Genomic DNA, 56396 nt, shown 5'->3' with positions numbered 1-56396 from the left:
CGGTCTTGGCAGAGATCAGGCAGGCATCGGAGGCATCGATGCCGATCACATCCTCGATCTGTTCGCGTACGCGGTCGGGGTCAGAGGCGGGCAGGTCGACCTTGTTCAGCACCGGCACGATCTCATGATCCGCATCGATGGCGGTATAGACGTTGGCCAGCGTCTGCGCCTCGACGCCCTGGGTGGCGTCGACGACCAGAAGCGAGCCTTCGACCGCATGCATGGAGCGCGCGACCTCATAGGCAAAATCGACGTGTCCGGGCGTGTCGATCAGGTTCAGCACATAGGTCTTGCCGTCTTTCGCCGGGTATTCGATGCGGACGGTGTTGGCCTTGATGGTGATGCCCCGCTCCCGCTCGATATCCATGTTGTCCAGAAGCTGGCTTTGCATGTCGCGTTCGGCGACCGTGCCGGTGAGTTGGATCAACCGGTCGGCCAGCGTGGATTTGCCGTGGTCGATATGCGCCACGATGGAGAAATTGCGGATGTTTTCAAGCGGTGTCATGCAAGGGGATATGGCGCAGAGCCGCGCCTGCGTCAATTGGCCATGAACGCGCCCACGCCCCCTGCCCGCACGTCACGGCGCTTTATCGCGGTTCGAAGGGCGCAGCCCCCCAAAGGAGAATTGCGCGAAGCCCCGTTTTGCGGCATAGTGACGGGCAGAGCAGATCGGGCCGACAAGGGGAAAACCCCATGGTCCAGAACAATAGGGCAAATCAATGCGGACAGTTGCAAGTTTGATGGCGCTCGCCATCTTGGCGGGTTGTGGCGGATCACGTTATTCCAGCGATGCCGCCGTAGGACGTTTCTCCCCCACACCGGTTCTTTTCGCCACAGGGCCGATCCAAAAGGCATGTCTGGCCGATGGGCGCCGCGGCTCGAGCCATGCGCGCTGCGGCTGTGTGCAGGCGGTGGCGGATCAGACGCTGTCGCGCTCGGACCAGCGCCAAGGTGCCAAGATTTTCCGCGACCCGCACCGTTTGCAAGAAATGCGCCAATCCGACAACAAAAGCGACAACGCCTTCTGGAGCACATGGAAAGCCTTTGGCCAAAGCGCCGCGGCGGCCTGTTCCAACACCTGAACGCTCAGCTTTCGCTGAGCGGCGGGCCAAAGCGGTCAATCAGCCGTCCGACGATTTGATCGCGGGCGGCGCGAAACTGCGTGAGCTTGGCCTCGCGCCCCTCGCCCAGCCCCGTGGGGTCAAGGATCGGCCAATATTCCACGTCGAGATGATAGAACCGCGTCAGTTCCAGCGCCCGGCGCTGGCTGGCAGGGCTAAGCGCGATGACAAGATCGAATGAACCGAGGTCGTCGCCCCATTCCTCCATCTCATCGAAACTGCGGCTGCGGTGGCGGTCGAGCTCCACATCCAACTCTTTGCATACAGCGATGGAGAAACCGTCGATCTCCATATCGTTCTTGACGCCGACGGATTGGACATAGGTGCCGGTGCCGTAGAACTTCTTCATCAACCCCTCGGCCATGGGGGAGCGGACGGCGTTATGATCGCAGCAGAAGAGAACGGATTGAGGCAGCACCTGCGTCATTTATCCGCCGAAATGCAGAACGCAGATCAGGGTAAATAGCCGCCGCGCGGTGTCGGTGTCGATCTCGGCCTTGCCCGAGAGCCGCTCTTGCAGCACGCGGGAGCCTTCGTTGTGGATGCCGCGCCGGGCCATGTCGATCGTCTCGATCTGGCTGGGGGGCAGTTTCTTGACCGCTTCGAAATAGCTTTCGCAGATTTGGAAGTAATCTTTCACCACCTGCCGGAAGGGGCCGAGGGAGAGGTGGAATTCCGCTGCCTTTTCAGCCGCCTCGGTCTGCACGTCAAAGACCAGCCGTTTGTCGCGGATGGAGAGCGACAGATGGTAAGGCCCTTCGGGCACCGGCCCCTTTTCGCGTTCGGGCAGGATGAAACTGTTCTCTTCCAGCAGATCGAACATGGCCACCTTACGCTCCTGATCGATCTCGGGCGTGGGGGGCGGCATGTTCGCGTCATCAAGCGCGATATGGGTGATGCGGGTCATCGGCGCATCCTTTTTGCTGGCGATACCCTTTCGTGGATAGCGCAGCGGTGGGGAGGGGGCAATGCGCGAGAGCACGCGCGCCCGCGATTGCGCCTCGCCAGCGCATTTGACGATACGTCAGAAGCATCGGCAGGGCCGAGAGCGCGCAGGCGGGGGCAGCGCTGCCCCCTGCCCTAGTCGTTGAGTTTGCGCAGACGCGCGGTGACCGACAGGCCGTGCGCCTCAAGGCTCTCGGACTGGGCCAGTCGCTCTGCCGCGGGGCCGATGGCCTTGAGCGCCTCGAGCGACATCTGCGCCAGCGTCGTCCGCTTCATGAAATCCAGCACCGACAGGCCAGAGGAGAAACGCGCCGAGCGCGCCGTGGGCAGAACGTGGTTTGGCCCACCGACGTAATCGCCAATCGCCTCGGGCGTCCATTGGCCAAGGAAAATCGCCCCGGCATGGGTGATCTTGTCCGACAGCGCCTTCGGGTCCGCCACGCAAAGCTCAAGGTGCTCCGGCGCGATGCGGTTGCTGAGGGCGGCGGCGGCATCGAGGTCCGGCACGGTGATGATCGCCCCATTGTCGCGCCAGCTTGCACCTGCGATGGCGCGGCGTTCGAGGGTGAGCAGACGTTTCTCAACCGCCTTTTCCACAGCGTGGGCAAAGGCAGGGTCGGTGGTGATCAGGATGCTCTGCGCGCTCTCGTCATGTTCGGCTTGACTGAGCAGATCAAGGGCGATGAAATCGGGATCATTCTCTCCATCGGCGATGACGAGGATCTCGGATGGCCCCGCGATCATATCGATGCCGACCTTACCGAAAACGCGGCGTTTAGCGGCGGCGACGAAAGCGTTGCCGGGGCCGGTGATCTTGTCCACCGGGGGGATCGTTTCGGTGCCATAGGCCAGCGCCGCCACGGCCTGCGCGCCGCCGATGCGGTAAATCTCATCCACCCCGGCGATGCGGGCGGCCAGCAGTACAAGCGGGTTCAGCACGCCATCGGGCGTCGGCACAACCATCGCCAGTCGCGCCACCCCCGCCACTTTGGCCGGGACCGCGTTCATCAACACCGAAGACGGGTAGCTCGCCAACCCGCCAGGTACATAGAGGCCCGCGGCGGAAACCGGCGTCCAGCGCCAGCCCAAGGTCGCGCCATCAGGGTCGGTCCACTCCGCATCCTCTGGCAATTGCCGGGCGTGATAGGCGCGGATGCGGTCGGCGGCGAGTTCCAGCGCCTTGCGGTCTTCGGGGGAGACTTCGGCCACGGCGGCGTCGACCTCTTCCGCGCTGATGCGCAGGGTCTCGGCGGTCAGGGTCACGCGGTCGAATTTCTGCGACAGGTCGATCACGGCGGCATCGCCACGGGCGCGCACATCGGCGATGATCTCGGCCACCACGGCATCGACATCGGGGCTGTCCTCGCGTTTGGCGTTCAGCAGTTTGTCAAAAGCCGCTTCGAAATCGGCAGCGGAGGCATCGAGCGTGACAGGCATGGGTTCAAGCTTTCGTAGAGGGGCCGCCGCGCAGGGCTGGCCCAAAAATGTTAAGACGCCTGCGGGCGGCGCAGGCTCGGCTCGGCCCGCAGGCCCGCGGTTTTAGAGGTGGCAGCGGGGGCGGAGCGCTGCGCCAGTCGCATGGCGCGGGTGTCTTGCGCATTGTCGAAGATCGCGCGCGCCACCTGCGCCACCAAAATGGCGGAGAGGCCGCCCGAGACCAGCGCAAGCGGCACGACCAGGGTCGCGACAGAGAGCGACGCGATGAGTTGCGCCGCGCCCAAGACGCAGCCCAAGAGGATCAGCGCCCAACCGGACACCTCGGTCAGCAGCGCGGTGATCCGGCCCCGGGTAAATCTATTCTGTTTCAGTTCAGGCATCTTGCGATCCTTGCCCGCCATGCGGCGGCGTCACTCAGGGTGAACGGGCCGTTTCTTGGACGGGGCGACATAGGGGCGGGTCACGTCCTTGAGCGTCACCTCAAGCGCTTCGACCTCTAGCCGGATCGCGCCATCTCCGGCCAATGTCAGCGTCACATGGCCCGAGGGCGCGTCGCCCTCTTCAAACGCGATATCCAGCAGCGACAGAATCGTATCGGCATCGCCCTGCGGCACACCTTGGCTGGCGACACGTTGAACGTTGTTGAACATCAGCACCGATTGCACCCGCTCGGGCGCATGACGCGCCGCCCCCGTATCCTCATGCCGCAAACGGTTCAGCAGCAGCGCAAAGCGCGCGCCCGCGCGGTGCCAGCGCATTTCGGAGGCGGGAAAGACCGCGTCTTGGGTCAGCGAGGCGATCACCGTCAGATCATCGGCATCCAGAGCACCGAGGTTCAGCGGCGCTTCGCGGCCATCTTCGAAACGTGCATCTTCGGTCATTTGTCGCTGATCCTTTCGATATCCGCCCCAACGCCGCGCAGTTTGGAGACCACATGCTCATAGCCGCGATCAAGGTGGTAGACCCGGCTGACCGTGGTCTCTCCAGTGGCGGCCAACCCGGCGAGGATGAGGGAAATCGACGCCCGCAGATCGGTCGCCATAACCGGCGCCCCTTTGAGCTTTTCGACACCGGTGACCTTGGCCGTACCACCCTGCACATCAATCCGCGCACCCATGCGTATCAGCTCCGGCGCGTGCATGAAGCGATTCTCAAAAATCTTTTCTTCCAGAACCGAGGTGCCTTCGGCGGTGCAGAGCAGCGCCATCATCTGCGCCTGAAGATCGGTCGGAAAGCCGGGGAACGGCTCTGTGGTGACATCCACTGCCGAAATCCGCCCTTTGCGCCGTGCGACCTTGAGGCCCGCTTCAGTCTCACTCACGTCGATACCCGCAGCGTCGAGCTTTTCGCAAAACGCCTCCAGCAGGTCGATTCGCCCGCCCAGAAGCTCAACCTCACCGCCGCAGAAGGCGGGGGCCAGCATATAGGTGCCAAGCTCGATCCGGTCGGTCACGACCTTATGGGTGGCGCCATGCAGGCTGTCGACGCCCTGAATGGTGATGCTGGAGGTGCCGTCGCCTTCGATCTGCGCGCCCATGGCCCGCAGACAATCCGCCAGATCGACGATCTCAGGCTCGCGCGCGGCGTTGTTGATGACGGTGGTGCCCTTGGCAAGGGTCGCGGCCATCAAGATATTCTCGGTCGCCCCGACAGAGGCAAAGGGGAAGTCGATCACCGCCCCCTTCAGTTTACCGCCCGCAGCCTTGGCATGAAGATAGCCGTCCCGCAGGTCGATCTCCGCCCCCATCTTGGCCAGACCGTCGGTGTGAATGTCCATCGGGCGCGCACCAATCGCGCAGCCGCCGGGGAGCGAGACTTCGGCATGGCCTTCGCGCGCCAAAAGCGGCCCCAAGACCAGATTCGACGCGCGCATCTTGCGCACGATGTCATATTCGGCCCGTGTATTGATCTCCCCATGGCTTGCCATGGTGATGACCTTACCGTCTTGCATCGCGGCCACTTCGGCGCCGAGAGACTGCAAAAGCTGCGTCATCGTGCGAATATCGCTCAGACGCGGCGCATTGGTCAGCGTCAGCGGCTCTTCGCTCAGCAATGTGGCGGGCATCAGCGCCAGACAGGCGTTTTTAGCACCCGCGATGGGAATTTGCCCGTTGAGCGCACCGCCGCCCCTGACCAGAATGGAATCCATCGTTCAGCTGTCCTTTTCCGGCCCCTCGGGGCCATTGCCTGTATCCTGCGCCACATCCTCGGCACGCGCGCGCGCCTGCGCCTTGCGCCGCGCCATATTTGCCTTAAGCGCAGCCTTCAGCCGCGCCTCCCGCGCAGAGGGTGTTTTCGCGTTCTTTTCCGGGGCGTTTTGCTTTGCCATGCCGCCTATCTAGCGCAGGGGGCAAGAAGGGTCCAGATCAGGGGTTGCGCCCCCTTTCGATTGCGGCTAATCACCCGCCCACGGCGCTGCTGTAGCTCAGAGGTAGAGCACTCCCTTGGTAAGGGAGAGGTCGAGAGTTCAATTCTCTCCAGCAGCACCATTAACCTTCCTTATGGCCGGATATGTCACGTCTAGCACTCGTGCTGGTCTCTCGACTTACGCCCGACGCTACGCATCAGTCTGAGTGCGAGAGTTCAATTCTCTCCAGCAGCACCATTAATCTTCCTTGTTTCCAACTATGCCTCGCAAGAGCGATGGTCCCTCGACACCTCAAGCACCCTTACAGATCGAATCGACACCCCCGCCCCGATAACCTGGGACGAAGGTGCCAAAAATTCACATCAAATTACGACGCCTCAAACACACCACAAGCAATACGCGAACCCGCGTCGCCCGATGGCTGCGATTCGTAATCGTCTGCGCCGCTGTGAATGATGAAGGCCGCACCGTCCTCATCTTTGATCATGGTCTCGATATCGAGCAGGTCGAGAAAGACTTCGGCTTCCAGCACCCCATCTTCACCGACGACCATATTGGGCATATCACCGGGATGCGGCCCACCTTCGACGAGCACACCGTGCTTGCGGTCCCCCGCGATATGACCACCGGCGGATTTGAAATCCTCGGCCGAACAATCACCGGTCTCATGCAGGTGCACGCCGTGGGTACCCGCAGGCACGCCGGTCACGTCGATCTTGACCAAGGTGCGGCCCGATGCGGTCGTGTTCAGCGAAACATTGCCTGAAATATCGTTCGAATTGCCCGCGACCTGAGCCGTCGCCGCCGTTTGCATATGGCTTTCGGCCTGCGCCGCCACGGCGCCTGTTGTGGCCAAAGCGGTCCCGAGTAGGATATTGCGCAGATACATGGCTTCCTCCTTTGGGTTATATGTCCGATGACGGCTCAACCCACCCGGCCCGCGTCGGGTTCCTCTTGATGCAGGGCGAGGCTTGCCCCTATAAGCGGCCGAGTGCTCCCTTAGCTCAGCTGGATAGAGCAGCCGACTTCTAATCGGCAGGCCGAGGGTTCGAATCCTTCAGGGAGCGCCACTTTCCTCTACGCCTAGACCCTCTACACCTAGGCGTGCGAAAAATCCTCGATCGCCGCGGCGATCAGATGCGGAAAGGTCGGTTTGCCAAGCATGGCGACAGGCTCAAGCGCGCTTAGCCGCTGCTGGGTGAGATCGTCCAGATTGCCGCTCATGAAGACGCAGCGGATGTTGTGTTCCGCCAGCAGCCACTGCGCCACCTCTTCACCGGAATCGCCATTGGCGAGCCGCAGGTCCATGAAGGCCAGATCGGGCCGGGTCTGCGCCACCACCTCTCGGCAGGTTGCGAAATCCTTGACCGGGCCAAAGACGGAATGTTGAAGCTGTTCGAGCTGCATCTGAAGGTCCAAGGCAATCAAGAATTCGTCTTCGACAATCAGAATATTCACCGGGCATCACCCCGCGGGCATGGGAACCTCAATTTCAACGCAATAACCATGCTCTGTTGCCCTCTTATCCATCGTCGCCCCAAGCTGGCCGACAATGCCCGCCACGATCTTCGAACCGAGACCGACCCTACCTACACTCTCCGCGTTGCCGATCCCATCGTCCGACACCGTTAACGTCAAAAGGTCTCCCTCTTGATGCAAACGAACATCAACCCTGCCCTGTTCCCGCGCGACGAAGGCATGTTTATGCGCGTTGGTCACAAGCTCATTGATCAGCAGCGCAAGGTTGATGGCCAAATCGGTCGGCACGGTGACCGACGGCGCATCGACGACAGTCTCGATCTGCTTACTGTCGGTTTCGGTACTGGCTGAAAGGAAATCGACAAGCTGCGGGATGTATTCACCGACATCCACATGGGTAACGTTATGCGATTTATAGATAAGTTCATGGACCGAGCTTACCGCATGCACCCGGAGCGAGGCCTGTTGCAGGCTGTGTTTGACAGATGCATCGTCCACCGACGCAGCCTCAAGACGCAGAATGCTCGACACCAGATGCAGGCTGTTCTTGATCCGGTGGTTCACATCGCCAAGCAGTGTTTCCTTCTGCTTAAGAAGCTTGTCACGCTCGGTCAGGGTCTTCTGCAAGATCTCTTCGCGCTTCTTGGAATGGGTCAGATCGAGGGTGGCACCGATGAACCGCGCGGGCTTGTCATGTTCGAAAAGAACTTCACCACGCGTGTTCAGCCACCGGGTTTCCCCATTGGGCAAGACGATCCGATAATCGGCGTTCACCGTGGCATCATTGGCCATCGTTTCGCCCAAGCTTTGGTTCACATGCGCCAGATCATCTGGATGGATACGCCGGAACAGCTTGGCCATGGGGATTGTCCCCTCGGTATCGGCATAGCCGAAAAGATTGGCCAATTCCTGCGAGATATTCGCGGTCCCCGTCTGAAGGTCCAACTCGCCATAGCCGATCCCCGACACCTGCTTAGCTAGATTGAGCCGTATCGCCTGATCACGGCGACCGATAAATTCCGAGGTGACATCCTCGACATGGTGGATCAGCGCGATCAGCTTGCCATCTTCGAACACGGGCGTGTTCAACGGTTGCCAATATTTCTCTTCAAAGGCCCCGTCGGCGCTGTCGCGAATGGGAATATTGTACTTCTGCACGGCCATGCGGTGCTGTTTGCCCGTGGCGGCGACGATCTCAAGCGATTTGCCCAGATTATTGGTGCCATCTGCCGTCGCGTCGGAAGGGTCATCCGGGAAAGCGTCGAACAGATGTTTCCCGACGAGGTCCTCCGCTTTTGACCCGGTGATGAATAGGTACCGGTCATTCACGTCGATAATCTTCAAATCGGTATCTAGAACGAGATACCCATGGGGGGATGCCGCAAAAATTGCAGATCTCGACACGCTACCGTTCGCCGATCTTTCACCACCCATATTCTTCCCTATAAACTTCCTTCAATCCCTCTGGCCACCATATCCCCTTAACTTTGAACAGAAAAGCGCAGCCTCCTTGATATAAGTTAAGCAGCGATATGGCGACGCGCCGCAGCAAATGATGGACCGCTCAATTATTCGGCAAGCTAAGAACTCAGGTAATGAATGACGCGCATAAATGGCGCGTCTTTTTACGATTGGCGCTTTTGCGCCTCTATTCAAGCCGCAGCACCCTGAGGCGTGCCAATTGAATTAAAACCGCGCGCATTCGCTTACTCGATTGGCGTATTCAGAGGAAGAGACCCCGCCCCGAATTGGGAAGGGGCCGATCACGCGGCCACAAGCGCTTCCTCTGCCGCGATTTCCGAGGCGCAGAGGGGCAGATCGACGGTGAACTTCGTCCCGATGCCAACGGTGCTCTCTACCCGGATGTCCCCCTCATGCGCGGCGGCGAGCTTTTTGCTAATCGCAAGACCAAGACCAGTGCCGCCATCGGCGCTTTTGTTGGCTGTTTCCGCTTGAATGAAGGCTTGGAAAATCCGCTGCAAATCCTCCGCCGGCATCCCGCAACCATTGTCTTCGACCTCAAGCCGGCATGTATCGCCGACCTGCTTGGCGCGCATGCGAATGCTGGAGGCCGAAGAGAACTTCAGCGCGTTGCCCAAGAGATTGATCAGGATCTGTTTGCAGCGCCCCCGGTCGGCGAAAACGTCAAATTCATCATATTCGATTTCCAGCATCGCCTGTTTTTCCTTGGCCAGCCCCTGAAATTGCTCTGCCAATTCGGCCAGCAAATCGCCCGCCGCAAAAGAGGTTCTGTTGAGCTTCACGGAATTCAATTCAATGCTCGTATAGTCAAGCAGCTCATTGATGATGGTCAGCAGATGGTCGCCCGCCGATTTGATACGCCCGCCGTAGCGCTCTGTCTGGTCGCCCAACTCATCGAAATGCACCTTTGAGATCGGCTCGTTCGGTTTCAGCTTGGCCATGGTATGGCCTTTGAGGTTGGTCAGGAAGCTGGCGTAGCCGTTGATGATGGTCAGCGGCGTGCTCAGCTCATGGCTCAGAACGCTCATGAACTCCGACTTGGCGCGGCTGGCATCGCGGGCCTCATCCCGCGCTTGGCGCAGCTCGACGATGTTCTCCATCCGGGTGCGGTTTTCGATGAAATAGGTGAAAAGCCCGCCCATTACGATCATCGCAGCCGTCCCCGCGATGACCATCGCCAGCAATCTGAATTCATCCGGGTTGCTATGACCGGTCAAACAGGTCGGCGTCACGTGAAAGGCGGCCATGCCGGTGAAATGCAGCCCGATGATCGCCAGCGCAAAGCTGCCCGTCATCTTGCCCGTGGCGTATTTCCCGTTTTGCGCGCCAAAGAACAAGGCCACAGTCGATAGCACCATGGCCAGCAGAACCGAGGCGACGAGATAGGTCTTGTCCCAAAAGATGACCCCCTCGATCCGATAGGCGACCATCCCGGTGTAATGCATGGCCGAGATCGACAGCCCCAAGATCACCCCGCCAATCACGGTCGTGACCCTCTGACGGAACATCCCCGCGATCAAAATGCCGACCGTAGAGCCGATAATCGCGATCAACAGCGACACGAAGGTTAGCCCGAAATCAAAGCTTACCGGCGCGTCAGGCTGATAGGCCAACATAGCGATGAAATGCGTGCACCAGATGGCGATGCCCGAGGTCACGGCGGTCAGGAAATACCAAAGTAACGCCTGCCGCGGCTTCTGTTTGAGCGCATGCCGGTAAAGGTTTGCGATTACCCAGCTGCCGAATACGCACAAGAGCGCGGCAAGCAAGACCAGCATCATATCATGGTCAGAGTGCATAGAATGAGCCACTGTCAGCATTATTAAACCTCAAGATAATGAGGCAAGTGTTGCGCAAGGATTGCGTCGAAACAGTGTTCGAGTGCGTTCTTTTTGGCGGTAATTTCATCTGATGAAACTCCAGTCCGGCCCAAAGGGCGCAGGCGGCACGCCAACCGATGGACCGCCGCCCTCCCCTGCCGTTGAGGGCGCCGCGATCCCCGTTCTAAGCGCCCTTTCGCCCCGGCCCGGGCGGGGAATCACAGCGAGCAAACCACGGGGATGGCGGTACTAAAAAGAGCGATTCACATCCAAGGGTTGCATTTACCGGCCATAATACGTCACTACAGCGCCAAACTTGCGCCGTATTTTAATGCTGGTCTGCGCACATTCATTTTGGTTCATAGGTATTTCCGCCATGCTAACGTGTTTCCAAGGGCTGATGCTCGACCCGGTCTATTGGACCGTGCTCGCCGTCAGCACGATCGCCGCAGCTGTCGCCTTTTGGACGCTCAAGTTCCAAGAGTTCCATGGCAAAATTTACTATGCGCTCACCTTTTTGGGGATGATCTGGACCCTGATGATGGTCGGGGCCGAAGCGGCAACGCCCGCCTACGACTGCCAGATGCAACAGGCGCAGCTTGCGTGGCTGGGGCATGGGCTGGTGCCGGTGGCGTGGTCTTTCTTTATCTTCGAATATGTCGGCCCCTCCAGCCGGTCGCGCGGGTGGGTGAGCCTTCTGGCCCTGATTGCCGTGCCGCTTGCGGCCTTCGGCCTTGCCGCGACGAACGATTGGCACCACCTGATCTATACCGCCGAGACCGCGCTTCAGCCGGGCGACGATCAGATCACCTTTGAACATGGGCCGGGGTATTTCCTCGTTCTTGCGGTGCTCTATTGCTTCGTGATGGCGACGCTCATCGGGCTGGGCCGGGCGTTCTTTCGCGCGAAACGGGCCGCTTGGCCGCTGCTGACGATGCTGGTGGTGATCACGCTGATCCCATTGGGCGCGAACGCGGCCTATGCGCTGCTTGGTTTTACTGTCGTCGGCCTTGATCCGACCGCCTTCATGTTCACCTTGGGCATTTTCGCCTTCTCGTGGCTCTTGGTGACCAACAAGACGATGGACATGCCCTCGGTCGGGCAATCGACCCTGTTTGATACGATGAGCGAACCGCTCATCCTATTGGACGCGCGGCGGCAGGTTGTCCGCTCGAACGCCGCGGCCAAGCGCAGCCGGCTTTTGGCGGATCCGACTTTGGGCCACGATCTGATCGCCGGGATCGAAGCGCAGACGGCCCAGAACGCCTCGGCCCATATTTCCTGCAACGAACGGCTTTATGAGCCGCGCGTTCAGCCCATCGAAAACCCCCTCGCCCCCGCAGGCCCCGCCATCGGCTGGAGCGTTACTTTCGTCGATGTCACCGACCGGATCGCCACCACCACGGCGCTAGAGCGCGCGTTGAAAGAGGCGGATGAGGCGAACCGCGCCAAAGATGAATTCATCTCAGTCGTCAGCCATGAGCTGCGCACGCCGCTGACCTCATTGAAAGGCGGCTTGGCTTTGGCCCTCAGCGGCAAGCTGGGAGAGATCAAAGGCCCGCTGCGCTCCTCGCTCGACATTGCCCATCGCAACGGGGTGCGCCTGTCGCGGTTGGTCGATAATATCCTGCTGGTGCAAAAGCTTGAGGTGCAGGCGCTTTCGCTCGAATGGCTGCCGGTCGACCTGCCCGCCCTGCTCCGCGAAAGCATCGAAGAAAACCGCATGTATGCCCATGAGCGCGGCGTGCGGCTGGATATCGGCAGTGTCGGCCAGCCCGCCGTTGTCTTGGGCGATGCCTTTGCCATCCGGCAGGTCGTCGACAACCTGATCTCGAACGCGGTGAAATTCTCAAATGTGGGCGACACGGTCGAGGGCACGCTGACCACCAACAACGGGCGCGTGCGGGTCTCGATCCGCGATCATGGGCGCGGCATTCCCGAGGGGATGGAGGAAAAGGTCTTTGGCCGCTTCGGGCAGCTTGACGACGACGGGCAGAAATCGACCCAAGGCTCCGGCCTCGGCCTGCATATCTCCCGCCAACTGGCGCGGCAGATGGCGGGGGATCTGTTTTACGAAAGCGAAGTAGGCGTCGGATCGACCTTCCACGTCGAATTCGGCATCGGGGCCGAGGCAGAGACCGCCCAGCAAGCGGCCCCAAGCGCGCTGCAAAGCACCGATTAAGCCCCGCGCCTGCGCTTAAAGTTCGATACGGATATCGTGGATCCACAGTTTCGGCGGACGGGACAGGACAAAGACCACCACATCGGCCAGATCATCCGGCTCGGTGAAAATATGGTTCGGCACGTCCTCTCCGGCCTTGGCGAACATGCCGGTATTGGTGCCCGACTGATACAGCCCGCCCACCCGCACGCCGGTGTTTTCCTCATCCGCCTTCAGCACCTCGGTAAAACCGCGCACGCCGTATTTCGTGGCCGTATAGACCGACTGCCCCGCCTGCGCCACGACACCGGATTTGGAGACGACATTGAGGATGATCGCCTCGTCATTGTCGCGCAGCGCGGGCAGCGTGGCCTGTGTCATCTGCATCAGGCCGGTCAGGTTCGTCTGCACCGTGGCCTGCACCATCTCGCGCGCAATCGTGTCGAGCGGCCCTGCCTTGTGCCAAATCCCTGCGTTGTTGATCAGGATGTCCAAGCCGCCAAAACGGTCCACCACCTGCGCGGCGGTCTGGTCGATCGCCGAAGGGTCTTGCAGATCGCAGGTCAGCCCCACCGCCTCTGCCGCGCCAGCGGCTCGGCAGGCTTCGGCCACGGCCTGAAGACGTGTCTCATCCCGGCCCAGAATGGCCAGCCGCGCACCCGTCTCTGCCAGTTTCAGACAGATGTGGCGCCCGATCCCGTCGCTGCCGCCGGTGACCAAAATACGTTTGTCGCGCAGTTCCATATCGCTCTCCTATGTTGCGGGCGGCTTACCGCGCGGCGAAGCCGCCGCCAAGCCCTGCCCCGCCCGGTCAGATCGTGATGATCTGCGCACGGATCGCCTTGGCCACCGCATGGGTCTTGTTGGTCACGTCCAGCTTGGCGCAGGCGTTATAAAGGTGATGGTTCACCGTGCTGGCCGCCACCGTCATGATCTGCGCCGTCTCCCATGCCGTTTTGCCCACCGCGGCCCATTTCAGCACTTCCTTCTCACGGTTGCTCAGCCGTGGCCCCGGCGCGGCGGGGGCGATATCCGCCACCATATCGCTTTGGATCAGACAGCCCAGATAGATCGCATCGGCGATGATCCCGCGCTTGTACTTGCGCCATTCGTGAATGCGCAGGTCAGAGTTCAGCGTCAGCACCGCTTTGCCATGTGCGTGGTCCCGAATGGGGATCGACACACCGTTCTGGCGCACGCCGAACTCCATCGCCTCGCCAAAGAAATTGCGCGTGGTCCGGTCGACCTTGGGCAGCTCGCTCCAATCCACCGGCAGGGTACCTTCGAGGGATTTGTCGACCACCGGGTCGATCAGATGGTAGTTTTCCTCTTGGTAGCGCGTCAGCCAAGCGGGATCATAGGTCGAGTGAATGACCGGATCACTGCCACTGGCGCCGGTCTTGTGAAACCCCAGATAGGACAGGTTGTTCAGCCCCATATCCTGCGCCAAGACCTGCAACATCTCGGCGGGTTTGATGTCGGGGCGCTGTTCTTTCAATAGGAGGTAGCGGTCGGAAAGCGGTGTCACCATAGGGCGGCGTTCAAAAGCTCATGTGATTAAAAACTGAGCATTCAGTTAGGGCACCTCAACCAGTGAGGGAACATGCCCGCCGTCGAATGATTTCTCGGAATAGGGGAAACGGGCCAAAACGTTGCAATTTTGTCCCGATGACCAAGGGTCAACCGAAAGGCCCGCCCGACGAAAGGTCGGCACGTCCGCCTGCCCGCGAAGCGGTGCAGAGCATAAAGCGGCCCCCGCCCGAAAACCAATGCGCCCCTTACAAAAACACGATTGTCCAACACAGCGGACAGGGGCGCAGCTTCCGAAAGCGGGGACCGAAACAGAGCCAAATGGCAGGCCCTGTCAAAAGGTCGCGTCAGCCTGAGCGCGCATCTTATGTCTGACGGCCATTCAGCACAGCCGCAAACTCGGATAGCAAGATTCGCGCCGTCGATCTTCAAGCATTTGTTATAGTTTGATTAAATTTCCGGCGCATCTTGACTGCGCGCGCCCGGGCGCATCTGTAAAGCTGGTAATATTTATAGGTTTCGATGAATCGCGGTGGATAGGGGCGATACGGGCGCAGGCGATTTGACGCTGTTACAAAAACTTCACTGGCGCAAAGCTTATTAATTCTGTAATTCATGAATTGTGGAACAAGTGATCCCTAACCGCCTTGCCACCCTCGGCCATCCGCAGCGCCTCGCGCTGTTTCGGCTGCTCATGCGCCGCTACCCTGACAGGGTGCCCGCGACCGAACTGGCGCAGGCGCTCGGCCTCAAGCCCAACACCCTCTCGACCTATATCGGCGCGCTGATGCAGGCGGGGTTGGTAAGCCAAGAACGGCAGGGCACATCTCTGCGCTATGCGATCGATATCGAGGCCGCGCGGGACACCATCGGCTACCTGCTGAACGACTGCTGCCGCGGGCGGCCAGAGATTTGCCTCCCCCTCACCTCTTCAGATGGAAACGCTCCCATGACCGACGACAAGTTCAACGTCCTGTTCATCTGCACCGGCAACTCCGCCCGGTCGATCTTTGCCGAAAGCATCCTGCGCGACCTCGCGGCGGACCGTTTCAACGTCTACTCCGCAGGCACGCGGCCACAATCCGCATTGAACCCCTTCGCCGTAGAAGTGCTCAAGCAAAAGGGCCATGACGTGGCGCAGCTGCGGTCGAAACATATCTCTGAGTTTCAGAGCGAAGACGCGCCCGGTTTTGATTTCGTTTTTACCGTTTGCAATCAAGCGGCTAACGAAGAATGCCCCACATGGCCCGGTCAGCCGATCACCGCGCATTGGGGCCTGCCCGATCCGGTCAAGGTCGAAGGCTCCGACGCCGAAAAGAGCCTCGCCTTTCAGCAAGCCTATGGCACGCTGCGCAACCGAATGTTGGGCTTTACCAGCCTGCCACTGACCTCGCTCGACCGTATCTCGCTGCAAAAGGCGCTGGATGACGCTGGCCAAACCGACAAAGAAGGAACTCCCGCATGACCACCTACGCGATCAACGGCCTTGGCCGCATCGGCAAGCTCGCCCTGAAACCGCTGCTGGACCAAGGGGCCGAGATTGCATGGATCAACGATGCGGTGGGCGACCCGGAAATGCACGCCCATCTGCTAGAATTCGACACGGTCCACGGACGCTGGCAAGCCGATTTCGCCCATGACGCCGACAGCGTGACGATCAACGGCACCCGCCTGCCCTTCATCGGCACCCGCAACCTTGGCGCGCTGCCGCTCGACGGGGTGGATGTGGTGATAGATTGCACCGGCGTTTTCAAAACCGCGGCGAAGCTCGCCCCCTATTTCGAAGCGGGGGTGAAGAAAGTGGTGATCTCGGCCCCGGTGAAAGACGGCGATGCCGCCAATATCGTCTATGGCGTCAATGACAACGTCTATGATCCCGGCCGGCACCGGATCGTCACGGCGGCAAGCTGCACGACCAACTGCCTCGCCCCGGTGGTGAAGGTCATCCATGAGGCGCTGCGGATCAAACATGGCTCCATCACCACGATCCACGATGTGACCAACACACAAACCATCGTCGACCGCCCTGCCAAGGACCTGCGCCGCGCGCGTTCGGCCCTGAACTCCCTGATCCCGACGACCACGGGCAGCGCCACGGCGATCACGCTGATCTATCCCGAACTCAAAGGCCGCCTGAACGGCCATGCGGTACGGGTGCCGCTGCTCAACGCCTCGCTGACCGATTGCGTGTTTGAGGTAGAGCGTGAAACGACGGTGGAAGAGGTAAACGCCCTGTTCAAAGCCGCCGCCGAAGGAGAGTTGAAAGACATCCTCGGCTATGAGGAACGCCCGCTTGTCTCAACCGATTACACCAACGACACGCGCTCAAGCATCGTCGATGCGCCCTCGACCATGGTCGTGAACGGCACACAGGTGAAAATCTACGCGTGGTACGACAATGAGATGGGCTATGCCCACCGTCTGGTCGATGTGGCGCTGATGGTCGGGGCAAGCCTGTGAGCGAGAGCGCGACCCGCCCCGAGGGGCTTTCGGCCTATATCGCGGTCACGGCGGCCTATTGGGCCTTCATGCTGACCGATGGCGCGTTGCGCATGTTGGTGTTGCTGCATTTCCACCGGCTTGGCTTTTCGCCGGTGCAACTGGCCTATCTTTTTGTGCTGTATGAGATCGCGGGCGTCATTACCAACCTCTGCGCGGGCTGGATCGCGGCGCGCTTCGGGCTGGCCTCGACGCTCTATGCCGGGCTGGGGTTGCAGATCGTGGCGCTGCTGGCGCTGGCGCAGCTTGACCCCACATGGGCGGTTGGCGCCTCGGTCGTTTTCGTCATGCTGGTGCAGGGGGCCAGCGGCGTGGCCAAGGATTTGGCCAAGATGTCATCGAAATCCGCTGTCAAACTGCTCGCCCCGGCTGAGGATGGCGGGCTGTTTCGCTGGGTGGCGCTGCTGACCGGCTCCAAGAACATGGTCAAGGGCTTGGGCTTTCTGCTCGGCGCGGCTTTGCTGGCGACGCTTGGCTTTGTCTGGGCGGTGCTCGGGATGGCCGCGATCCTTGCGCTGATCCTGATTGCCGTGCTGACCGCCATGCCGCCCGGCCTGCCCAAGGGCCGCAAAGGAGCGAAGTTCTCGGAAGTCTTCTCAAAATCCGCCAATGTGAACTGGCTGAGCGCGGCGCGGGTGTTTCTTTTCGGCGCGCGGGATGTGTGGTTCGTGGTCGGCATCCCGATCTATTTCTACGCGGTCCTTTCGGACGGCACGGAGGAAAGCAACCGCGCGGCCTTTTTCATGATCGGCACCTTTATGGCGGTCTGGGTGATCCTCTACGGGCTGGTGCAAATCTACGCCCCGCGCCTGCTCCGCGCGAAATCCCGCCCGGCAGGCGACCTGATCTCAGCCGCGAAGGGATGGGCATGGTCGCTTGCCGCCGTGCCTGCGGCGCTGACGCTGGCGGCTCTGTTCAGCGACGGGCCGCAGGGCTGGCTTACCGTGACGCTTGTGATCGGCCTCTTGGCCTTTGGCGCGGTCTTTGCGGTAAACTCATCGCTGCATTCCTACCTCATCCTCTCTTTCACCAAGGCTGAGCGGGTGACGATGGATGTGGGGTTTTACTACATGGCCAATGCCGCCGGGCGGCTCTTGGGCACGCTGATGTCGGGGCTGAGCTATCAGATCGGCGGGCTGCCCCTGATGCTGGGGGCAGCGGCGATCATGGTGGCCCTGTCGGCGCTGCTGGTCGGGTTCTTGAAGCCCGACCAGAGCTAACCGTTAGCCTACCTTGCTGGCGCGACCGCTGCTCTGATCAGCCTGCGTATAGGCATCCATCGCCGCGACGGCGCCCTCGTCCCAAATGAGCGTGAGCCAAGCAACAAAGGCGTCGCGGAAGCCTTCGGCCTGCGCGAGATCGCCATAAAGACGGTCTTGCTCCAACCATGCCACGGGCCGCGTGCGTGCAGTCTGCGCCACAGCTTTCAGCTCGTCCCAGATCGGATCGTTTGCCGCAATCTCGGTGCCGTTTTCCCGCGTGCCTGCACACATCCGCGCCCAGAGCGCTTCGACCAAGGCCAAACCACTGACCGAACGCCCCGCCGCCAGTTGATCGCGCAAGATTGGCAGCACGAAACCGGTGTGCCGGGCCGAACCGTCAAAGGCCACGCGGCGGGTGGTGTCGACGATGCGCGGGTTCGAGAACCGCTGCTCGATCAGATCGAGATAGGCCAGCGGCGTCATGCCCGGCACCGGGGCGACCGTCTGGGTAATCTCTTCGGCCTGCACGCGGTGGAACATCGCGCGGATCGCCGGATGCGCCATAGTGCCGGAAATCGTCTCGATCCCCAGCACCTCACCGACATTGGCCAAGACCTGATGGCCCGCGTTGAGGATGCGGATCTTCATTTTCTCATAGGCGTGCACCTCGTCCGAGAAGGTCGCCCCCACCTGATCCCAATCCGGGCGGCCCGCGCAGAAGTCGTCTTCGATCACCCATTGGCGGAAAGCTTCATGGGTGACGGGAGCGGCGTCGTTCACGCCGAACTCCCGCGCCTGCGCGATTTCGGCGGCGCCGGTGGCCGGGGCGATGCAATCGACCATGGAGTTGGGGAAACTGGCGTTTGCTTCGATCCAATCGGCCAGCGCCGGGTCGGACATGCGCGCCAGCGACACGACCGCTTGGCGCAGGATATCGCCATTGCCTTGCAGATTGTCACAGCTCAGCCCCGTGAACGGCCCCTGCCCCGCATCCCGGCGCAGCCGCAGGGCCGCGACGATGGCCCCAAAGGCGGTGCGTGGGGTTTCGGGCTGGGCCGCGTCATGGATGATATCCGCGTGGGCCGCGTCGAACCCTTTGCTTACGGGGTCGATGTAATAGCCGCTTTCGGTGACGGTCAGCCCGACGATGCGAATGGCCGGATCGGCCATGGCGCGGATCAGGGCGCCGTTGCCCTCTTCGATCGGGAGGTAGTCGATCATGGAGCCCACAACCTCGGCCGAGGTCTGCGCGGGGTCGAGTTCGATCAGCGTCGTCAAACAGTCCTGCGCCAAGAGCTTCTCGCGCATCGCCGCATCATAGGGGCGCACGCCCGCGCCGAGGATCGCCCAATCATGCGCTTGGCCGTTCTGCATCAAACGGTGCAGATACCACGCCTGATGCGCACGGTGGAAATTGCCCACGCCGATATGCACGATGCCGGGGGTCAGGGCGCTGCGGTCATAGCTGGGGTGGGCGATGTCGAGATCACCCAGCGTCGCGTTCGAGAGGTCTACCAGTTTATCCATGATCCACATCCTTAAAGGGCCGCGCACCGGGGAAAGGGTGCGGGGGTCGGCCTGTCATTCCTGCCGCTTGCATTACTCGACCCGAAGGCCCTGCGCGTCGAACCGGTGCAGCTTGTCCGCCTGTGGGGTCAGGAAAATCCGGTCTCCATGTCGGACCGATAATTCGCCATCCACGCGCACGGTCATCGGGTCGCAGCCCGCTACGCCATGGACGTGCAAGAAGGTGTCGGAGCCCAGATGCTCGGCCACGCCGATGGTGCCCTCCCATGCGCCTTCGGTGGTGGAGACGTCGAAATGCTCGGGCCGGATGCCGATGGTCGGCGCGCCACGCGCTTCGGCTTCAGCGCCCTTGATCAGGTTCATCTTGGGCGAGCCGATGAAGCCCGCGACAAATTCGTTGCGCGGCTTGTAGTAAAGCTCAAGCGGGGAGCCGACCTGTTCGATATGGCCCGCCCGCAGCACGACAATCTTGTCGGCCATGGTCATCGCTTCGACCTGATCGTGGGTGACGTAGATCATCGTCGTGGCCAGCCGCTTGTGCAGCTCGCTGATCTCAAGACGCATGCCCACCCGCAGCGCGGCGTCGAGGTTCGACAGCGGCTCGTCGAAAAGGAAAGCCGACGGCTCTCGCACGATGGCACGGCCAATGGCCACACGCTGGCGCTGACCGCCTGACAATTGGCCCGGACGGCGGTCAAGATAGTCGGTCAGGTTCAGCGCTTTGGCAGCCGCTTCAATCCGGCGGTTCTGCTCATCCACGGGCAGCCCGGCCATCTTCATCGGAAAGGCGATGTTTTTGCGCACCGACATATGCGGATAAAGCGCGTAGGACTGGAACACCATCGCCAAGCCCCGTTTCGCGGGCGGCACGTTAGTCGCATCGGTGCCGTCGATCTCGATATGGCCCGAGGTGATGTCCTCCAGACCCGCGATCAGCCGCAGCAGGGTCGATTTACCGCAGCCCGAGGGGCCGACAAAGACCGTGAACTCGCCATCTTCGATGGTCAGATCAAGGGGCGGAATGACTTCCACATCGCCGAAGCTTTTGGAAACCTGATTGAGTTTGATTTGTCCCATGTGACTGTCCCTTGCTTACTTGACTGCGCCGAAAGTCAGGCCGCTGACGAGTTGTTTCTGGCTGAACCAGCCGAGGATGAGGATTGGCGCGATGGCCATGGTGGAGGCCGCGCTGAGCTTGGCGTAGAAGAGGCCCTCGGGGCTGGAATAGCTCGCGATGAAGGCGGTGAGCGGCGCGGCCTTGGCCGCGGTGAGGTTGAGCGTCCAGAAGGCTTCGTTCCATGCGAGGATGAAGTTCAACAGCAGGGTGGAGGCAATGCCCGGCACCGCCATGGGGGTGAGGACGTAAAGCACCTCTTCGCGCAGGCTTGCCCCATCCATCCGTGCCGCTTCCAAGATCTCACCGGGGATTTCACGGAAGTAGGTGTAGAGCATCCAGACGATGATCGGCAGGTTAATGAGCATTAGGATGATGACCAGTGCGATCTTGCTGTCGAGCACGCCGAACTGGATGCAGAGCAGATAGATCGGGTAGAGCACGCCCACCGCGGGCAGCATCTTGGTCGAGAGCATCCAGAGCAGGATATCCTTGGTCCGCTTGCCGGGGACGAAGGCCATCGACCATGCGGCAGGCACCGCGATCAGGATGCCAAGGATGGTCGAGCCGCCCGCGATGACGATGGAGTTCCACAGGAAGCGCCCGTAGTTCGACCGTTCCAGAACCGCCTCGTAATTCGCCAGCGTCCAGTCGAAGCCGAGGAAGATCGGCGGATCGGCGATGGCCTGTGCTTCGGTCTTGAAGCTGGTGAGGATGGTCCAAAGGATGGGGAAGAAGATCAGGAAACCGATGCCCCAAGCGAGGGCCGTGTTGACGATCTTGCGTTGCCTTGTGACTGCGCGTGCCATGATGTCTCCTCCTCAGGCGTCCAGATTCTTGCCGACGATGCGCATCAGGAAGATGGCGACGATATTGGCGAGAATGATTGCATAGACACCGCCCGCCGATCCGAGGCCGATGTTCTGGCTCTCCAGCACGCGCTGGAAGATGAGATAGGTCAGTGTTTTGGTGCCGAAGGCCCCGCCCGTGGTCACGAAAATCTCCGCGAAAATCGACAAGAGAAAGATCGTCTGGATCAGGATCACCACGGTGATCGCGCGGCCCAGATGCGGCAGGGTGATATAGGCGAAACGTTTGGTCACCGGCGCGCCGTCCATCTCGGCGGCGTCAAGCTGCTCGCGGTCGAGCGACTGGATCGCGGTGAGCAGGATCAGCGTCGCGAAGGGCAGCCATTGCCAGGATACGATGATGATGATCGACGACAGCGAAGCTTGGCTCATCCATTGCACCGGGGTGGCGCCAAAAAACTCCCACAGATGCGCGAACAGGCCATAGTTCGGGTCCATGAACATGTTCTTCCACACCAAAGCCGACACGGTGGGCATGACGAAAAAGGGCGCGATGACAAGGATGCGGACAAAGCCCTGACCCCACATCGGCTGGTTCAACAGAAGGGCAAGCAGGATGCCGAGGCAGACCGTGATCGCCAGCACACCGCCAACGATGATCAGCGTGGTCATCACCGAGGGCCAGAAAGAGCTGGAGGTGACGAAGCGCACATAGTTGTCGAACCCCACCCAGCCCAGATCGCCGCCGCGCATCGGCAGGTATTTCTTGAAAGAGAAATAGAGCGTCATGGTCAGCGGGATGAGCATCCATCCAAGGAGCAAGACCACCGCAGGGGCCATCATCAGGCGTGCCGCTGATCGGGAATGTTGGGTAGCCATCGGGCACATCTCCTCTGCCGGCGGCGGATGCCGCTGTTAGGTGAAGGGTATCATATCAGGTGGTGGGGCGGAAAAGGGCGGCGGTGGTCGCCGCCCTTTGAGCCGTGGAAGCGGCGGCTTAGCGGTAGCCTGCAGCTTCCATTGCGTCGTTGGTCAGGTCTTGGGCCTTCTCAAGCGCCTCTTCGACGGTCTGCTGACCGGCATAGGCGGCAGAGAACTCTTGGCTCACGTCGGTCGCGATGCCTGCAAACTCGGGGATCGCGGCGAATTGCACACCGACGTAAGGCGTCGGATCGACGGTGGAGTTCTCAGGATCAGCCGACAGGATCGAGTCGAGTGTCATCTGCGCGAAGGGCACTTTCTGGTACTCGGGGTTCTCATAGAGCGACTTGCGCGCGCCGGGAGGAACGTTTGCCCAACCTTCGTTCTCGGCAACCATCTCAATGTAGTCTTTCGAGGTGGCCCATTCGATGAACTCTTTTGCGGCATCTTCTTTCTGAGTGCCCGCCGGGATTGCCAGCGCCCATGCCCAGAGCCAGTTGGAGCGTTTGCCAAGGCCCGTGTCCGGTGCCAGCGCAAAGCCAACCTTGTCAGCCACGGTGGAATCGTCAGGGTTGGTCACGAAAGACGCCGCCACGGTGGCGTCGATCCACATGCCGCATTTGCCCTGCTGGAACAGCGAGAGGTTCTCGTTGAACCCGTTGGAGGCATAGCCCGCCGGGCCGCTTTCATCCATCAGGTCTTTGTAGAAGTTGATCGTGTTGGCCCATGCCTCGGTGTCGAACTGGGCATTCCAGTCTTCATCGAACCAGCGCGCGCCAAAGGAGTTGGACATCGCCGTGATCAGCGCACCGCCCTCGCCCCAACCGGCCTTGCCGCGCAGGCAGATGCCGTTGATGTCGTTCTGACGATCGGTCATGGCGGCGGCGGCTTCGCGGATGAATTCCCATGTCGGGTCTTTCGGCATTTCCATGCCGGCTTTTTCCATCAGATCGGTGCGGTACATGATCATAGAGCTTTCGCCGTAGAACGGTGCCGCATAAAGCGTGCCGTCATGGCTCAGACCACCGGCCATGGCGGGCAGGATATCGTCTGCGTCGTATTCATCGCTGAGGTCGTCCAGCGGCACCAGCCAGCCGTTCGCGCCCCAGATCGGCGTCTCATACATGCCGATGGTCATGATGTCGAAAGAGCCACCCTTGGTCGAGATGTCGGTGGTGACGCGCTGGCGCAGCACGTTCTCTTCCAAAGTGACCCACTCCACTTCGTGGCCGGTCTCTTCGGTGAATTTGTCGGTGTAGCCTTGCATGCGGATCATGTCGCCGTTGTTGACGGTGGCGATGGTGATCGTCTCGGCAACCGCGCCGCCCGCCATGATCAGGCCCAAAGCCGTCGCGGCGTAAAGTGATTTATCGCAGAACATCGATAGTTCCTCCCTCTATAGATGATGCACCGAGACTAACGACCTACGCAACGCGCAGTCAAATTAAATTTTACGCGCGATAACTATTTTCTGAGCAACTTGCGAACTCAATGACTTAGGCAGAGGTGCGCATCACCAGCTTGCCGTCAAACAGTGACTCTTCGCGCTCGGTCAGCCGGGTTTCGCTTTCGATGATGCGAAACAGGGTACTGGCGGCACGATTCGCGATGGCCCCGTAATCCTGTGCGATGGTGGTCAGCGGCGGGCAAGTATAGCGCGAGAACGGGTGGTCGTCCTGCCCCGCGATCCGCATGGCGCAATCCTTGCCATGCCCCACGCGTAGCCCCATCCCATAGGCCGCCGAGAGCATCCCGATGGCCAGACGGTCGTTCGAGCAGAGCACCGTATCCGTCTCGAACGCCCCCGCCGAGATCAGCTTGCCACCCTCGGTCGCGCCGATCTCTTCAAAGTTCCAGCCCTCCCCCGGCACCTGATGGATATGTGGTGCAAAGCCGTGCCGCTCCATCGCTTCCAGATAGGCTTGGCGGCGCTTGTTGGCGTTGGGGTTGCTGGGGGTCTTCATCTCGAAAAAACAGGGCGGCTCACCGCTGCGGCAGAGATATTCGACGATCAAATCAACGCTTTGGAAGTTGTCGGTGCCGACGAAAGCCTCGCAAACCCCTTCGACATTGGCGTCAAAGGTCACCACCGGCACATCCTTGCAAAAGCGCGCGATCTCGTCACGGTCCGAGGCTTTGCCGAAGGGCGCCAGCAGCACGCCCGCCGGTTTCAGCGCCCGAAGCGAGTCGAGATTGGCGCGCTCCTGCACCGGGTTGCCGTGCGAGCTGAGCAAAATCGGGCTATAGCCCTCGGCCAGACAGGCCAGTTCCACCTCGCGGCCAATCTCGGAAAAGAACGGGTCGGCGAGGTTGGGCACGACCACGCCGATGTTGCGGGTTTTGCGGCGGTTCTGGTTCACCGCATAGACGTTCGGGCGATAGTCATACTGGCTCAGCGCCGCTTCAATCCGCTCCCGGGTCGAGCGCCGCACGCTGTCGGCATCGTTAAAGTATTTCGACAGGGTGGGCCGCGAAATGCCGCTCACGGCGGCAAACTCCTCCATATTGCGGATCTTCTGCTGGCCCATCTTAACCCTCCCTTAACGAAACGCTGCGCGCGTAAACTAAAGTCAATATAGAGATAAGTTCGCCCAGCCAGCAAGGGGTTGGTGGCGTCAGGCTTTCCGCGGCCCTCTGGGGGGCAACGGAAAGCCTGCGCTCGGCCCTCTTCCGGGGTTAACCGGCCTTGCCCAATTGCGCTGCGGCGCGGGCCAGCGCTTCGATCCCGGCCCAGTCCCCGGCATCGATCAGTTTCTTCGGCGCGACCCAGCTGCCGCCTGCGCAAAGCACGTTGGGCAGGCTCAGGTAGCTTTCCGCATTGTCGGGGCTGACACCGCCCGTCGGGCAGAAGGTGATCTGCGGCAGGGGCGCGCCGATGGCCTTGAGCGCAGGCGCACCGCCCGAAGCTTCGGCGGGGAAGAATTTCAGCATTTCATAGCCGCGCGCGAACAACTGCATCGCCTCGCTCGCCGTGGCGGCGCCGGGCAAGAGGGGAAGCTCTTCCTCCTCGCAGGCCGCGATCAACGCATCGGTGGCACCGGGCGAGACGCCAAAGGTCGCCCCCGCCCGTTTCGCCGCGCGCACGTCTTCGGGGGTGACCAGCGTCCCCGCCCCCACGTGGCCGCCCGCAACCTCGGCCATGGCGGCGATCGCGTCGAGGGCGGCGGGGGTGCGCAGGGTCACTTCCAAAGCAGGCAGCCCGCCCGCGACCAGCGCCTCGGCCAAGGGCCGGGCGTCGGCGACATCTTCGATCACCAACACGGGCACGATCGGGGCAAGCGCACAGATTTCACGGGTGCGACCGCTGGCGTCTTTTGCAGTAAGGGTCATGGATCAGCCTCCAAAAATGGTTGCGCCGGTGGTAGCAGAACCGACGGTGTCGCGGAACATAGCGAACAACTCGCGCCCCGTCCCGGCATGATAAGCAGAAAGATCAGCGGTGACGTTGGAGCGGTCGTCGAATTCTTCGGCCAGCACGTCAAGCGTCCCTGCCACGGCATCAACCCGCAGCAGATCGCCATCTTGCACCCGCGCGATGGGGCCGCCGTCGACCGCCTCGGGGCTGACGTGGATCGCCGCAGGCACCTTGCCCGACGCGCCCGACATGCGCCCATCGGTGACCAGCGCCACCTTCTGACCGCGCCCCTGAAGGATCGACAGAAGCGGCGTCAGGCTGTGCAACTCGGGCATGCCGTTGGCTTTGGGCCCTTGGAAACGGACGACGACAACCAGATCGCCGGTCAGCTCTCCGGCCTTGAAGGCCGCCTTCACCTCGTTCTGATCCGCAAAGACTCGCGCCGGGGCTTCGATAACGTGATGTTCGGGCGCCACGGCAGAGACCTTCATACAGGCAGTGCCGAGCGACCCGGCCATGCGGCGCAGCCCGCCGGTGGGCTGGAAAGGATCGCTGGCGGGCCGGAGGATTTTCTCGTTCAGGCTCTCGCCTGCGCCCTTCTCCCAGACCAGACCCTCGCCCTTTAGCTTCGGCTCGGCGATGTAATGCTCCAACCCCTGCCCGGCGACGGTCAGTGTGTCGGGGTGCAGATGGCCGGAGTTGAGCAATTCGCCGATCATATAGCCCAGCCCCCCGGCGGCGTGGAAATGGTTCACATCCGCCAGACCGTTGGGATAGACCCGCGCCAGCAGCGGCGTGACATCGGAGATGTCCGAGAAATCCTCCCAATCCAGAATGATCCCCCCGGCCCGCGCCATGGCGATGAGGTGGATCAGCAGGTTGGTCGACCCGCCCGTGGCGTTGAGCCCGACGATCCCGTTCACGAAAGCCTTTTCATCCAAAACCGAGGCGACGGGCGTGTAATCATTGCCCAAAGCGCTCAGCGCCAGCGCGCGTTTCGCGCCTTCCTGGGTCAGCGCATCGCGCAGCAGCCCATTTGGCGGCACAAAGCTCGCCCCCGGCAGGTGCAGCCCCATGAACTCCATCAACATCTGGTTGGTGTTGGCAGTGCCGTAAAAGGTGCAGGTGCCCGGCCCGTGATAGGCGGCCATCTCGGCGGCCATCAGCGCGTCGCGCCCGACTTCGCCCGCGGCGAATTGCTGGCGCACCTTGGCCTTCTCATCATTCGACAGCCCGCTTTCCATCGGCCCGGCGGGCAGGAAGACGGCTGGCAAATGGCCGAAAGCCTGCGCCGCGATCACCAGCCCGGGCACGATCTTGTCACAGACCCCAAGGAAAACCGCCGCGTCAAATGTGTTGTGGCTGAGCGCCACCGAGGCCGCCAAGGCGATCACATCACGCGAGAAAAGCGACAGTTCCATCCCCGCTTCGCCTTGGGTCACCCCGTCGCACATGGCGGGAACCCCGCCCGCGACCTGCGCAGTGCCGCCCGCCGCCCGCACGGCGTCGCGGATCAGATCGGGGTAGCGCTCAAACGGCTGATGCGCCGAAAGCATGTCGTTATAGGTCGTCACGATCCCGAGGTTGCCCGCGCTGGTGGTCGCCAGCCGGTCCTTATCCGCGCCAGAGGCGGCATAGGCATGGGCCTGCCCGCTACAAGACAGATGCGCGCGGGCCGGACCCTTGGCGCGGGCGGCTTCCATCCGGTCGAGGTAGGGCCGCCGGGTCGCCTCGCTGCGGGCGATGATACGGTCGGTGACGCGGTCAATCGTGGAATGCAGGGTCATGTCTCGTCCTTTCGTGTGATCTCGCGCCAGCGGCGGCCGTCGCGGTGCATCAGCATCAGCGCCTCTTCGGGGCCGGAGCTGCCGGGGTCATAGGGATACGGAGGTTGCCGGGTCTCTTCCCAGCCGTGAATGATCGGATCGGCCCAAGCCCAAGCGGCTTCGACCTCGTCCCCGCGCATGAAGAGCGTCTGATCGCCGCGGATCACATCCATGATCAACCGCTCATAGGCGTCCTGCGGGGTGCCCTGCTCGCCCAAGGCATCGGCAAAGGTCATATCCAGCGCCACTTCGGCCAGACGCATGCCGCCGGGGCCGGGGTCTTTGATGGTGTTGCGCAGGGTGATGCCCTCATCCGGTTGCAACCGGATGATCAGGGCGTTGCCCTTATGCCCCTCTGTCGCGGGGAAGATCATATGCGGCGGGTCGCGGAAGATCACCGCGATCTCGGAACTGCGCCCGCGCAGTTTCTTGCCCGTGCGCAGGTAGAACGGCGTGCCCGCCCACCGCCAATTGGCGATCTTCACCTTCATCGCGACAAAGCTTTCGGTGCGGCTGTCGGGGTCGCCCGCATGGGCGCGATAGCTGCCCGCGCCATTGGCGGCGCGGTACTGGCCGCGAGCAATGTCCTTCTGCGCCACAGGCTCCAGCGCTTCAATCACCTTCACCTTCTCATCGCGCACCGCGTTGGGGTCAAAGCGCGAGGGCGGCTCCATCGCCGTCAGACACAGCAGTTGCATCAGATGGTTCTGCACCATGTCGCGCATGGCGCCCGATTTATCGTAGTATTCGCCCCGCCCTTCGACACCGAGGCTTTCGGACACGGTGATCTGCACATGGTCGATATGGGTGGAATTCCACAGCGGCTCCCACAGCGCATTGGCGAAACGCAGCGCCATGAGGTTCTGCACCGTCTCTTTGCCAAGGTAATGGTCGATCCGGTAAATCTGGCTCTCGTCGAAATTGGCACGCAGGTCGGCGTTCAGAGCCTGCGCGGTTTCCAAATCATGGCCAAAGGGCTTTTCGACGACGATGCGGCTCTCGGCTGTGGCGATGCCGTGATCATGCAGCTTGCCACCAATCGTGCCGAAGAGCGACGGCGAGACCGAGAGGTAGAAGGCCCGCACGACATCATCGCGCATCAGGTCTTTGAGATCCGCCCAGCCCGCATCGCCCGACGCATCCACGCGCACGTAATGCACCATGCCAAGGAACCGCTCCAAGGCGGCACTCTCTTGGGCCAGCTTGGGGGCGAACTCCAGTAGGCTGTCGCGGATCATCTTGCGGAAGGCATCGGCATCAAGCTCGGAACGGGCCGCGCCGACGATCCGCGCGGCCTCCGGCATCTGGCCGACGGTAAAGCGGTGAAACAGACCGGGCAGAATCTTGCGCCGGGCAAGGTCGCCGGTCGCGCCGAAAATAACAAGGTCGAAAGGATCAACGGGGATTACGCGCGATACCATGGGGTCAGCCCTCCTGCCTGCGCAGGTGCGCTACGGCACCCTGTTTTCGATTGCCCAAAGCCATCACCACCCCCTTCGCGCCCTCCTCCGGGCGGCCACTGGTAGCGCTAACATATTTGAGCGAAAAAGATAGGCGGTTCTTCAACATTTCATATTTCCTCTACCCAAGGCGGGTTTGCCCCGGCCCGTGAAACGGTCACGGCGGCAACCCGCGCACCATAGGCCAGCGCTTCGGACAGCACCTCCGGCGCAAGGGTGGCAAGCGCAGATTTATGCAACTGCCCCAGCTCCGACATCTTGGCCAGAACGCCTGCGTTGAACGTGTCGCCCGCGCCGACCGTATCGACGATTTCGGCTTTCACGGCGGGCACTTGCACCTCTTCGCCATTCGCCAGATAGCCCGTCGCCCCCTCGCCCCCGCGGGTCAGGATGACAACCGATGGACCCTTCTTTAGCAACTCGGCCACCTTGTCGCGCAGCGACAGCGGCGCGGGGTTGATCCAGTTCAGATCCTCATCCGAGACTTTCACGATATCCGACAGCGCCAGCATCCGGTCGAGCCTTTGGCGATAACGTTCGATATCTTTGATGAAACCGGGGCGGATGTTGGGGTCGATCATCACCGCGCGGCCCTCGGCGTTGCGCGCCAATAGCTCGGCATAGGCATCCGCCCCCGGCTCGCAGGCCAGACTGATCCCGCCGAAATAAAGCGCTGAAACCTCGCTCGACAGTGCGGGCATATCCTCGGGCGTGATCATCCGCCCGGCGGAGTTTTCGTCATAGAAATCATAGGTCGCATGGCCGCCCACCAGCCGCACGAAGGCCAGCGTCGTCGGACGGTCGGACAGGACAACATGCGACACATCCACATGGCTTGCCTTCAACCCGTCGACCAACTGCCGCCCGAACATGTCCGACGACAGGCCCGAGAGCATCCCCACCTGCGCGCCGAGCCGCCCCAATGCGATGGCCGTGTTGAACACCGCCCCGCCCGCATGGGGCACGAAACCATCGGGGCCCGCCTTGGTCGGGGTCGGGATCATATCGATCAGGGCTTCTCCGCAGCAAAGGATCATCTGTCAGCCTTTCAAAAATGCGTCACGGTCGACGAGGAAACGGTCCGAAAGCGGCAGGCTCGCCGCGCCGAGCGCACGGGCATCGCTGCCGACGGTGCCTTCGCGCAATTCGGGAAGGGTGACGCCCGGCAAGGGCCGGGCGGCGAGGTGGCGGCGGGTGCGGGTGACCAATTCGGCGCGAACCTCTGCGGGTACCGACCCGTCGATCATCACCGTGTCGAAATCAATCAAACATGTCGCGGCCCGGATCGCCTGCGCCAATGCCTCGGTCGTGCTGTCGAGCCATGGGTGCAAAATGTCATCGCCAAAGCCCCAAGCCGCCGGATCGCTCCAAGGGGCGCGGCGGGTCTCCCCGGCCTCTTGCAAGGCGCCCTCCAAAGTCGCCAAAGAGGCCACATCGACCAATTGCCGCGCCGCATCCCCGGCCAACGGCATGGAGCCGAGCGCCCCGGCATTGCCGCTTTTGCCGGTGTAGAGCTTGCTGTCCAGCACCAGCCCGCCGCCGACGAAATAGCCAATGTAGAAATAGAGGAAATCGCGCGGTTTGTCCTGCGCGCCAAAGACCAGTTCCGCCCCACAAGCGGCAGAGGTGTCATTGCAGATATAGATCGGCAGATCGACCAGTTCCGCCAAAGCCGCTTCGATATCAAAGGTCTGCCACGCACTCAGATCGCCGCCCGCGACTTCCCATTCCCAGATGCCAAACGGCAGGGCCACGCCCAGCCCGGCCACCCGCGCCTGCTGCTCGGCGGAGAGGGAGGCAAGCGCGTCCCGCAAAGCGCGCGCGGCAAAGGCCATGACCGCATCGGGCGTGGGATGGGCGTAGGTCTCGCTGCTGTGGCGGGTCACCTGCCCTTCGAAATCGGTCAGGATCAATTCAACGCTGCGCCGCCCAACCTTCAGCCCCAGAAAGAACGCACCCTCGGCGTTCAGGCTAATCGGCACCGATGGCTGCCCCACCCGGCCCCGCACCCGCGCGCCTTTCTTCAGCAAACCCTCGGCTTCGAGGGCGCGCATGATGACGGAGACGGTCTGCGCCGACAGGCCCGTAAGCCGGGCAATCTCGGCCTTGGACGTCGGCCCGCTGCGCCGGATGAGCGACAGAACCAGCCGTTCGTTATAGGCCCGCATCCCGCTTTGGTTCGAGCCGCGCGCGGCGCGGTCGGCGACTGTCTGTAGCTGCTGCAAACTGGCCTCCCCCCGGTTCATGCGGCGTTTCACCGGAGAAATCCCAGATGGGAGCAAGTGAGTCAACGCTTAAATCAATCTAATTGACTTATTGCGCGATGAAGGGCCGACCGCCTAAAGGCGAGCGGCCCGCTTTTGCGGTTAATCCGCCACCGTGATCCCGATTTTCCCCATATGGGACTTTTTGATGAAAGCTTCCTGCGCCTGTTTCAGATCGCGCAGCGCGTAGGTTTCCGCCACGACAGGCCGGATTTCCCCGCGTTCGATATAGCCCACCAGATCGGCAAAAACGCTTGGCTCTTGCCGCGTGCTGCCCATCAGGGTCAGGTCCTTGAGGTAGAGCGTGCGCAGGTCCAACTCCACGATCGGCCCGGCAATCGCGCCCGAGGTCACATAGCGCCCGCGCGTCACCAGCGCGTCAAGCAATTTGGGCCAACCCGCCCCGCCCACGAGGTCGAGCACCACGTCATAGCTGTCCTCCGGCAGGGTCGCATCCCGGTCGAAGGTCTCATCCGCGCCAAGCGCCTTCAGCGCCTCCATCTTGCCGGGGCTGGTCACCGCCGTCACATGCGCGCCGCGCCGTTTCGCCAGTTGCACCGCCGCCGAGCCGACCCCGCCCGAGGCGCCGGTGATCAACACACGCTCGCCCCCCAAAGCGGCACGCTGGATCATCCCCTCGGCCGTCGAAAAGGCGCAGGGAAAGGACGCAAGCTCAACGTCCGTGAGGGTGCTGTCGACCCGCAGCGCATTGCTGGCCTCGGCGGTGGCATATTCCGCAAAACCGCCGTCCCGCTCCGATCCGAAGGTGACGAGATCATCCGGCCCCGCGCCCGCCGGGCTGTACATGGGCCGGATCAAAACCCGCTCGCCGATGCGGCCTTGATCGACACCCGCGCCCACGGCCACGACCTCTCCGCAGCAATCGGCCCCTTGGATGCGCGGAAAGCTCAAAGCGCCAGACCAGCCGCCATCGGCGTCCGACGCGCCGCCGTAGCCCTCGCTCGCCGCCGAGCCGGTGTCGCCGCGCACCGCTTTGGAATACCAGCCCGTGCGCGTGTTCACATCCGTGTTGTTCACCGCCGCCGCGCCGACGCGAACCAGAACCTCCCCGGCGGCGGGCTTTGGCAGCGCGACATCCTCGCGCCACGCCAGCTTGTCCAAGCCGCCATGGCCGGTCAGCAGCATCGCTTTCATGGTCTTCGGTAGGGTCATCGCTCGGGCTCCTTCAGCGGCAGAATGGCAAAGTGTAGAATAATCACTCTACTTGCCCAGGTAGAGCGCCCCCTCTACATCGTCAAGCATGACAGAGACCAAAAGCAAGATCGCCGCCGGGCTGGAACGTGCCTTTGCCACCCGCGGCTTTGCCGACCCCAGCGTCGAAGACCTGCGCGATGCGGCCGGGGTGAGCCTGCGCACGCTCTACAAATACACCCCCTCCCGCGCCGAAATGGTACTGGCCGCGCTAGAGAACCGGCAGCAACGCTATCTGGCGCTGGTCTTCGGCGATCTGCCCGAGACCCCGACCGAGGCGCTTGAGACAATTCTGGCCCGCGTCGGGCAGTGGATGGAGACGGAAACCTCTCACGGCTGCCTGTTCCATGCCGCCGTCGCGGCTGATCCCGGCAGCGAAAAACTGCACGCCTTGCTCTCGCGCCATAAGGCAGAGGTCGCGGTCAAAGCCGCCGCGGCTGCCAATCTGCCGAATGCTGAGACCGAGTTGCTGTTGATCCTCGAAGGTCTTACCCAGACTTGGCCCCTGCGCGGCGCGCAGGCGGTGACTGCCGCGCAGCATTTGGCCAAAACGCTGCTGCGCGATGCGCACCAGCACCAATGACATGCTAGGGACGTTTCCATGATGCAGGGCCACCGCTGGGGCGTGATCGCCATCCTTTTCGCTGCTGTGGTCTGGGGCACGACCGGCACCGCCGCCACCTTCGCCCCCGAGGTCAGCGCCGCCGCCATCGGTGCCGCTGCCATGGGGCTGGGCGGGATCGCACAGGCCCTCTTGGCCGGGCGGGGCATCCTGAACCAACGGCGGCGGCTCTGGCAACAGCGCCGCCTGCTGGTCATCGGGGCGCTTGCCGTGGCGGTCTATCCGCTGGCCTTTTACGGCGCGATGCGGCTAGCGGGGGTAACGGTGGGCACGGTCATCACCATCGGCTCCGCCCCGCTGCTCTCGGCGCTGATCGAATACCTGTTGGATGGCCGCCGCCTGACCCTGCGCTGGTCCTTTGGTGCGGCGGTCGGGCTGATCGGCATGGGGCTGATCTGCTTGGCCGAGGGCGATGCCCATGGCAGCGCGGTAAGCGCGCCTTCCGTCCCTCTGGGCGTTTTGCTGGGGCTGATCGGCGGCTTCACCTACGCGCTCTATTCGTGGAGCGCGCGCCGGATGATGCTGCAAGGCACCGGCTCTGCCGTGGCCATGGGGGCGACCTTTGGGCTGGGCGGGCTGTTGCTGATGCCGGTGCTGACGGTCTCGGGCGGGGCGTTTCTTGCCTCTTGGACCAACGCCGCGGTGGGGCTCTACATGGCCGCCGTGCCGATGTTTCTGGGCTATATCGCCTTCGGCTACGGCCTCGCCCGGGTTGAGGCGAGCACGGCCACCGTGATCACCCTGTTCGAGCCGGTCGTCGCGGCGGTGCTGGCCGTGGTCATCGTGGGCGAACGCCTGCCCCCGCTGGGCTGGGTCGGCGTGGCGCTGGTGATCGGCTGCTTGGCCATCATCACCCTGCCCGCCCCGCGACGGCTGCGGCGGAACACCCCTGCCCCGCCCTCACGCGCCACTTAAAAGAGCCGCTGCCGCTAAAGCTGATCCGGCGGCGTCTCGCCCCGGAAAAAATGGTCGAGATTGTCCAGCGCCTTGAAGCCCATCGCATCCCGCGTGGCCAAGGTGGCGCTGCCGACATGGGGCATCATCATGACGTTATCGTGGGCCGCAAAGGCAGGGTTGCCGCCCGGCTCGGTCACAAAGCAATCCAACCCCGCCGCGCCAACATGGCCCGAGGTGAGCGCGTCGAGCAGCGCCGCCTCATCCACCAGATTGCCCCGCGCGGTGTTCACGATGACGCAGCCCTTGGGCAGCCGCGCCAAGCGCGCGGCGTTCATGAGGCCCACCGTCTCAGGCGTGGCGGGGCAGTGCAGCGAGAGGAAGTCCGAGACCGCCAGCAGGTCGTCCAATTCGGCGTGATATGTCGCCCCCGCCTCCGCCTCCGGGTCCAGACGGCGGCGGTTGTGGTAGTGGATCTCCATATCCAGCCCGCGCGCCTTGCGGGCGAAGGCCCGGCCCACGCCGCCCATCCCGATGATGCCAAGCCGCGCGCCGGAAAGCTGTTTGCCCACAAGCATCGCAGGCGACCACGACTGCCACTTCCCGCTGCGCACCAGCCGGTCCCCGGCAACCGCGTGACGGGCCGCGCCCAGCATCAACATCAGCGCCAGTTCCGCCGTGGCATCCGACAGAACACCGGGCGTGTTCGTCACCACGATCCCCCGCGCCTTGAGGCTGGGCAGATCGCAGTGATCGACGCCCACGGAATGGTTCGCGATGATCTTGAGCCGGGGGTCGAGCCGGGCCACCACATCGGCGCTGAAATGCTCGGAATGACAGGGGATCATGCCATCGACCCGCGCGCTCATCGCGATGATCTCCTCGGCGCTGCCGGGCCTGTCGGCGGGATCCCAGATCACCTCGTAATCCCGCCGGGCGCGGTCGAGCGTGGCCTCTGACAGCTGCCGGGTGATCCAGATGACGGGTTTGCCCATGGCTCAGTCCCGATCTTTCCGGCTGGAGGTGAAAAAGTCATAGGCCACAAAAGCCAGCGTCACCGCGACGATGATGATCAGGTCGATGCTGGGCACCTCCACGGCGAGGATCAGCAAAAACACCGCAATCGCGGCAAAGGCGAGCAAGGCAAGTAGGCGGTTCATGGTCTCATCCTCATTCAGTTGCACCATCGGCCCAGTCGAAAAGCCACTGGGCGCTGCGCATCAGACGCCCGTCTTGACCGTGACCGCCGACCAGTTGCACCCCCATCGGCAAGCCCTCTTCCGAGGTCATCAACGGCAGGGTCACACAGGGGCTGCCGCAAAGCGTCCAAAGACCGTTGAAAATCGGATCGCCGGTGGTCTCCAACCCACGCGGCGCGGGGCCGGTGGCTGCGGGGCAGAGCAGTACGTCGCAACGGGTCAGCAACTCTTCCAGCGCGGCGGTCAGCACTTTGGGCAGGTCGCGGGCCGATTGGTAATCACGGGCCAACACCTTGTTGCCCGCCTCCATCGCCTCCCGCGCCACGGGCGAGAGCAACTCGGCCCCGTCGCGCAGATAGGGGTAGAAGTGATAAGCCATCTCGGCAAAGTTGATGCGTTTGCGCGCCTCGGCAGCCTCGTTGAAGACCGGCGGCAGGGGCATCTCGAAAGCCTGATCGCCAAGGGCCGCGACCAATTCCTCGAAGGCGGCGTGAAGCTGCGGATCGGCGTCCTCCCACCCCGGCGGGCGGACGAAACCGAAGACCGGCGGGATCGGCGGCGCGCTGCTCGCCTCGGCCAAAAGCGCGGGGGTCGGGGCAAGCTCGGTCGCGCGGTCTTCGGGATCATGGCCGAACAGCACCTCGGCCAGCAGCGCCGCCCCTGCGGGATCGCTGGCAAAGACGCCGATGGTGTCGAGCGAGGGCGATTGCGTCAGCACCCCCCGGCGCGGGATCGCGCCGAAGGTTGGTTTGAACCCGGTGACCCCGCAATAGGACGCAGGTCGGATCACCGACCCGCCGGTTTGCGTGCCAATGGCCAAGGGCACCATCCCATCCGCCACCGCCGCCGCCGACCCTTGGGACGAGCCGCCGGGGCTATGCGCCGGATTATGCGGATTGGTGGTCTTGCCCGGATGCATGAAGGCCAGTTCGGTAGTGACCGTCTTGCCCATGATGATCGCGCCCTCGGCCCGCAGCCGCTCGACAATGAAAGCATCGCGCAGCGGCACGCGCCCCTTGTCCTGCGCCGCGCCGTTTTCGGTGGGGATGCTGCGCGTGTCGATCACGTCTTTCAGCCCCACCGGGAGCCCGTGCAACCGCCCAAGCGGCCGGCCCGCCCGGCGATGATTGTCGAGCGTTCGGGCCTGCGCACGGGCGAATTCGGAGTCGAACCACGCCCAAGCGCCCACGACTTCCTCGCGCGCTTCGATCCGCGCGATGTAGCTTTCCACCAGCGCCAGCGCATCCAATGCGCCGGTCGCCAGACGGTCCCGCAACTCGACCACGCCGAGCGCCGCCGGGGCGGTCATCCTTGGCTCAGCGCCCATAGAACACCTCCGGCAGGTAGAAGACGATCTGCGGGAAGACATACATCAGCACCATCGACAGGATCACGCAGAAGAGGAACGGCATCACGCCCGCGAAAATCTGCGTCAGACGCAACTCGGGCGGGGCGATCCCCTTGAGGTAATAGGCCGACATGGCCATCGGTGGCGTTAAGAAACTGGTCTGCAGGTTCAGCGCCACGAGGATGCCAAAGAACAGCGGATCAATTTCGAACACCGCTAGCAGCGGCAGGAAGATCGGCACGAAGATGATGATGATCTCGGACCATTCCAGCGGCCAGCCCAGCAGGAAGATGATCAGCTGCGCGAGGATCAAGAACATGATCGGCGAGAGGTTCAGAGATTGCACGAACTCAGAGATCACATGCTCGCCGCCAAGGTAGGAGAACACCGCCGAGAAGGTGTAGGAGCCGACGAAAAGCCAGCAGACCATCGCCGTGGTGCGCACCGTGAGATAGACGCTTTCGCGCATCCGCTGCCATGTCATCGCACGGTAAATGAAGGCGAGGAAGATGCCGCCCAATGCACCGATCGAGGCCGCCTCTGTCGGGGTGGCAAGGCCGAAAAGGATCGAGCCCAGCACCGCGAAAATGAGGAAGGCCAGCGGCAGGAAGGAGGTGGCGATCATCAGCAACAGCTTGCCCATCGGCATGTCTGGCACCTCATCCGCCGTGGGGCGCGGGGCCGAGGAGGGCTGCAACAGCGAGCGCCCGATGATGTAGATCAGGTAAAGACCCACGAGCGTGAGCCCCGGCAGGAGTGCGGCCGCATAAAGCCGCACGATGGAAACATTGGTCGCCGCCGCATAGACGATCAGCATGATCGAAGGCGGGATCAGGATGCCCAGCGTGCCCCCCGCGCAGATGATGCCGGCGGCAAAGGACGGGTTGTAGCGCGCCTTCAGCATCGCGGGCAGGGCCAGAAGCCCCATCAGCGTCACCACCGCGCCGACGATGCCGGTGGCGGTGGCGAAGAGCGCGCAGGTGATCAGCGCCGCCACACCCATGGAGCCGGGAATGTTCTTGGAGGCGATGTTGAGCGTAGTGAACAGCCGGTCAACGATATTCGACCGCTCCACGATATAGCCCATGAAAAGGAACAGCGGCACCGCCGTCAGCACTTCGTTCGACATCACCGTAAAGGTCTGGTTCACGAAAAGGTCGAATATTCGGTTGTTGAAGAACCCATCTATCCAGGTCGACCATTGCTCCCATTGGCCGGCCCCCTCGTCCAGCCGGTCGAAACTGCGCCACATGCGGCGCGCGTCGAAATAGGCGTAGTAGCCAAAGCCGATGCCCATGGCCATCAGCGTGAAAGCAATCGGAAAGCCCAAGAAAACAAAGACGATGAACAGCCCAAGCATCATCAGGGCGATTTGCGGATCGGTCATGTGAGATGGCCCTTTTCGGCCTTGTTGGCTTCGCGCATCATGAGGTCTTCGGTCTCAAAGACGTCTTCCTCAGCTTCGAGCCAGTAGTTGGAACGTATGGCGATAAGACAGCGGCAGACCTGCGCAATGCCTTGGATGAACAGCAGGATGCCCGCCGCTACGATGATTGCCTTGAATTGATAGATCGGAACCCCCGCCGGGCTGTTGACCGACACCTCGCCGTATGACCACGAGCGGGCGGCATATTTCCAACCTGCGAGGATCAGCGCGGTGACGCCGGGGAAAAAGAAGATGGTATAGAGCACGAGGTCGATCATGCCTTGGGTGCGCGGCTGGAACAGCCGGTAGAGGAAATCCCCCCGCACATGGCCGCCCCGCGACAGCGTATAGGCCCCGCCCATCATAAAGAGCGTGCCATACATGATGAAGGACACGTCCAGCGCCCAAGCCGTGGGATTGTTCAGCACATAGCGCACAAAAACTTCGTAGCCCGTGCCGATGGACATCAGCAAAATGAGCCACGCAAAAGCCTTGCCGAACCATGCGGAAAGGTTATCGGCGAACCGAATGAAAGATATCATGATGCCCTCGGTATCTCGCACGAACCCCGGCACGCCATGCGCCGGAGTTCGCGGTGATGTTATGGGTTTGCGGGATCAGAGTTTGATCTTGCCGGGGAAGTAATGCTCATAAGCAAGCCCGTAATCCGGCGAGTTCATCAACTCGTAATAGGCCACGCGGTCGACCCATTCGCGCTGGCTGTCGAGGGTCTTTTTCATGAAAGGATCGGATTCCAGCTCGGGGATCAGTTCATCCCATGCTTTGAGCTGCGCATCCAAGATTTCCTTGGACGTGCGTCGCACGGTCACGCCAGCCTCGTTTTGCAGGAACTGAAGGTCCGCCGAATAGCGGTCCATCGCCTTGGCCGTGTTCGCGGTCGAGGCCGCCTCAACCGCGTATTTCAAGATCGCCTGAAGATCGGGGTCGAGGTCTTCGAGGAACATCTTGGAGAACAGGAACTCAAAGCTCTCGGAGGCTTGGTGATAGGACGACAGGTAGTAGTTCTTGGCCACGTCCTGCGCGCCGAAGTCCTTGTCCGACGAGGGGTTGTTGAACTCAAAGGCGTCGATCACGCCACGTTCCATCGCGGGCACGATCTCACCGCCCGGCAGCTGTGCCACCGACATGCCCAGCTTGGCCATCAGATCGGCCGCCAGACCCACGGTGCGGTATTTGAAGCCCTGCAGGTCGTCGACGGTATTGACCTCATTCTTGAACCAGCCGAAGGGCTGGGCGAACATCGGGAAGCCCATGTAGCCCACAACGTCGAGGCCCATGATGTCCTGCGTCAGCTCGTTATAGAGTTCCTGACCGCCGCCCTGATAGAACCACGACAGCATCGTGGTGGCAGAGCCGCCGAAAACCGGGCCGGTGCCAAAGAGCGATGCGGCCTTGTTCTTGCCGTACCAATAGACGGGCACCGAATGCGCCGCGTCGATCAGACCGTCGTTCACCGCATCAAGCACCTGAAACGCCGCCACGACCGCGCCCGCGGGCAACACGTCGACCTTCAGACGCCCGCCTGACATTTCCTCGACCCGCGTCGCATAATCGCGGGCAAAGTCTTGCCAGATGTTCGCGTCGTTCCACGACGTCTGCATCTTGATGACGATCGGCGCTTGGGCCAGCACCGCCGGTGCGGCCAGCATGCTCCCCGTCGCCGCCCCCCCAGCAAGTGCGGACTTCGTCAGGAACGAACGTCGATTGAACTTTTTAGTCTCAGTCATGTTTCCTCCTCCCAGAGTGGCCGCCCCTTTGCTTACTTGAAATACGCTATTGGTCGGGCGACCCGAGATCAGAGACTAACCAAATGATCTCATTTGGCAAGAATTGTCCGCAAGGGACTCTTCAAGTGCAACTTTATTGTGCAAATGCTGCGAAAATCGACACTCTCCTTCGAAGCTGATGGCCTGCGTATATCGCGCGTTCTGAGCAGGGCGAAGACAGGCCCCGCCTGCCCCTCAAACCGCCCAGCGAAAGCCGGTTTCCACCTCGGACCGCTCCCAGAGGCTGACCATCGTCTCCTTGTCATAGGCATAGGGTTCCAACCTGCCGCGCCCAACGGGGCCGACCATCTCCATCCGGCCTGTGGGGCCGTAAAGCGCGCGCTGCTCTAGCCCATCCTCGGTGGCGCACATGACCTCGGGATAGGCGCCGCGCTCCGCCGTTTGAACGATCGGCAGTTTCGACATCAGCCACCAAGTGAACCGGGTCATCAGCCCGCCGCTGGTGCGGATCAAAGAGGTGGCCGAGGCGCCGGGGTGGCAGACATAGACCGCCACGTTCCTCCCCGCCCGCGCGACGCGGTCCTGCAACTCATAGGCAAACATCATCTGCGCCAGCTTGCTTTGGCTATAGGCTGGGTTGGCGCGGTAGTTCTTGTCCCAGTTCATGTCGTCGAACTGGATGGTGCGCAGGCCCATCTTGTAACCAAGGCTTGCCACCACCACGATCCGGCCATTGCTTTCGTCGATCCTGTCGAAGAGCAAACCGCAGAGCAGGAAGTGGCCGTAGTGATTGGTGCCGAGCTGGCTTTCGTGGCCTGCCTTGGTCAACTGGCGGTTTGGCACCTGCGCGATGGCGGCGTTGCAGATCAGCGCATCAATGCGGGGAATGTCGCGCAGAACCTCTGCCGCCGCGCGGCGCACCGACTGCAAATCGGCGAGGTCCATCTGCACGAAACGCACCCGCGCCGCCGCGCCAAATTCGTCTTTCAGCTTGGCCACCGCCTCTGCCGACCGTTCCGCGCTGCGGTTCAGCATCACCACCGCGGCACCTTTGCGCAGCAAGGTCCGCGCTGCCTGAAATCCGGCCCCCGCATTGGCCCCGGTGATCACGAAGGTCTTCCCCTCTACCCCGTCAATCTGCTCAGGGGTCCAGCCGTGCGCGCCGAAAGTCTTATCTGTCATGGTCTCGTTCCTTAGCTTTACTGAGGCATCGCGCCCCGTTGACCCTGCAGATAAATCTCAGCCCCCTACGGAAATAGACCGGATCGTCGCGATTACTTGCCTAATCCTCTCACACCCATTGCATGAAACACTCATGCGGCCCTAATCTGCACGCATGAGCAAAGACCAAATCCGCCATATCATCGAACGGCACAGCCACACCGACGGGCTGACCGAGACCGGCATCAAGGGCGTTCAGTATTTCCGGGCGACCAGCGCGATCCCCTGCGCGCCCGCGGTCTATGAACCCTCTGTCATCGCCATCGTCAGCGGCGCGAAAGAGGCGGTGCTCGACGGTCAGCGCTATGTCTATGACGACAGCCGTTATATGTGCTGCCCCATGTCGATGCCGGTCAAAGCGGGCACGCCAAGCGCCTCGCCCCAGACCCCGCTATTCGGCGTCTACATCGCTCTGGACGCGCGGCTGATGGCGGAGCTTTCGCTTGAAATGGAAAGCGCGGGGAGCCTCCTCCCCCCTGCCCCCGCCGACCTGCGCGCCGAGGGGATCAAACTCGCGGCATGGGACAGGGCCTTCTCCGACGCCCTGCTGCGCCTGCTCCAACTGAGCGAGAGCGAAACCGATCGCGCCGTGCTGGCCGAAGCGCGCCTGCGCGAACTTTACTACGCCATCTTGAAAGGAGAGGCAGGGCTCTTCGCGCGGCGGGCCTTCGGGGCGGGCAATGCCGTGGCGCGGGCCATCTCGCATGTCGCGGCCCATCTCGACGCGCCCATCTCCATCGACGCGATGGCCCAACGCGCGGGCATGAGCCGCGCGGTATTTCACCGCAAGTTCAAACAGGTAACGACGATGTCGCCGATACAATTCGTCAAATCCATGCGCCTGAACAATGCCGCCATAAAGATCGCAGGCGGCGCCACGGTCAGCGAAGCGGCAATGGCAGTGGGCTATGTCAGCGCTTCGCAATTCAGCCGAGAGTTCAAACGCATGTACGGCCAATCCCCCCGCGAATGGAGCGACGCGCAGCAGATAGCAGCCGGGGTGGTTTAGAGGGGGTCAGGCCGGGCGAGGCCGAAACACCAGCCTTTTCGCCCCGACAAAATTAAGCGCCATTGCCGCGATTGACCCCGCCGCCAAAGCCAATACGGTATGTAGCGCCGTAGGCCCGACAACGGCCAAAACCCCGGCATAAACGGCGTAGTTCACCACCGCCCCCGCCGACTGCACCCCGAAGTACCGCAGATACTCGCCACGGCAGGGACCCGTGGCGCGGCGAAAGGTCCAACTGCGGTTGCACCACCATGTCACACTGACCGCCACGGCAAAGCTGACCAGCCGCATGACGTAAGGATCCCCACCGAGCGTGACCAGCAGCAAGAGCGTGCCAGCATCGGCGATGAACCCCAACGTCCCGACGGCCAGAAACCTGACAAATTGCCCTGAGGGCCACATGCGCCTAACCTTTAGCGGGCGCTGCGGCCCTTTCTTTGTCCTGCGCGGCGACCACGCTCAGCACGCCGGGAACCGAAAGATAGCGCATGCGCTTGGTCTCTTGCCGGCCACGGGTCACGGTATCGAGGATCAGCCCCACCGCCCCCATCAGAAAGGCAAGCAGCATGATACTGGTCGACAAAACCGCCGTCGGCAAACGTGGAACGAGCCCGGTGGCAAAATACTCCGCGAAGATCGGCAGCGACAGCGCGACAGAGAGCAGAGCCAACCCGCCCGCGAGCGCCCCGAATACCGGCAAAGGGCGCTCTTGTTTGAGCAGTTTGGTGATCGTCGACAGGATGCGCACGCCGTCGCGGATGCTGTTGAGCTTGCTTTCCGACCCTTCGGCGCGGTCTTTGAAATGCCCCGGCACCTCGGCTGTCGGCATGTCGAGTTCCAGCGAATGCACGGTCAGTTCGGTCTCGATCTCGAACCCGCGCGACATCATCGGGAAGGTTTTCACGAAGCGGCGTGAGAAAACGCGATACCCCGAGAGCATATCAGATGACCCTCGACCAAAGATCGAGCGCACAAGGCCGGAAAGCACGCGATTGCCCAGCTTGTGACCCGGACGGTAGGCCGTCTCACTGCCCGCCACGCGCACACCGTTCACCAGATCCAGCCCTTCGGAGACCATGCGCGCGACCATCTGCGGCGCGGCGCTGGCATCATAGGTGTCATCGCCGTCCACCATGAGGAAGATGTCAGCCTCCACATCGGCAAACATCCGGCGCACCACATGGCCTTTGCCTTGGCGCGGTTCCCGCCGCACGATGGCCCCGGCCTCTGCCGCGATTTCCGCGGTGCCGTCGGTGGAGTTGTTGTCGTAGACATAAATATCCGCCTCAGGCAGGGCCTTGCGAAAATCGCCAACAACAGTGCCGATGGCCGCGGCTTCGTTATAGCAAGGGATCAACACGGCGATGCTAAGCGCACCAAAGCGTGGCACGGGGGCGGCCTGCTGAAAGGTATTTGAAACGACGACCTGCATCTTGCTCTCCTTCCCGGACCAATGCGCCGGTATCTTTGAAGGGAAAGATCCTTGCAGAAGGCGGCAGGATTGAGGCAAGTTCGCGACCATTCCACGCCGCCTATTTCCTATAGACTTGTCATAATTACGCCAGAGCCCTGCCTCTCTCCCGCCGGGATCGCTCGTTTTACACGGGGCGCGCCCCGGCAGAGGACGCCAAGAGCAGAAAGCAGACCCATGCAGACCCCCGACACTTCCCCCAGCCAACGCCGCATGTTCTTCGTCATCACCGGTTTCGCACTCCTCGTGACCGTTCTGAAGGCCGTCATTTTGGGCCATGAACCTATCGAGTTTCTGGCCGTCGCCGACAATGACAGCATTATGCGCTACTTATCGGTAAAGGCATGGTTTGAGGGGCAATCATGGTATGACATGACGCAATACCGCATGTTGCCGCCCGAGGGGCTGGACTTGCATTGGTCGCGCTATGTCGATCTGGGCATCGCCGTCATCGTCTGGCCCTTGGCGCAGCTAATGCCGCTGGAATCTGCAATGAGTGCGGCCATCGTGCTTTGGCCCACGCTCTTGCTGCTAACACTGCTCTTGCTCACTGCCACAGTCGGCTACCGTGTTTTTGGCCCCGCCGTTGCCCTCGGCGCCGTGCTCGGCATTCTGGGCTGGCCACCGGTTGCGCCGAACTACTTTGCCGTGGGCGGGCTTGACCACCACAACCTGCAAATTCTGCTCGCGACGGTTATGGTCTTCATGCTTTTGCTCTCGGGCCGCCCCCTATGGCGCGGCGTAATCGGGGGTTTGGCGGCGGCGCTTTCGCTGGCGGTGGGCTTGGAAATGCTCCCCCCGATTGCCATGGCTGGGTTGATCCTTGTGGGCAGCGTGGTTCTGAGGCGGCCAGAAGGGGACAGGGCCCTCATCGGCTTTAGCCTCAGCCTCGCCCTCGGCAACCCCGCGCTCTACGCGCTGCAAATTCCGACTGGCGAGTGGCTTATCACCCGCTGCGACGAAGTCTCTCCGCCCTTTATCGCGGTGACCTCGCTCGGCGCTGTTTTGGGTCTGATGACCGTGGCGCTGGCCCCGCGTTTGCCGAATGTCGCGGCCCGCAGCCTTGCATTTCTAGCGGCCAGCGGGGCTGGCATCGCGCTGGTTTGGCCCCTGCTTGCCACCTGTCTCTACGGCCCCTACGCCAGCCTGCCCGCCGAAGTGCAGACCATCATCACGGACCGCATCGGAGAGGCTCGACCCATATTGGAACCGCTTTTCGAGGGGGATGTGAGCGCCTTCGGCTTCTTCGTACCGACCGCCATCACATTGATCCTTGCCAGTGCCATGTGGCTTTGGGGCCGCTTCCAAGGCACGCAGACGTCTGATTTTCCCCGGCGCCTTGGCATCTTGCTAATCTTCGGCTGGCTTGGGCTGTTTGCCGGCCTGCATCAAGTGCGCCTGACGATCCTCGGGGCGTCGGCGGTGCCCATGTTGATGGGGTTGGTTCTTGCCCCCTTCCTCGTCAAAGACAACGCCCACCCTATGCGGCGTTTGGCGCTGATCCCGCTTGGGGCCGCCACGATCTTTGCGCCCGCGCTATATGGCTTTGTCACCGACATGAACCGGCCTGCCGATCACGGGGCCGAGACGGCCTACGTCAAAGTCCAGTCTTGCCGCCATCCCGACCTCATTCGCAGCCTCAACAGCGTCGCGCCGGGGGTGATCCTCAGCGGCAGTAACCTCGGCCCGCCTATCTTGCTACTGACCCATCACGACGTGCTGACCGGCCCCTATCACCGCAGCATCCAAGCCATGGCCGACGGCGTGCTGCCTTTCGATGGGGATGAGGCGCAGTTGCGCGCCGCCCTCAAACGCACTGGGGCGGAGTATCTGCTGCTGTGCCGGGACGGCCTATATGGAACGCCTGCCTCCTTTACCACGGAACTGGCGGGCGGTGCGGCCGCCGCGGGCTTGACCCCGGTCTCCGGCCCCGACCCGAAGCTATTGCTGCTGCGCGTGGAGAAGTAACATCGGGGGCGGGTCTCCGCCCCTCCCCCCTCAAGCCGTCAAGCGACAGAACAGCCCCGCCGCCAGTTTCGCACGTTCGGTGAGACTGCCGACATAGATATGCTCCTGCAACGTATGCAGCCCCTTGCCACGCACGCCGATGGAATCCAGCGTCGGCAGGCCAAGGAAACCGGTGAAATTGCCGTCCGATCCGCCCCCGGCAGAGCTTCCGGTGATCTCGATCCCCAGTTCGCCCCCAATCTCCTGCGCGAGCTTCAGCATCGCCAACGTGCCGGGCTGGTCGGGCTCCCAAACCGGGCGGGTGACGCCGCGGCGGATTTCCATGATCACGTCGCCTTCGTCCGAGTTCAGCGCCATCATCTTTTCCACGCCTGCGTCGAGCTGCTCTTGCGTTTTTGCCATGGTGAGCACTTCGGCATCGCAGACCGAGGACACGCAGTTGACCCATTGGCCCGCGTGAAAGACCCCAAGCGAGAAGGTGCAATCCTCGGTGGTCATGCCTTCGATCGTGCCCACGGCCTTTGCCATCTCCGCGATGGCCGAGCGGCCTTCGGAGAGCGCCCAGCCCGCGTGGCTGGGGCGCCCCCGGGTCTGGAGGTTGAATCGCGCGATGGCGTAGCGCCCGATCACCGCGCCGCCGTCGGGGCGGGCGGGTTCGGGGACGAGGATGTATTTATGGCGCTTCGCCTCCTCTTCGATCAGACGGCGTGTGGCGGGGGTGCCGATTTCCTCATCCGGGGTGAAAAGCACCGTCACCGGCAGCGGCGTCTCGACCCCGGCGGCCTGTAGCTTGCGCAGCGCATCAAGGTAGACGTAGTTGCCGCCCTTCATGTCCATCAGACCGGGGCCGTAGCAGATATCGCCTTCGCGTTTGTAAGGCAGGCTCGCCAAGGTGCCGAGCGGGTGAACCGTGTCCATATGACCCAAAAGCAGGATGCCCCCCTCGCCCGCGCGGGGATGGGGCATCTCAGCGCGCAGGCTGTCGCCCAGCCCCATCGGGCTTGGAATACGCTCTGTCCGCGCGCCCAAGACCGCCAGATCGTGCTGCGCCACATCCATCATCCGGTTCACCGCCGCCCCGTCGAATGTGGGGCTTTCGGTTTCGATCCATGGGCGCAGCCCGGTGAGCATCTCTTCGGTATCAAAAGGCAGATCGAGCGGGTTGGTCATGTTCAATATCCTTTCCTCCGCCGCGCGACAGCAGGCGGTTGGCTTAAATTAAAAGATTGGCGCAAGGGCCTAGCCGCCGACCTTTGGCAGGCGCGTCTCGACAATCCGCGCATAGATCGAGGCACCGACAGGCAGAATGGCGTCGTCCAGCACGAAGCCGGGGTTGTGCAAAGGCACGCTGCCCGCATGGCCCACCCGGCAATAGGCGCCCGGCACCACTTTCAGCATATCGGCGAAATCCTCCGACCCGCTGGCCTGTTCGGTCGAGACATGGGCGTTCTCGCCGCCCACCACGCTGGCCGCCGCTTCGACATAGGCGGTGGTCAGTTCGGGGTCGTTCATCAACACGTCAAAGACATTGCGGATGTCGACTTCGATCTCGATCCCATAGGCTGTGGCCATACCGGCGCAGAGTTCGCGTATCCGGGCCTCGGCCATTTCGATCACATCCTCATGGAAATAACGGATCGTGCCCGCAATACTGGCGGTATCTGGCACCACGTTATAGGCCGAGCCCGCGTTGAATTTGGTCACCGAAAGCACGATCGGCTTGGTCGGCGGGGTGTTGCGGCTGACGACGGATTGCAACTGCTGCACCAGCGCCGTGCCGATGACGATAGGATCGCGCGACTGATGCGGCATGGCGGCGTGGCTGCCAGTGCCCTTGACGGTAATGTCAAAGAAGGCCGCCCCGGCCATGGCCGCACCGGGGGTGACATTGACCACGCCCGGCTCTGCATTCGGATCGTTGTGCATGCCGTAGATTTCGTCGCAGGGGAATTTCTCGAAGAGCCCCTCCTCCAGCATCCGGCGCGCACCGCCCAAACCCTCTTCGGCGGGTTGAAAGATCAGCACCACGGTGCCGTCGAAATCGCGCGTCTCCGCCAGATAGCGCGCGGCCCCCAAGAGCATGGTGGTGTGGCCGTCATGGCCGCAGGCATGCATCCGCCCGGGGTTGGTCGAGGCATAGGGCACGCCGGAATCCTCTACAATCGGCAGCGCGTCCATATCCGCGCGCAGCCCGACACGGCGGTTGCCACCGCCCGCGCCCTTGATGATGCCGACAACCCCGGTGCCACCCAGCCCTTCGTGCACCTCATCCACCCCGTAGGCGCGCAGCTTTTCGGCCACGATGCCCGCGGTGCGGACCTCTTCGAACCCCAGTTCGGGGTGGGCGTGGATGTCTTGACGGATGGCGGTGAGATCGGCGGCGAAGGCTTCGATCTTGGGAAGGACGGTCATGCGGTGGCTCCTGTCGTCATGGTGGCGCTGCCGAGCGCGCGGTAGTTGGCAAAATCCCAATGGCGGCCCGGGGCCGCTTCGATCAGGTTGCGCGTGTAGTCGTGATGCGGGTTGGCCAACACATCGCCCGCGGGGCCGTATTCAACGACCTGCCCGCGCTGCATGACCAAGACCTCGTCACAAATCTGCGCGGCGACCCGCAGGTCGTGGGTGATGAACAACATGGCCACGCCGAACTTCTCTTGAATGTCATCCAAAAGATCGAGCACCTGCGCCTGCACGCTCACATCAAGGGCCGAGACAGCCTCATCCGCGACCAGCAGATCGGGCTTCATCGCCACCGCACGCGCGATGGCGATACGCTGGCGCTGCCCGCCTGAGAATTGATGCGGATAGCGGTCGAGCGCGTCGCGCGGCAGGTCCACCAGTTCCATCAGCTCAGCCGCATGGCGCATCGCCTCTTCGCGCGGGGTGCCGAAGTTGATCGGCCCTTCGCACAGGCTGCGCGCCACGGTCCAACGCGGGTTGAGCGAGCGGTAAGGGTCTTGGAACACGATTTGGAGGTGTTTGCGGTGGTCGCGTAGCTGACGGCGCGAGAGTTTGGCGATCTCGGTCCCGGCGACATTCACGCTGCCTGCTGTCGGGTCGATCAGCCGCATGATGGCCCGCGCCACCGTGGATTTGCCCGAACCGGACTCCCCCACGATGCCCAGCGTCCGCCCCGGCTGGATGGTAAAGCTCACGTCCTGCGCGGCTTTCACACCCTCGCTGCGGCGCAGGAAACCGCCGCCGCCATAGGTCATGTCGAGCCCGGCCACACGCACCACTTCGCTTTCCGATGCCGCCGCCCTTGCGGGCCGCGGGGTGAGGTTGGGCACGGCGGACAGCAGGGTGCGGGTATATTCCTTCTCCGGCTTGGTCAGCAGCTTTTCAATCGGCGCGCGTTCGACGATCTTGCCCTGCTGCATCACCGTCACGGTATCCGCGATCTCGGCCACCACGCCCATGTCATGGGTGATGAAGAGCACGGCGGTGCCGTGACGCTCTTGCATCTCGGCGATGAGCTTGAGGATCTGCAACTGCGTGGTCACGTCCAGCGCCGTCGTCGGCTCATCCGCGATCAGCAGATCAGGGTCGAGGATCAGCGCCATGGCGATCATGATGCGCTGGCGCTGCCCGCCGGAAAGCTGGTGCGGGAAAGCGCTAAAGATGCGGTTCACATCCGGCAGATGCACCTGATCCATCATGTCGAGCGTGCGTTTCTTGGCCTCGGATTGGCTCAGATCGCTATGCATGTTGAGCACTTCCATGATCTGCTCGCCCACCCGCAGCACGGGGTTCAGCGCGGTCATCGGCTCTTGGAAGATCATCGCGATCCGCCGCGCGCGCAGCTCGCGCATTTGCGCGTGGCTGGCGCTGGTGATCTCGAAATCGTCCAGCGTGATGCTGCCGCTTTGCACCTCCAGCGCCGATTTCGGCAGAAGCCCCATAGCCGCCAGCGAGGTCACGGATTTGCCTGAGCCAGATTCACCCACCAAGCAATGCGTCTCGCCCGCGCGGATGGTGAGGTCGATCCCGTCGATCACCGGCTTGGCCTGTGGCCGCCCGGCAAGCCCGATGCGCAGGTCGCGCACTTTGAGCACCTCACGCGCGTCGGAGAAGTCTTTGGTCTTGAATTGCATCTCTCAGCCCTCCCGTTTCTTCATGCGCGGGTCGAGCAGATCGCGCGCGGTGTCGCCCAAAAGGTTGATCGACAGGATGCAAAGCGACAGCAGCAGCCCCGGCCAGAAGATCAGCCCCGGCTTGATCTGGAAATAGGTCCGCCCCTCGGCCATGATGTTGCCCCAAGTGGGGATCTCCGTGCTGACGCCCGCGCCGAGGAAACTTAGGATCGCCTCGATCAGGATCGCCGAGGCGCAGATATAAGTGCCTTGGACGATCAGCGGTGCCATGGTGTTGGGCATCAGGTGCTGGATCAGGATCTTGGGCATCGACGAGCCGAGCGCGATGGCCGCCTCGACATAGGGTTCCTCCCGCGCCGACAGCACGACCGAGCGCACCAGCCGCACCACGCGGGGCACCTCCGGCACCGTGATGGCGATGATGACCGAGCCGAGCGATGGCCCGTTCAGCGCCACCAGCGCAATCGCCAGAAGGATCGCGGGGATCGCCATCAGGCTGTCCATGATCCGCATGATGATGCCATCCGCCACCCGAAAGAAACCGGCCACAAGCCCGATGGCCAAGCCGATGGCGACGCTGACCAAGGCCGCCCCGACGCCGATCAGCAGCGACACGCGCCCGCCGGTCATCACCCGCGAGAAGGTGTCGCGGCCATAGGGGTCGGTGCCAAGAAGATACTCTTCGGATGGCGGCTTCAGCCGCGCGGCCGAGTTCATCGCCAGCGGGTCATAGGGCACATAGAGCGGCGCCAAGATCGACGCCAACACGATAGCCACGAGGATAAGCGCCGCCAGCAGCGGGCCGATACCGACCCTTGCGCCCGCAGGCAGGGAAAGCAGTCCGGTCAGCACCTGAAAGGCGCTGTGACGGGATTGGGGTTGCTCGATCATGTCAGTACCGGATCCTTGGGTCGAAGAATGAATAAGAGACGTCAACCAAGAGGTTCACGAAGACGTAGATGCCCGCCGTCAGCAGGATCATCGCCTGAATGACGGGGTAGTCGCGCGCGAGGATCGCATCGACCGTGAGCCGCCCGATGCCGGGGATGTTAAAGACGCTTTCCGTCACCACCACGCCCGAGATCAGCAGCGCGAAACCGGTGCCGATGATGGTCAGGATCGGCACGGCGGCATTGCGCAGCGCATGGCGAAACAGCACGACATTCTCGCGCACGCCCTTGGCCCGCGCGGTGCGAATGTAATCTTCGCCCAGCACTTCAAGCATGGAGGCCCGCGTCATCCGCGCGATGAGCGCCACATAGATCGTGGCCAGCGTGAGCGAGGGCAGAATGGCGCGCGAGAAGAACGGCCCGATGCCCTCCGAAGGCGCCTTGTAGCCCTGCACCGGCACCCAACGCAGTTCGATCGCGAAGATTTGGATCAGGATATAGCCGATCACGAAGACCGGCACCGAAAAGCCCAGCACCGAGAAAGACATCACCAGAAAGTCGACCCATGTGCGGTGACGCCAAGCGGCGATCACACCCATCGGCACCGCCAGCAGGACGGAGATCGTGATGGTCATCAGCGCGATGTTGATGGTCGGCCCCAGCCGGTCGCCCAACATGCCCGCCACCGAGGTATTCGACAAAAGCGAGACGCCCAGATCGCCGCGCAGCAATTGGCCGATCCATGTGAAAAACTGTGTCAGCAGCGGATCATTCAGACCCAGACGGTCACGGATCCGTTCAAGCTGTGCGGGGGTGGCGGCATCGCCGGCAAGAATGGCTGCCGGATCACCGGGGGTGAGACGCAGCAGGAGGAAGACGAAGATGGCGACGATCAGCATGACCGGGATCGTGGCCAAGACGCGCTTCAGGATATAGACGAGCATTTTCCGGAAGGTCCCTTTCGGCGGAAAGAAGGCAGGCCCGGAAGCGGGGGCGCTGCCTGCGGGCAGAGATGACGGTGGAGAGCGCGGCGGCCGCGCTCTCCGAGAGGCTGGATTACTCCGCCTCTTTGGTCATGTTCCAAAACACCGGCACGGGCGATGGCAGCATGTTCTGGATCGTGTTGCGACGCGCCTGCGGGATCAGATATTCACCCATCATGATGTAGTTGACGTTATCCATGACGTGTTTCTGGATCTCGACGGCCACTTCCTTTTGCGCCTCGGGCCCTTCGGCCTTCATGAACTTCGCGCGCAGCTCTTCGACCTTGGGGTCATCGGGCCAGCCGAACCACGCCTCATCGCCACGGCCACTGACCATCACATTGGTCAGTGGGTCCGAAATCTCGGGCACCATCCAGTTGGTGAAGAACATGTTCCAGCCGCCCTCAGAGACCGGGCTTTGCTGGGCGCGGCGCTGCACGACCGATTGCCAGTCCATCGACTGCATATCGACTTCGAAACCCGCCTCGCGCAGGGCTTGGGCGGCCACCACCGGCTGGTTGATCAGGCTGATCACATCCGTCGGCGCCATCAGCACGATGGGCGTGCCATCATAGCCCGCCTCTTCAAGCAGGGCCTTGGCCTTTTCCGGATCCGCGCCGCCGGTCACGATCTCAGCATCCGCTTCGTCGCCCAGAGGGGTCGAACAGCCAAAGATCGCGCCGCAGACGTTGTAATAGGCCGGGTCGCCCTGCATCGTTTGCAGCATGGACTCTTGGTCCAGCGCCGCCATCGCCGCTTGACGGACCAGCTTGTTGTCAAAGGGCGGGTGCAGGTGGTTGGGCCGACCGATGGTGACATAGCCAAGGTCATCGCGGGTCTCGACCGTGACCTCGGGGCTGGCGTCGAGGATCGGCAGCAGGTCGATCTGCACCTGTTCGAGATAGTCAATCTCCCCCGCCGAGAGCGCGTTGATCGCAGTGAGCGCGTCGGGCATCGTGGTCCAGACCACACGGTCGACATTGACCACCTTGCCACCCGCCATCCACGAGGCTTCCTCGTCACGCGGGACGTAGTCGTCGAACTTCTCATAGGTGACGTTCACGCCGGGCTCGTATTCATCTTGGTTAAAGACGAAGGGGCCGGAGCCGATATATTCCGTGATCGTCTCATCCGCCGAGGTTTCGGCCACCCGCTTGGGCATGATGAAAGGCGGCACGGCGGATTGTTTGGAGATCACCGACAAAAGCGGGCCAAAAGGCTCGGTCAGGGTCCAGACGACGGTCTTTTCGTCACTGGCCTCAAGGCTCTCGGTCACGTCAAAGATCAACTGCCCGCCGCCGTCACGCTTGCCCCAGCGTTTGAGCGAGGCCACGACATCTTCGCCAGTCACCGGCGCGCCGTCATGGAACATCAGCCCATCGCGCAGGGTGAAAGTATAGACGAGCCCGTCATCCGAGACCTCCCAGCTGGCCATCTGGGGCTGCGGCTCAAAATTCTCATCCACGGCGGTCAGCACGTCATAGACCATATAACCGTGGTTGCGGGTGATATGCGCGGTGGTGATGACCGGATCGAGAACCCGCAGGCCCGAGTGCATGACCGCGGTGATGGTCGTTTCGCCATCCTGCGCCGCCAGAGAGCCGGGTGCCAAAAGCGCCGTGGTCGCGGCAAAGGCGGCGGCAAGTCCGCGCGACTGTTTCAGTGCCGATCGTAGAGGTATCATGTGGTTTTCCCTTGTTGAGTGATCTTTTGGTTTTTATTGGGCCAAGGCGGTCTTGCCGCCATGGTCAGGTGGTGCGCTTTGGGCACCGTCGGCCCCGAAACGGGGGCCATTCGGGGACAACCGAAGCCCCTCACGCAGGCGCGTGAAGGGCAAATCGGCCGGATTGAGCGGCATCGGCCCCGGCGCACAGGCGACAAGGATGTCGCGTGCGATGGGGGCAAAGTCTGCGCGGAAATGGGTGGAGCTTTTGACCACCAAGAGATCCATCTCTTCGGGTTGGATACCGACAAAGCGGAACATCTCGCGGTCGGCCATCTGGGCGATGCGGCTGGTCACGACGACATGGACCCCGCCGATGCGCAGGCAGGCCGAGGGGCCAAGGTTCAGCGCCGTGCCGCCATAATAGGGGCCGGTCGCGCGCAGCGTTCCGTCGCAAAGATGCTGAACCGTCGCCGTCGTTTCAAACGGCGCGTCATCCGTGATGTCGGCATGTCCGCCAAGGCGCAGGTTAACCTCGGCACCGACCCCGGCCTGATGCGCCGCTTCGGCGGCGGCGGGGTCGACGATCAACCCGATGGCCGCGTTCTGGGCCTCGGCCTTGACGAGCGCGCGCAACATGCCCGTGGTGGCCGATACGCCGCCCGCGCCGGGGTTGTCTTGAGTGTCAGCGATGACCACAGGCCCGCGCCCCGGCCCGGCGGCACGCGACAGCGCCTCGGCCACCGCCCTGTCGGGATCATAGGCTTCGTTTTCCAAAAATGCGGGCGCGGCCGCCTCATAGGCTGCGGCAAGCCTGTCGGCGGCGGCGTCTGCTGCGGTCTGCGTCTCGCCATAGGCAACAGCCACGGGGCCGCAATCGGGAATATCCGCCGCCGGGAAGCCCATGAACAGGCTGGCCGAGAGCGCCCCCGCGGCTTCACAGGCGGCGACCCCCTCATAAAGTTCACGCCCCGGCGACATTTCGGTCGATTGAAACGGGATCGGCACAAGATATGACATCTGGCGAAAGGCTTTGGCCGGGCGCTGGCCGGTGGTCATGATCCGGTCGAGCTGGCGGGCCGCGGCAGCGCCGGTATCGGCCATGTCCACATGCGGATAGGTGCGAAATCCGACGAGCACATCGACATTCGCAACGAAATCTTCAGAGATATTGCCGTGCAGATCCAGCGCCGTGGCGATGGGCACATCCGGCCCCACGACCGCACGCAGACGGCGGACAAGCTCCCCTTCCCCATCGTCGAGATGCTCCGCCACCATGGCGCCGTGCAGGTCCAGGAAGACCCCGTCAAGCGGCCCGGCTTGCCGAATGCCTTCGATGATCTCACCCGCAATCGTCTCATAGGCGTCGCGGCTGACATGGGCCGAAGGGATCGCCCCCGCCCAGAGGATCGGCACGATGTCCCAGCCCTGCCCTTGGCCCACCCGCAGCGCGCCCGCCATGCCGAGGTTGACCTCTTCGAAGGCGGGCAACATCGCCGCGCCGCGCACCATGGGGACATAGCCACCGCCCAGTTGGAAAGCCTGCATATCCGCCGGATTGGGGGCGAATGTGTTCGTCTCGTGCAGAAAGCCCGCAACAGCCACGCGCATTCCAGAACCACTTTCCAAACCTGTCTCCTTCGCATTCTCGGCCCCGTCATCCGTGGGACCACGCCCATTGTGTATCGCATTGCAATACACCTATAGTGCACAGCAAGCGTAAGCGGCGCTTTAACGATTCGTCAACTACAGGCCATTTATGAGTAGATTTTTCCGTGAAGACGCCCCGCAGGCGGCGCAGAATCAGGCAGAGGACGACCGTTTGTTCGTCCGGGCGGCAGATCGCGCAATGCAGGTGCTGGGCGCCTTTCACAACGCGACCGGGCCGATGACCCTTTCCGACATCGCCAAGACCGCAGGCATCGACCGATCCGCGGCACAACGGCTGGTCCATACGCTCACCAAACTCGGCTATATCCGGCGCAGCGGGGATGACCGCGGCTACCTGCCGGGCATTCGTCTGCTCGATCACACGCTCGATCTGCTACGGCTCGACCCCGTGGTGCAGAAAGCCACGCCGGTCCTGCTGGAACTGCGCAAATCCCTGCGCGAGCGGGTCGATCTCAGCCTCTATGACGAGACGCGCCTGATCTATGCCCTGCGCATGCAAAGCAAACGCGAGACCTTTTTCGCCACCCTCGTGGGCCATAGCGTGCCGACCTTCTGCACCGCGGGCGGACGTGCCGCGCTGGCACAGCTTCCCGATGACGCGGCGCGCGAAATTCTCACCCGCGCGCCCTTGCACCCCTTCACCGCCAGCACCAAGACCGACCCCGAAGCGATCATGGCCGAGCTTAGCATCGCCCGCGAAAACCGCTTTGCCGTGGTCTGCGATGAATATGCTTTGGGCGAGGTGGCGGTGGGCGTCGCCATCACCGACCGGAACGGCGCGCCTCTCAGCGCGATACATCTCGCAGGCTCCCTCTCGGAATACACGCCGGAGGAATTTGTCGCCAAGGCTGCCCCCCTCGCCATAGAGGCCGCCAGTGCCATCATGGCCGGGTGACCGCCCAAAGCCTCGAATATAGCCACCCTCGCCTTCGGCAAAGGGTTTCGCCGCGAATTTACTTGCGTTGCTAAATTCTTTCTCCGAAGTTCGCGCCATCAGAGTGCGGATGCCGCTTTGAAAACGACTGATTGAAAGGAACCGGAATGACCGACAGTAAACCGCTTTGGCAATGGGACGCGCAGGAAATCGCAAGCGCGACCCGCGCAGGAAAACTCTCGGCGGTTGAAGCGACCGAGGCGGCGATTGCCCGCATGGAAGAGGTCAATCCGGCTTTGAACGCGGTGGTCGAGACCCTCGCCGATGAGGCCCGCGCCGAGGCTGCCGCCCTCGACAAAAGCGACGCGCCCAAAGGGCCGCTGCATGGTGTTCCGGTCACGATCAAGATCAACGTCGATCAAAAGGGCCATGCCACAAGCAACGGCGTGCCTGCCTTCAAAGACATCATCGCGCCCGAGGATGCGCCGGTGGTGCGCAACCTCAAACAGGCGGGTGCCATCGTGATCGGGCGCACCAACACGCCGGAGTTTTCCTTTCGCGCCGATACCGACAACCCGCTTTATGGGCGCACCCATAACCCGTGGGGGCAGCACCTTTCGGCGGGCGGCTCCTCCGGTGGGGCGGGGGCGGCTGTCATGGCCGGGATCGGCGCGCTGGCCCATGGCAACGACATCGGCGGCTCCTTACGTTTCCCGGCCTCGGCCAATGGCGCGGTGACGGTCAAGCCGGGGTTGGGCCGCGTGCCCGCCTACAACCCCAGCC

General features: G+C 62.5%; 53 protein-coding genes and 2 tRNA genes (2 of these 55 running past the window's edge). 13 read left to right on the top strand and 42 right to left on the bottom strand.

Features of this window, described 5'->3' with window-relative positions:
- A protein-coding gene (lepA, locus tag ACGYLD_RS10545; protein ID WP_271692230.1) for a translation elongation factor 4 crosses the window boundary here: on the bottom strand, positions 1–505 show its start. It extends 1298 nt beyond the left edge of the window; only the first 505 of its 1803 coding nucleotides appear in the window; the start codon lies at positions 503–505; its stop codon lies off the left edge, out of view.
- A gap of 235 nt (positions 506–740) precedes the next feature.
- On the opposite strand from lepA, the gene ACGYLD_RS10540 reads away from it, so the two are divergent.
- A complete protein-coding gene (locus ACGYLD_RS10540; protein ID WP_271692232.1) occupies positions 741–1082 on the top strand; it encodes a hypothetical protein in 342 nt (113 codons plus the stop codon).
- A 4-nt stretch (positions 1083–1086) separates the two neighbouring features.
- On the opposite strand, the gene ACGYLD_RS10535 is transcribed toward ACGYLD_RS10540, so the two are convergent.
- From ACGYLD_RS10535 to ACGYLD_RS10505, 7 genes are all read right to left on the bottom strand, one after another.
- The gene (locus tag ACGYLD_RS10535) at positions 1087–1548 is read right to left on the bottom strand and encodes a low molecular weight phosphatase family protein (protein ID WP_271692233.1); all 462 of its coding nucleotides are present in this window, start codon (positions 1546–1548) and stop codon (positions 1087–1089) included.
- On the bottom strand, positions 1549–2052 hold the full coding sequence (locus ACGYLD_RS10530; protein WP_269451601.1) for a UPF0262 family protein: 504 nt from the start codon (positions 2050–2052) through the stop codon (positions 1549–1551).
- Between the two features lie 149 nt (positions 2053–2201).
- Positions 2202–3503: a histidinol dehydrogenase gene (hisD, locus tag ACGYLD_RS10525; protein ID WP_394402489.1), complete on the bottom strand. Its 1302-nt coding sequence runs from the start codon at positions 3501–3503 to the stop codon at positions 2202–2204.
- A 50-nt stretch (positions 3504–3553) separates the two neighbouring features.
- The gene (locus tag ACGYLD_RS10520; RefSeq protein WP_168612798.1) at positions 3554–3883 is read right to left on the bottom strand and encodes a hypothetical protein; all 330 of its coding nucleotides are present in this window, start codon (positions 3881–3883) and stop codon (positions 3554–3556) included.
- Between the two features lie 30 nt (positions 3884–3913).
- Positions 3914–4384, bottom strand: a complete 471-nt coding sequence (locus ACGYLD_RS10515) for a DUF2948 family protein (protein WP_168612797.1) — start codon at positions 4382–4384, stop codon at positions 3914–3916.
- On the bottom strand, positions 4381–5652 hold the full coding sequence (gene murA / locus ACGYLD_RS10510; protein ID WP_394402487.1) for a UDP-N-acetylglucosamine 1-carboxyvinyltransferase: 1272 nt from the start codon (positions 5650–5652) through the stop codon (positions 4381–4383). The genes ACGYLD_RS10515 and murA overlap by 4 nt, the downstream gene beginning before the upstream one ends.
- 3 nt (positions 5653–5655) lie before the next feature.
- Complete coding sequence (locus tag ACGYLD_RS10505) at positions 5656–5832, bottom strand: hypothetical protein (protein WP_168612795.1); 177 nt, start codon at positions 5830–5832, stop codon at positions 5656–5658.
- A gap of 85 nt (positions 5833–5917) precedes the next feature.
- On the opposite strand from ACGYLD_RS10505, the gene ACGYLD_RS10500 reads away from it, so the two are divergent.
- Positions 5918–5992 (top strand) — tRNA-Thr (locus ACGYLD_RS10500).
- Between the two features lie 246 nt (positions 5993–6238).
- Here the strand turns inward: ACGYLD_RS10500 and ACGYLD_RS10495 are convergent.
- Positions 6239–6760: a superoxide dismutase family protein gene (locus ACGYLD_RS10495; RefSeq protein ID WP_394402485.1), complete on the bottom strand. Its 522-nt coding sequence runs from the start codon at positions 6758–6760 to the stop codon at positions 6239–6241.
- A 104-nt stretch (positions 6761–6864) separates the two neighbouring features.
- On the opposite strand from ACGYLD_RS10495, the gene ACGYLD_RS10490 reads away from it, so the two are divergent.
- A tRNA-Arg gene (locus tag ACGYLD_RS10490) sits at positions 6865–6941 on the top strand.
- A 28-nt stretch (positions 6942–6969) separates the two neighbouring features.
- On the opposite strand, the gene ACGYLD_RS10485 is transcribed toward ACGYLD_RS10490, so the two are convergent.
- From ACGYLD_RS10485 to ACGYLD_RS10475, 3 genes are all read right to left on the bottom strand, one after another.
- Positions 6970–7329 carry a response regulator gene (locus ACGYLD_RS10485; RefSeq protein WP_394402483.1) on the bottom strand — a complete coding sequence of 120 codons (360 nt, stop codon included), beginning with the start codon at positions 7327–7329 and terminating at the stop codon, positions 6970–6972.
- A gap of 6 nt (positions 7330–7335) precedes the next feature.
- Complete coding sequence (locus tag ACGYLD_RS10480; protein WP_394402480.1) at positions 7336–8784, bottom strand: histidine kinase dimerization/phosphoacceptor domain -containing protein; 1449 nt, start codon at positions 8782–8784, stop codon at positions 7336–7338.
- A gap of 329 nt (positions 8785–9113) precedes the next feature.
- Positions 9114–10631: an MHYT domain-containing protein gene (locus tag ACGYLD_RS10475; protein ID WP_394402477.1), complete on the bottom strand. Its 1518-nt coding sequence runs from the start codon at positions 10629–10631 to the stop codon at positions 9114–9116.
- A gap of 397 nt (positions 10632–11028) precedes the next feature.
- Here ACGYLD_RS10475 and ACGYLD_RS10470 point away from each other — a divergent pair, with 397 nt between their 5' ends.
- Complete coding sequence (locus tag ACGYLD_RS10470; protein WP_271692245.1) at positions 11029–12834, top strand: histidine kinase N-terminal 7TM domain-containing protein; 1806 nt, start codon at positions 11029–11031, stop codon at positions 12832–12834.
- Positions 12835–12849: 15 nt separating this feature from the next.
- Here the strand turns inward: ACGYLD_RS10470 and ACGYLD_RS10465 are convergent, their stop codons facing one another.
- Together ACGYLD_RS10465 and ACGYLD_RS10460 are read right to left on the bottom strand one after the other, a co-directional pair.
- Complete coding sequence (locus ACGYLD_RS10465; RefSeq protein ID WP_271692247.1) at positions 12850–13557, bottom strand: SDR family oxidoreductase; 708 nt, start codon at positions 13555–13557, stop codon at positions 12850–12852.
- A gap of 67 nt (positions 13558–13624) precedes the next feature.
- Positions 13625–14344, bottom strand: a complete 720-nt coding sequence (locus ACGYLD_RS10460) for a LuxR family transcriptional regulator (RefSeq protein WP_168612790.1) — start codon at positions 14342–14344, stop codon at positions 13625–13627.
- A gap of 621 nt (positions 14345–14965) precedes the next feature.
- Between ACGYLD_RS10460 and ACGYLD_RS10455 the strand changes: the two genes are divergently transcribed.
- From ACGYLD_RS10455 to arsJ, 3 genes are read left to right on the top strand one after another with little or no spacing between them, the layout of a single operon-like run.
- Complete coding sequence (locus tag ACGYLD_RS10455; protein WP_271692249.1) at positions 14966–15808, top strand: helix-turn-helix domain-containing protein; 843 nt, start codon at positions 14966–14968, stop codon at positions 15806–15808.
- A complete protein-coding gene (locus ACGYLD_RS10450; RefSeq protein ID WP_271692251.1) occupies positions 15805–16803 on the top strand; it encodes an ArsJ-associated glyceraldehyde-3-phosphate dehydrogenase in 999 nt (332 codons plus the stop codon). Before ACGYLD_RS10455 ends, ACGYLD_RS10450 begins: the two co-directional genes overlap by 4 nt.
- On the top strand, positions 16800–18062 hold the full coding sequence (arsJ, locus tag ACGYLD_RS10445; protein ID WP_271692252.1) for an organoarsenical effux MFS transporter ArsJ: 1263 nt from the start codon (positions 16800–16802) through the stop codon (positions 18060–18062). Before ACGYLD_RS10450 ends, arsJ begins: the two co-directional genes overlap by 4 nt.
- Before the next feature lie 3 nt (positions 18063–18065).
- Here the strand turns inward: arsJ and ACGYLD_RS10440 are convergent, their stop codons facing one another.
- The 12 genes from ACGYLD_RS10440 to ACGYLD_RS10385 all read right to left on the bottom strand — a co-directional run bounded on the left by ACGYLD_RS10440 (position 18066) and on the right by ACGYLD_RS10385 (position 32493).
- Entirely contained in the window at positions 18066–19571 is a 1506-nt protein-coding gene (locus ACGYLD_RS10440) for a mannitol dehydrogenase family protein (protein WP_394402471.1), read from the bottom strand.
- 72 nt (positions 19572–19643) lie between these two features.
- Complete coding sequence (locus tag ACGYLD_RS10435; RefSeq protein ID WP_271692256.1) at positions 19644–20648, bottom strand: ABC transporter ATP-binding protein; 1005 nt, start codon at positions 20646–20648, stop codon at positions 19644–19646.
- A 15-nt stretch (positions 20649–20663) separates the two neighbouring features.
- The gene (locus tag ACGYLD_RS10430; RefSeq protein WP_271692258.1) at positions 20664–21494 is read right to left on the bottom strand and encodes a carbohydrate ABC transporter permease; all 831 of its coding nucleotides are present in this window, start codon (positions 21492–21494) and stop codon (positions 20664–20666) included.
- Positions 21495–21506: 12 nt separating this feature from the next.
- Complete coding sequence (locus ACGYLD_RS10425; RefSeq protein ID WP_136720472.1) at positions 21507–22373, bottom strand: carbohydrate ABC transporter permease; 867 nt, start codon at positions 22371–22373, stop codon at positions 21507–21509.
- 118 nt (positions 22374–22491) lie between these two features.
- A complete protein-coding gene (locus tag ACGYLD_RS10420; protein WP_271692259.1) occupies positions 22492–23796 on the bottom strand; it encodes a sugar ABC transporter substrate-binding protein in 1305 nt (434 codons plus the stop codon).
- 115 nt (positions 23797–23911) lie between these two features.
- Positions 23912–24943 (bottom strand): LacI family DNA-binding transcriptional regulator, encoded by a 1032-nt coding sequence (locus ACGYLD_RS10415; RefSeq protein ID WP_271692260.1) that lies wholly within the window; start codon positions 24941–24943, stop codon positions 23912–23914.
- Positions 24944–25091: 148 nt separating this feature from the next.
- Entirely contained in the window at positions 25092–25745 is a 654-nt protein-coding gene (eda, locus tag ACGYLD_RS10410) for a bifunctional 4-hydroxy-2-oxoglutarate aldolase/2-dehydro-3-deoxy-phosphogluconate aldolase (protein ID WP_271692262.1), read from the bottom strand.
- Between the two features lie 3 nt (positions 25746–25748).
- Entirely contained in the window at positions 25749–27557 is a 1809-nt protein-coding gene (gene edd, locus ACGYLD_RS10405) for a phosphogluconate dehydratase (protein ID WP_271692264.1), read from the bottom strand.
- Complete coding sequence (gene zwf, locus ACGYLD_RS10400) at positions 27554–29017, bottom strand: glucose-6-phosphate dehydrogenase (RefSeq protein WP_271692266.1); 1464 nt, start codon at positions 29015–29017, stop codon at positions 27554–27556. Before zwf ends, edd begins: the two co-directional genes overlap by 4 nt.
- Before the next feature lie 149 nt (positions 29018–29166).
- Complete coding sequence (locus tag ACGYLD_RS10395; RefSeq protein ID WP_271692267.1) at positions 29167–30093, bottom strand: carbohydrate kinase; 927 nt, start codon at positions 30091–30093, stop codon at positions 29167–29169.
- Positions 30094–30096: 3 nt separating this feature from the next.
- On the bottom strand, positions 30097–31224 hold the full coding sequence (locus ACGYLD_RS10390) for an ROK family transcriptional regulator (protein WP_271693853.1): 1128 nt from the start codon (positions 31222–31224) through the stop codon (positions 30097–30099).
- A gap of 198 nt (positions 31225–31422) precedes the next feature.
- Entirely contained in the window at positions 31423–32493 is a 1071-nt protein-coding gene (locus tag ACGYLD_RS10385) for an alcohol dehydrogenase family protein (RefSeq protein ID WP_394402464.1), read from the bottom strand.
- An 88-nt stretch (positions 32494–32581) separates the two neighbouring features.
- Between ACGYLD_RS10385 and ACGYLD_RS10380 the strand changes: the two genes are divergently transcribed.
- Complete coding sequence (locus tag ACGYLD_RS10380; protein ID WP_394402462.1) at positions 32582–33115, top strand: TetR/AcrR family transcriptional regulator; 534 nt, start codon at positions 32582–32584, stop codon at positions 33113–33115.
- Positions 33116–33133: 18 nt separating this feature from the next.
- Positions 33134–34069 carry a DMT family transporter gene (locus tag ACGYLD_RS10375; protein ID WP_394402460.1) on the top strand — a complete coding sequence of 312 codons (936 nt, stop codon included), beginning with the start codon at positions 33134–33136 and terminating at the stop codon, positions 34067–34069.
- A 14-nt stretch (positions 34070–34083) separates the two neighbouring features.
- On the opposite strand, the gene ACGYLD_RS10370 is transcribed toward ACGYLD_RS10375, so the two are convergent.
- From ACGYLD_RS10370 to ACGYLD_RS10340, 7 genes are all read right to left on the bottom strand, one after another.
- Complete coding sequence (locus ACGYLD_RS10370) at positions 34084–35043, bottom strand: 2-hydroxyacid dehydrogenase (RefSeq protein ID WP_394402458.1); 960 nt, start codon at positions 35041–35043, stop codon at positions 34084–34086.
- A gap of 3 nt (positions 35044–35046) precedes the next feature.
- Positions 35047–35208 carry a hypothetical protein gene (locus ACGYLD_RS10365; RefSeq protein WP_169306085.1) on the bottom strand — a complete coding sequence of 54 codons (162 nt, stop codon included), beginning with the start codon at positions 35206–35208 and terminating at the stop codon, positions 35047–35049.
- Between the two features lie 10 nt (positions 35209–35218).
- Positions 35219–36556 carry an amidase gene (locus ACGYLD_RS10360; RefSeq protein WP_394402455.1) on the bottom strand — a complete coding sequence of 446 codons (1338 nt, stop codon included), beginning with the start codon at positions 36554–36556 and terminating at the stop codon, positions 35219–35221.
- Positions 36557–36563: 7 nt separating this feature from the next.
- The gene (locus ACGYLD_RS10355; protein WP_394402454.1) at positions 36564–37982 is read right to left on the bottom strand and encodes a TRAP transporter large permease subunit; all 1419 of its coding nucleotides are present in this window, start codon (positions 37980–37982) and stop codon (positions 36564–36566) included.
- Positions 37979–38563 (bottom strand): TRAP transporter small permease subunit, encoded by a 585-nt coding sequence (locus ACGYLD_RS10350; protein ID WP_394402452.1) that lies wholly within the window; start codon positions 38561–38563, stop codon positions 37979–37981. The genes ACGYLD_RS10355 and ACGYLD_RS10350 overlap by 4 nt, the downstream gene beginning before the upstream one ends.
- 75 nt (positions 38564–38638) lie before the next feature.
- A complete protein-coding gene (locus ACGYLD_RS10345) occupies positions 38639–39769 on the bottom strand; it encodes a TRAP transporter substrate-binding protein (RefSeq protein ID WP_067266961.1) in 1131 nt (376 codons plus the stop codon).
- Between the two features lie 234 nt (positions 39770–40003).
- Positions 40004–40951, bottom strand: coding sequence for an SDR family oxidoreductase (locus ACGYLD_RS10340; protein ID WP_394402450.1), 948 nt, complete (start codon positions 40949–40951; stop codon positions 40004–40006).
- 154 nt (positions 40952–41105) lie between these two features.
- Here ACGYLD_RS10340 and ACGYLD_RS10335 point away from each other — a divergent pair, with 154 nt between their 5' ends.
- On the top strand, positions 41106–41999 hold the full coding sequence (locus tag ACGYLD_RS10335) for an AraC family transcriptional regulator N-terminal domain-containing protein (protein WP_394402447.1): 894 nt from the start codon (positions 41106–41108) through the stop codon (positions 41997–41999).
- 6 nt (positions 42000–42005) lie between these two features.
- Here the strand turns inward: ACGYLD_RS10335 and ACGYLD_RS10330 are convergent, their stop codons facing one another.
- Both ACGYLD_RS10330 and ACGYLD_RS10325 read right to left on the bottom strand, forming a co-directional pair.
- Positions 42006–42401, bottom strand: a complete 396-nt coding sequence (locus tag ACGYLD_RS10330) for a GtrA family protein (RefSeq protein WP_271692281.1) — start codon at positions 42399–42401, stop codon at positions 42006–42008.
- 4 nt (positions 42402–42405) lie between these two features.
- Positions 42406–43431 carry a glycosyltransferase family 2 protein gene (locus tag ACGYLD_RS10325; protein ID WP_271692283.1) on the bottom strand — a complete coding sequence of 342 codons (1026 nt, stop codon included), beginning with the start codon at positions 43429–43431 and terminating at the stop codon, positions 42406–42408.
- Positions 43432–43647: 216 nt separating this feature from the next.
- Here ACGYLD_RS10325 and ACGYLD_RS10320 point away from each other — a divergent pair, with 216 nt between their 5' ends.
- The gene (locus ACGYLD_RS10320) at positions 43648–45438 is read left to right on the top strand and encodes a hypothetical protein (protein ID WP_394402445.1); all 1791 of its coding nucleotides are present in this window, start codon (positions 43648–43650) and stop codon (positions 45436–45438) included.
- A gap of 30 nt (positions 45439–45468) precedes the next feature.
- Here the strand turns inward: ACGYLD_RS10320 and ACGYLD_RS10315 are convergent, their stop codons facing one another.
- The 7 genes from ACGYLD_RS10315 to ACGYLD_RS10285 form a co-directional block, all read right to left on the bottom strand.
- Positions 45469–46608, bottom strand: coding sequence for a M20/M25/M40 family metallo-hydrolase (locus tag ACGYLD_RS10315; protein WP_271692286.1), 1140 nt, complete (start codon positions 46606–46608; stop codon positions 45469–45471).
- Positions 46609–46677: 69 nt separating this feature from the next.
- Entirely contained in the window at positions 46678–47850 is a 1173-nt protein-coding gene (locus ACGYLD_RS10310) for a M20 aminoacylase family protein (RefSeq protein ID WP_271692287.1), read from the bottom strand.
- Positions 47847–49532: an ABC transporter ATP-binding protein gene (locus ACGYLD_RS10305; protein WP_271692289.1), complete on the bottom strand. Its 1686-nt coding sequence runs from the start codon at positions 49530–49532 to the stop codon at positions 47847–47849. The genes ACGYLD_RS10310 and ACGYLD_RS10305 overlap by 4 nt, the downstream gene beginning before the upstream one ends.
- Positions 49533–49535: 3 nt before the next feature.
- Positions 49536–50423: an ABC transporter permease gene (locus ACGYLD_RS10300; RefSeq protein ID WP_209217112.1), complete on the bottom strand. Its 888-nt coding sequence runs from the start codon at positions 50421–50423 to the stop codon at positions 49536–49538.
- A gap of 1 nt (position 50424) precedes the next feature.
- Positions 50425–51366: an ABC transporter permease gene (locus ACGYLD_RS10295; RefSeq protein ID WP_067266948.1), complete on the bottom strand. Its 942-nt coding sequence runs from the start codon at positions 51364–51366 to the stop codon at positions 50425–50427.
- 112 nt (positions 51367–51478) lie between these two features.
- A complete protein-coding gene (locus tag ACGYLD_RS10290; RefSeq protein WP_394402441.1) occupies positions 51479–53089 on the bottom strand; it encodes an ABC transporter substrate-binding protein in 1611 nt (536 codons plus the stop codon).
- A gap of 33 nt (positions 53090–53122) precedes the next feature.
- Positions 53123–54679 (bottom strand): M81 family metallopeptidase, encoded by a 1557-nt coding sequence (locus ACGYLD_RS10285; protein ID WP_394402439.1) that lies wholly within the window; start codon positions 54677–54679, stop codon positions 53123–53125.
- A gap of 148 nt (positions 54680–54827) precedes the next feature.
- On the opposite strand from ACGYLD_RS10285, the gene ACGYLD_RS10280 reads away from it, so the two are divergent.
- Entirely contained in the window at positions 54828–55634 is an 807-nt protein-coding gene (locus tag ACGYLD_RS10280; protein WP_209217109.1) for an IclR family transcriptional regulator, read from the top strand.
- Positions 55635–55780: 146 nt separating this feature from the next.
- Positions 55781–56396 carry the 5' end (the start) of an amidase gene (locus ACGYLD_RS10275; RefSeq protein ID WP_394402437.1) on the top strand. Its footprint extends 803 nt past the window's final position, so only the first 616 of its 1419 coding nucleotides appear in the window; it begins with the start codon at positions 55781–55783; its stop codon lies beyond the right edge, outside the window.

Source organism: Sulfitobacter sp. 1A12056 (assembly GCF_043558125.1).
Lineage (GTDB): Bacteria > Pseudomonadota > Alphaproteobacteria > Rhodobacterales > Rhodobacteraceae > Sulfitobacter > Sulfitobacter faviae.
This window is presented reverse-complemented; position numbering and strand designations above follow the sequence as displayed.

Bases quoted from the DNA above. Each gene is read 5' to 3' on its own strand.
- ACGYLD_RS10540 (WP_271692232.1), top strand. From the start codon at position 741: ATGGCGCTCGCCATCTTGGCGGGTTGTGGCGGATCACGTTATTCCAGC.
- ACGYLD_RS10535 (WP_271692233.1), bottom strand. From the start codon at position 1,548: ATGACGCAGGTGCTGCCTCAATCCGTTCTCTTCTGCTGCGATCATAAC.
- hisD (WP_394402489.1), bottom strand. From the start codon at position 3,503: ATGCCTGTCACGCTCGATGCCTCCGCTGCCGATTTCGAAGCGGCTTTT.
- ACGYLD_RS10520 (WP_168612798.1), bottom strand. From the start codon at position 3,883: ATGCCTGAACTGAAACAGAATAGATTTACCCGGGGCCGGATCACCGCG.
- ACGYLD_RS10515 (WP_168612797.1), bottom strand. From the start codon at position 4,384: ATGACCGAAGATGCACGTTTCGAAGATGGCCGCGAAGCGCCGCTGAAC.
- murA (WP_394402487.1), bottom strand. From the start codon at position 5,652: ATGGATTCCATTCTGGTCAGGGGCGGCGGTGCGCTCAACGGGCAAATT.
- ACGYLD_RS10505 (WP_168612795.1), bottom strand. From the start codon at position 5,832: ATGGCAAAGCAAAACGCCCCGGAAAAGAACGCGAAAACACCCTCTGCG.
- ACGYLD_RS10495 (WP_394402485.1), bottom strand. From the start codon at position 6,760: ATGTATCTGCGCAATATCCTACTCGGGACCGCTTTGGCCACAACAGGC.
- ACGYLD_RS10480 (WP_394402480.1), bottom strand. From the start codon at position 8,784: ATGGGTGGTGAAAGATCGGCGAACGGTAGCGTGTCGAGATCTGCAATT.
- ACGYLD_RS10475 (WP_394402477.1), bottom strand. From the start codon at position 10,631: ATGCACTCTGACCATGATATGATGCTGGTCTTGCTTGCCGCGCTCTTG.
- ACGYLD_RS10470 (WP_271692245.1), top strand. From the start codon at position 11,029: ATGCTAACGTGTTTCCAAGGGCTGATGCTCGACCCGGTCTATTGGACC.
- ACGYLD_RS10465 (WP_271692247.1), bottom strand. From the start codon at position 13,557: ATGGAACTGCGCGACAAACGTATTTTGGTCACCGGCGGCAGCGACGGG.
- ACGYLD_RS10460 (WP_168612790.1), bottom strand. From the start codon at position 14,344: ATGGTGACACCGCTTTCCGACCGCTACCTCCTATTGAAAGAACAGCGC.
- ACGYLD_RS10450 (WP_271692251.1), top strand. From the start codon at position 15,805: ATGACCACCTACGCGATCAACGGCCTTGGCCGCATCGGCAAGCTCGCC.
- ACGYLD_RS10440 (WP_394402471.1), bottom strand. From the start codon at position 19,571: ATGGATAAACTGGTAGACCTCTCGAACGCGACGCTGGGTGATCTCGAC.
- ACGYLD_RS10435 (WP_271692256.1), bottom strand. From the start codon at position 20,648: ATGGGACAAATCAAACTCAATCAGGTTTCCAAAAGCTTCGGCGATGTG.
- ACGYLD_RS10430 (WP_271692258.1), bottom strand. From the start codon at position 21,494: ATGGCACGCGCAGTCACAAGGCAACGCAAGATCGTCAACACGGCCCTC.
- ACGYLD_RS10425 (WP_136720472.1), bottom strand. From the start codon at position 22,373: ATGGCTACCCAACATTCCCGATCAGCGGCACGCCTGATGATGGCCCCT.
- ACGYLD_RS10420 (WP_271692259.1), bottom strand. From the start codon at position 23,796: ATGTTCTGCGATAAATCACTTTACGCCGCGACGGCTTTGGGCCTGATC.
- ACGYLD_RS10415 (WP_271692260.1), bottom strand. From the start codon at position 24,943: ATGGGCCAGCAGAAGATCCGCAATATGGAGGAGTTTGCCGCCGTGAGC.
- eda (WP_271692262.1), bottom strand. From the start codon at position 25,745: ATGACCCTTACTGCAAAAGACGCCAGCGGTCGCACCCGTGAAATCTGT.
- edd (WP_271692264.1), bottom strand. From the start codon at position 27,557: ATGACCCTGCATTCCACGATTGACCGCGTCACCGACCGTATCATCGCC.
- zwf (WP_271692266.1), bottom strand. From the start codon at position 29,017: ATGGTATCGCGCGTAATCCCCGTTGATCCTTTCGACCTTGTTATTTTC.
- ACGYLD_RS10395 (WP_271692267.1), bottom strand. From the start codon at position 30,093: ATGATCCTTTGCTGCGGAGAAGCCCTGATCGATATGATCCCGACCCCG.
- ACGYLD_RS10390 (WP_271693853.1), bottom strand. From the start codon at position 31,224: ATGCGGGCCTATAACGAACGGCTGGTTCTGTCGCTCATCCGGCGCAGC.
- ACGYLD_RS10385 (WP_394402464.1), bottom strand. From the start codon at position 32,493: ATGACCCTACCGAAGACCATGAAAGCGATGCTGCTGACCGGCCATGGC.
- ACGYLD_RS10380 (WP_394402462.1), top strand. From the start codon at position 32,582: ATGACAGAGACCAAAAGCAAGATCGCCGCCGGGCTGGAACGTGCCTTT.
- ACGYLD_RS10375 (WP_394402460.1), top strand. From the start codon at position 33,134: ATGATGCAGGGCCACCGCTGGGGCGTGATCGCCATCCTTTTCGCTGCT.
- ACGYLD_RS10370 (WP_394402458.1), bottom strand. From the start codon at position 35,043: ATGGGCAAACCCGTCATCTGGATCACCCGGCAGCTGTCAGAGGCCACG.
- ACGYLD_RS10365 (WP_169306085.1), bottom strand. From the start codon at position 35,208: ATGAACCGCCTACTTGCCTTGCTCGCCTTTGCCGCGATTGCGGTGTTT.
- ACGYLD_RS10360 (WP_394402455.1), bottom strand. From the start codon at position 36,556: ATGACCGCCCCGGCGGCGCTCGGCGTGGTCGAGTTGCGGGACCGTCTG.
- ACGYLD_RS10355 (WP_394402454.1), bottom strand. From the start codon at position 37,982: ATGACCGATCCGCAAATCGCCCTGATGATGCTTGGGCTGTTCATCGTC.
- ACGYLD_RS10350 (WP_394402452.1), bottom strand. From the start codon at position 38,563: ATGATATCTTTCATTCGGTTCGCCGATAACCTTTCCGCATGGTTCGGC.
- ACGYLD_RS10345 (WP_067266961.1), bottom strand. From the start codon at position 39,769: ATGACTGAGACTAAAAAGTTCAATCGACGTTCGTTCCTGACGAAGTCC.
- ACGYLD_RS10340 (WP_394402450.1), bottom strand. From the start codon at position 40,951: ATGACAGATAAGACTTTCGGCGCGCACGGCTGGACCCCTGAGCAGATT.
- ACGYLD_RS10335 (WP_394402447.1), top strand. From the start codon at position 41,106: ATGAGCAAAGACCAAATCCGCCATATCATCGAACGGCACAGCCACACC.
- ACGYLD_RS10330 (WP_271692281.1), bottom strand. From the start codon at position 42,401: ATGTGGCCCTCAGGGCAATTTGTCAGGTTTCTGGCCGTCGGGACGTTG.
- ACGYLD_RS10325 (WP_271692283.1), bottom strand. From the start codon at position 43,431: ATGCAGGTCGTCGTTTCAAATACCTTTCAGCAGGCCGCCCCCGTGCCA.
- ACGYLD_RS10320 (WP_394402445.1), top strand. From the start codon at position 43,648: ATGCAGACCCCCGACACTTCCCCCAGCCAACGCCGCATGTTCTTCGTC.
- ACGYLD_RS10315 (WP_271692286.1), bottom strand. From the start codon at position 46,608: ATGACCAACCCGCTCGATCTGCCTTTTGATACCGAAGAGATGCTCACC.
- ACGYLD_RS10310 (WP_271692287.1), bottom strand. From the start codon at position 47,850: ATGACCGTCCTTCCCAAGATCGAAGCCTTCGCCGCCGATCTCACCGCC.
- ACGYLD_RS10305 (WP_271692289.1), bottom strand. From the start codon at position 49,532: ATGCAATTCAAGACCAAAGACTTCTCCGACGCGCGTGAGGTGCTCAAA.
- ACGYLD_RS10300 (WP_209217112.1), bottom strand. From the start codon at position 50,423: ATGATCGAGCAACCCCAATCCCGTCACAGCGCCTTTCAGGTGCTGACC.
- ACGYLD_RS10295 (WP_067266948.1), bottom strand. From the start codon at position 51,366: ATGCTCGTCTATATCCTGAAGCGCGTCTTGGCCACGATCCCGGTCATG.
- ACGYLD_RS10290 (WP_394402441.1), bottom strand. From the start codon at position 53,089: ATGATACCTCTACGATCGGCACTGAAACAGTCGCGCGGACTTGCCGCC.
- ACGYLD_RS10285 (WP_394402439.1), bottom strand. From the start codon at position 54,679: ATGCGCGTGGCTGTTGCGGGCTTTCTGCACGAGACGAACACATTCGCC.
- ACGYLD_RS10280 (WP_209217109.1), top strand. From the start codon at position 54,828: ATGAGTAGATTTTTCCGTGAAGACGCCCCGCAGGCGGCGCAGAATCAG.